The following is a 57,671-nucleotide window of genomic DNA, read 5'->3' on the forward strand; positions in this document are numbered from 1 at the left end:
TCCGACCGGCTCGCCCCGGCCGTCGAGCTAGCTCGGGGGGTCACGCGCTCACGGTGGTTACAACGACCCGGGGCCCCGGGCCATGCCCACCGGGCCGGTGACGGCCGCCATCACAAACCGGACAGACGGGACGGGGCGCCTGATCCCGGAGCGCCCGAACCGGACGATGACCCGCGAACCGGACGGTGGCGAGGTCGCCCGACACCTGCCCGAACCGTGCGTTGCGCCCCGGGGCGGCGGGTGCGTCGCGTCCGGGACAGCCCGCGCATCAGGCACGTGCATCGTCCGGAGCCCTGTTAGGGCAAAGCGCGCGGTGGGCGCATGGTGATCAGGGCGCCATGGACGTTATCTGGGCGCTTTCAGGTCCATGGCGTCCTGATCACGGGTGTGGTCAACGGCAGTGCGTGCTTTCGGTGTGGGGTGTTCAGCGACTGAGCCGGGCGGCGCGGGCGCGGAGGTAACGCTGCTCCGGCAGGCTGGCGGTGCGACGGGACGCGAGCAGGTAGTCCTCCCGCGCGGCGGCCGTGTCCCCGGCGAGTTCCCTCAGGTGGGCGCGGGTGGCCGTGAGGCGGTGGTGCCGGGCCATCCGGTCATCGGCGGCCAGCGCCGACACCATGGCCAGGCCGGCCTCCGGACCGTCAGTCATCGCCACCGCGATGGCGTGGTTGAGCGTGGCCATCGGATTCGGCGCGATCCGGCACAGCACCCGGTAGAGGAACTCGATCTGCCGCCAGTCGGTGTCGGCCACGTCGGCCGCCTGCACGTGCAGGGACGCGATCGCCGCCTGTAGCTGGTACGGCCCGAGTGGGCAGCGCAGCATCGCGTCGGTGACCAGCCGGGTGCCCTCCTCGATCAGGTCGCCGTCCCAGCGGAGCCTGTCCTGCTCCGCCAGCGGGAGCAGGCCGCCCTCGGCGTCGGTACGGGCCGCGCGGCGGGCGTCGGTCAGCAACATCAGCGCGAGCAGGCCCGCGACCTCGCCGTCGTCGGGTAGCGACCGGTGGATGGCCCGGGTGAGCCGGACAGCCTCGGCGGCCAGGTCGGGTCGGTGCAGGTCGGGGCCCGAACTCGCCGTGTACCCCTCGTTGAAGATCAGATAGAGCACGTGCAGGACGGCGCCCAGTCGATCGGCGTACGCCGACCCGGAGAGGCGCAGCGTCGTGCCGGCGGCCCGGATCCGTTGCTTGGCGCGGCTGATGCGCGGGCCCATGGTGGCCTCCGGCACCAGGAAGGCGCTGGCCACCTCAGCCGTGCTCAGACCCCCGACGGCGCGGAGCGTGAGGGCGACCTGCGAGGCCGGCGTCAGCGCGTGATGGCAGCACATGAACAGCAGCGTCAGGGTGTCGTCGTGGTCGTACGTGACCTGTTCGTCGGGGCCGGGGGCGACCATCGCGTCCGGAAGTTCCCTGCTCGCGCTGGCCGTCTCGCGGTCACGGCGGGCCCGCTCGCTGCGGATCTGGTCGATGAACCTGCGGGTGGCGACCGTGACCAACCAGCCGCGCGGGTGCTCCGGCATTCCGTCGACCGGCCACTGGACCGTCGCCGCCAGCATGGCCTCCTGGAGCGCGTCCTCGCAGGCGCCGAAGTCGTGGTACCGGCGAAGGAGGGCGCCGAGAACCTGCGGTGCCAGCTCCCGGAGCAGGCGACCGAGATCGTCGCTGCTCACCTCACCGTCCCGCGCCGGCAGCCGGCCCGTCGACAGCGGCGGCCGGGTCGTCGACGGCGGTGCCCCGCTGCCGACGGGACCGTCCGGCCCGCTGCCGACGGCATCGTCCGGCCCGCTGCCGACTGGACCGTCCGGCCCGCTGCCGGCGGCACTGTCCGGCATGCCGGCGGGCGGGTGGGTCAGCACCTCAGCGTCAGCCGGTCCAGCCGATCCGAGCCCTGCCGCCGCCGCGCTCATCCCTCCGACGCCGCCTCGGCCCCCGCCGAGAAGACCACCTGACGGACCTCGACACCGAGCCCCTCCACCCTGGCGTCCGGGATCATCGCGGCCAGCTCGAAGGCGCGCTCCCGGCTCGCGCATTCGACGAGGTAGTAGCCGCCGAGGTACTCCTTGGCCTCGAGGTACGGCCCGTCGCTGACCGCGGGCACGCCGTCGCGGACCCGGACGACGGCGCTGTTCTCGGGCTCGGCCAGGGCAACCGACCCGAGCATCTCACCGGATCCGCGGATCGTCTCGGTGAAGCCGTCGTGTCCCTGCATGACCTCGTTGCGTTCGTCCTCGGTGAGCGCCTCCCAGATCCGCGGGTTCATGTGCATGATCAACAGGAACTTCACGCCTTCTCCTCCTCGTGGCCGGCGCCCCGGTGACGCCGCTCGCTCAGTGGTCGTCGCCGAGCGGCCGACTTTGACATCGCCGGGGAATCGCGGCGCAAGATCGCCCACCCCACTCCGACCCCATGCCAGAGGACGAACGGAGCACGGAGGGAGATCCAGGTGAAGCTACCGTGGATCGGCGCGGGACTGTCGTACGTCGTCGGGTGTCGGGGATCGGCCGCCTGCCGCGACGTGCCGGCGGCGACCGGCGCGGCCGGTGGGCGGAGCGCCCGGTGAGCGTGCAGGGGGACGTCGTGGCCGACCCGCCCCCCGCGAGGGCCGGCCGGCGGGAGTGGATCGGGCTGGCCGTGCTCGCCCTGCCGACCCTGCTGGTCTCCATCGACGTGTACGTCCTGCTCCTCGCGCTGCCGCAGCTGACGGCAGACCTCGACGCTGGCAGCATCGCGCAGCTGTGGATCACCGACGTCTACGCGTTCATGCTCGCCGGGTTCCTGATCACGATGGGTACGCTCGGCGACCGGATCGGCCGGCGGAAGCTGCTGCTGACCGGAGCCGTGGCGTTCGGCGTCGCCTCCGTCGTCGCCGCGTACGCGACCAGCCCGGCGATGCTGATCGCCGCCCGCGCCGCGCTCGGTGTGGCCGGCGCGACCCTGGCGCCGTCGACCATGTCGCTGATCCGCACCCTGTTCCGCGACGCGAGGCAGTTGGGGCTGGCGATCGCGATCTGGGCGCTGTGCTTCTCGGCCGGTGCCGTGATCGGCCCGGTGGTCGGTGGCGCGATGCTGTCGCGGTTCTGGTGGGGCTCGGTCTTCCTGTTCGGCGTGCCGGCGATGGCGTTGCTGCTCGTGGTCGGTCCGGTCCTGCTGCCCGAGTACCGCGACCCGAACGCCGGGAGGCTGGACCTGACCAGCGTGGCGCTCTCCCTCGCCGCCGTACTGCCGGCCATCCACGGGCTCAAGGAACTGGCCAAGAACGGCTGGGCGGCGCTGCCCGTCGCCGGCGTCGTGACCGGGCTCGTCTGCGCCGTGCTGTTCGTACGCAGACAGCAGCGGCTGGAGCATCCGCTGCTGGACCTGCGGCTGTTCGCCAGCCGGTCGTTCAGCACGGCGCTCGGCGCGATGATGTCCGGCACGCTGCTGATGGGCGCGATCATGCTGTTCATCACCCAGGACCTGCAACTGGTCGAGGGTCTCACCCCGTTCGAGGCCGGCCTGTGGATGATGCCCGCCGTCGCGGCGAACGCGCTGTCGTTCCTCGTCTCGCCGGTTCTCGCCCGCCGGTTCCGGCCCGCGTACGTGATCGGTTCCGGTCTGGTGATCTCGGTGGTCGGTCTGCTCGTGCTCACCCGGACCGACACGACATCCGGGCCGACCACCCTGGCGACCGGATTCGCGCTGATCTTCCTCGGTGCCGGCCCGCTGGTGACGCTGAGCATCCACCTGATCATGGCCTCCGCGCCGCCGGAGAGAGCCGGCTCGGCCGCCGGACTGAACGAGACCAGCGGCCAGTTCGGCTTCGCGTTCGGGCTCGCCGCCCTGGGCAGCATCGGCGCCACCGTCTACGACAGCCGGTTCGCCCCGCCGCGCGGGGTTCCGGTCGACGCCGCCGACGCCGCGCGGGAGAGCCTCGCGGACGCCGTGGTCGCCGCCCGCGACCTGCCCGCCGATCTGGCCGGGGCGCTGCTCGTGCCGGCCCGCGAGGCGTACGTCGACGGGCTGCACCTGGTCGCCGCGATCAGCGCCGCGCTCCTCGCGGTCGTCGCCGTGCTGATCGTCCGCCTGCTGCGCGACGTCCCCCCGAACGGCGCCCCGCAGGCCGGTGTCTCACCGCCCAGTGCCCCGCAGGCCGGTGAGCCGCCGACCGGTGAGCCGTCCGCGCCGGCCGGGTCGCACGGGGACCCCGTGGAGGGCCTCCACCACCACTCCGGCGGCAGCCGGAACCCGTAGGCCGTACGCCCTCGTCGGGCCGGCGGCGGGACGCTTGCGACGATGACGGGTATGGAGATCTGGAACAACCCGTCCTGCTCGAAGTGCGCCGCCGCCCGCACCGCGTGCGACGAGGCAGGGGTCGGGTACGTGGTGCGCCCGTACCTGGACCGGCCGCCGAGCGCGGCGGAGCTGACCGAGGTGCTGCGCCGGCTCGACGCGCGCGCCTGGGACGTGTGCCGCACGCAGGAGCCCGCCGCCGTGGCCCTCGGCATGGCCGACTGGCCACGGGACGAGGCGGCCGAGCCGCGCTGGATCGACGCGATGGTGGCCGCGCCGGAGCTGATCCAGCGCCCGCTGCTGCTGCTCGACGACGGGGGAGCGCTCGTGGGGCGTACCGCCGGGGCGCTGGCGGAGGCGGTTCGCCGCAGCGGCGCGACCCCCGGCACCGACGCGCAGCCCGGCCCAGGCACCGACGCGTAGCCCGTTCCCGCCTCCGACGGGCAGTCCGGCCCGGGCACCGACGCGTAGGCCGGTCCCGGCACCGACGGGGTGGCGCGTTTCCGGACGGGTACGACGGGAATGCGCCGCTCGCGAACGACCGGACGCCGCAGAGGAGGGGTCGGATGCCGCAACAGGGCCTGTCCACGGCCGCGAAGCGACCCACCCCCGTCGCCGGGGCGCCCCTGTGGTGCGACGCGCGGGAGTTCGGGCTGCGCGGCGACGGCGTGACGAACGACCAACCGGCGCTGTCGGCCCTGGTCGACCGCCTCGGAGAGGGGTACGCCGCCGACGGGCGGGCCCGGGTCATCCACTGCCCGCCGGGGATCTACTCGATCCGGGACGCCGGGACGGTGTGGCGCAGCGGGGTGTCGCTGATCGGCGCCGGCCCGGGGGCGACGCGGTTCGTGCTCAGCAATGAGGGGAACCGGGCGGACCCCACCCCGTTGGCCTTCTGGACCACCGTGCAGCACGGCGCGAGCCGCGACCGGTACATCGCCGACTGCACCTTCGCCGACTTCGAGATCGACGGCTCCGGCGTGGCGATGGTCGAGTACAACTACCTCGCCAAGGGGCTCGGACTCCAGTACGTCGTGCGCGGCATCTTCCGCAACCTCTACATCCACCACACCGGCGCCACCGGACTCGGCTGCGACTTCCTCCAGGACAGCATCATCGACGGCGTGGTGGTGGTCGGCTGCGGCCGGCTGGACAACGGCGAGGAGATGGGCGGTGCCGGGATCGGCGTCGGCATCGGCGGGTGGGGCGACGTGGAACGCCTCACGATCGCCAACTGCACCGCCGTCGGCAACGGCACCAACGGGATCTTCCTCGAACTCCAGAAGGACTACTGGACGCCGCCGCGTGGCTACCGCATCGTCGGCTGCCACAGCCAGGCGAACCGCTTCGGCATCTCCGACTGGGGCGCCGACGGCCTGATCGTCTCCGCCTGCACGCTGACCGGCAACCTGGAGGCGGGCTTCGACGTCTCGGGCAACGGCACGGCCGGCGTCGCCGGTCGGGGCGGCATCGTCAGCGACTGCGTCATCGACCGCAACGTCGGCGACGGGATCAGCATGGGCAACACGCCCGGCCCGTACACCGTGCGCGGAAACCGGATCAGCGCCAACGGCGCGTACGGCTACCACGAGCACGACCTGGGGCACGGCTTTCCGGGCGCGGCGACGGGCGTGGTCATCGACGGCAACGACTTCTCGGACAACGGCCTGGACGCGATCCGGATCGACCGGCCGATGACCGACGCGGTCGTGGTGAACAACCGGATCCGCAACAACGGCCGCAGGTGCGCCCCGGCGGCCACCGGCGGGGGCGAGTCGGTGCGCTACCACCACCGTTCCGTCACCGACCTGACGGCGCACTGGCCGCACGACGGGCACCGGGGCAAGGCGGTACGGGTCGGCTCACGCATTGCGGTGGTGGTGTCCAACACCGACACCGACCTCACCCTCGCGGAGGTGCGGGCGGATTCCCCCACCGGCTGGAACGCGGACACGCCGCCGCCCGGGGCGTCGTACGAACTGCCGGCGGCCCCGCCGATCCGGGCCGGCATCACCGTCAACGCGCCGTTCGACTCCGCGACGGTGCGCGGCAACCGGATCTGGGACCACCGCGACGAGCAGACCCAGACCTACGGGCTCTGGATCACGTCGGCCGGCAGCTGCGTGTCCTGCCGGATCGAGGACAACGATCTGGCAGGCAACGCCGTCGGGGCGGTGCGGCTCGACACCCCGCCGGTCGGCGGGCGCTGGGACCGCAACCACCACGAGGTGGACTGACGCCGGGCGCTCAGCGCGCGTCGTCGGCGGGCGCCGTGGCCTCCGCGTGCCGGTCGCGCAGCCGGGCCCGGATCTCCTCCGGGGTGTACGCCCGGCGCCGCCGTTCCGCCCGCGCGATGACCACGCCTGACGCCGCGACGCCGGCGAGGCCCGCCAGCCCGAGCACCTTCCACCACCGCATCCGTTGCCGCATCGGCCTAGGGTAGACCCTCATGAGCATCAGCCTGGACGAGGCCGTGGAGCTGACCCGTACCGGTGACGTGTGGGTGTTCCGAGGCCGCAGCGTGCCCGACCGGGCCATCCAGTTCACCACCAACAGCCCGGTCAACCACGTCGGCATGGCCCTCGTGCTGGACGACATGCCGCCCCTGATGTGGCACGCCGAGCTGGGCCGCTCGCTGCCGGACATGTGGACGGGCACCCACCAGCGCGGCGTGCAGCTGCACGACCTGCGCGACGCGGTCTGCGTCTGGGCCAACCGGTACGGCCAGCGCGCCTGGCTGCGCCAGCTCGACCCGCCGGCCGACGCGGAGATGGAGAAGGCGGTGCTGCGCACGGTCGCCCGCCTGGACGGCACCCCGTTCCCGTCCACCGCCCAGCTCGCCTGGCGTTGGCTGCGGGGCCGCGTCCCGGCGGTACGCCTGCCGGCCCTGCCCGGCCGGGCAGGGAAGCGCCCCGGCGAACCCGCGCCGGACCGGGTCGGGGCGGCGGCGTCCGAGCCCGCCGGCACAGCCGCGCGCGACCGTGCACTGGAGACGGCGTACTGCGCGGAGGTGGTCGCGGTGACCTACGAGGCGATGGGGCTGCTGCCGGCGGGGCGGCGTCCCAACTGGTACGACCCGGGCCGGTTCTGGAGCGGCGACGACCTCGGGCTCGCGGGCGGCGCCCGGCTCGGGGCCGAGATCGAGGTGGCCATCCCGCCGCGCTGAGGTTTGGTCCGTGGCCGGGCCGGCAATTGCTGTCCCCGTGAGAGCCTCCACCGATCTGGACACGCTGACCGACTTCTTCGACCGGTACGGCGTGGCGCTGACCACCGGCGACGTGGCCGCCATCGCCGGCTGTTACGCCCTGCCGGGGATGGTGGTCGCCGACACGTACAGCTTCTCGTTCACCTCGCCGGCGGCGGTGGCGCTGTCCTTCGTGGGCGCCGCCCCCGACTACCAGGAGCGCGAGCTGGTCGCGGCGCACGCGGCCATCGAGGACGTGCAGCCGATGTCCGCGCTGCTGACCATGGTGACGGTGGAGTGGGAGTTCCTGGACAGCCGGGGCCGGGCGGTGCCCGGCGAGCGCTACCGCTACCTGATCCGGGCCACCGACGACGGCCCGCTCATCTGCACCGTCCTGCGGACCGCCTGACCGCCGCCGCGACCGCGACAAACGCCCCGGCGAGCGGTCGCGTCACGGCCCCCTCACCGCTACGCTGCCCGAGACGAGCGGGAGGAGGGGCATGTCCGACACGCGGCGCGCACCGAGCAGGTCCTACGGCACGACCGCCGTCACGTCCTCGCCATGGATCGTGGTCTCCGTCGGCGTCGTGGTGATGGTGGTCCTGCTCGCCATCGCGCTCGGCACCTACCGGGGGCGTGGCCCCGCGTTCGACGCGCAGCCCGGCCCGCCGCTGCCGACCGTCGGCCTGGCCGGTCCGGTGCCCTCGGCCGCCAGCCCGACCGCGACGCCCTCGCCGCGGGCGACGGCCGCGCCGTCGCGCCGGGCCACCAGCCGGCCCACTCCGGAGCGACCCACGCCCGCCCGCACCAGCAGCCCGCCGTCTCCCACCCCCGCCCCCACTCCCACCTCCAGCGGCGGCACGCTGCTGATCGCGCCGCCGCCGTCGCCGGTGACCGGCCGCTACCGGCTGGTGGAGTCGTTCGCGGACGGGTTCGTCGGGGAAGTGCTGATCACCAACACCTCGTCGACGCGTCGGGGTTGGACGGCGCAGTTGACCTTTCCGGGCACGCGGCTGAGCAGTGCGTGGGTCGAGGGCACGACGCAGGGGACGGCACAGCGCATCGACGACGGCTTCACCTACCGCAGCGGCGTCGACCTGCCCGCAGGCGGGTCGGCCACGCTGCGCTTCTACGTCCAGGGCGCGCAGAGCCGCCCGGCGAGCTGCACGGTCGACGGCAGCGCCTGCCGCGCCTGACCCGTCCCCTCCTCCTAACGGCCCGGCGGAAACCCGCCGGGCCGTGTCTTTGCAAGTCGGCTGTCGTGTTACGACTTTGTTTGCAAGGTATTGCAGAACGTTTCGGCAAGGGCTAGCGTGCGGGCCAGTCAGCGACCAGAGGAAAGGCGTCGATGAAACCCCCGCCGATACCGCGCAAGGCCCTGCTCGCCCTCGTCTCCCTGCTCACCCTCACCCTCGTCGGCACCCCCCTCGCCGTACGACAGCTCGGTGCCGACGCCGCCGACGACACCGGCCCGCTGGCCACCGCCGGCGCCACCCAGTGGGGCGCGGAGCCCTCCGCGGAGGCGCTGCTGAAGGCGGCGGACACGAAGGGCCGCGCCGAGCAGTTCTACTTCGTCCTGCCGGACCGGTTCGCCAACGGCGACCGGCGCAACGACACCGGCGGCCTCACCGGGGACCGCCTCTCCACCGGCCTCGACCCGACCGACAAGGGCTTCTACCACGGTGGCGACCTCAAGGGCGTCATGGACCGGCTCGACTACATCGAAGGGCTGGGCACGACGGCCATCTGGCTCGCCCCCGTCTTCAAGAACCGTCCCGTGCAGGGCAGCGGGGCCGACGCCTCCGCCGGCTACCACGGTTACTGGATAACCGACTTCACCCAGGTCGACCCGCACTTCGGCACCAAGGAGGACCTGAAGCGGCTGGTCGCGCTCGCGCACCGGCGGGGCATCAAGGTCTACCTCGACGTCATCGTCAACCACACCGCCGACGTCATCAAGTACGCCGAGGACAAGTACACCTACGTCGACAAGGCGACGTCGCCGTACACCGACGCGCAGGGGCGTCCCTTCGAGGACCGCAACCACGCCGACGGCAGCCGGGGCTTCCCGAAGGTGGACACGTCGTCGTTCCCGTACACCCCGACGTTCGAGACCCCGGCCGACGCGAAGGTCAAGGTCCCGGCGTGGCTGAACGACCCGACGATGTACCACAACCGGGGCGACTCCACCTTCGCCGGCGAGAACAGCGAGTACGGCGACTTCTTCGGCCTCGACGACCTGTGGACCGAGCGCCCCGAGGTGGTGCGTGGCCTGACCCAGGTCTACTCCGACTGGGTTGCCGCCACGGGCGTCGACGGCTTCCGGCTGGACACCGTCAAGCACGCCAACCTCGAATTCTGGCCGCAGTTCAGCCAGGGCATCGAGCGCGCCGCCGCGCGCGCCGGCAAGCAGGACTTCTTCATGTTCGGCGAGGTCTACAGCGCCGACCCGGAGATCACCTCGACGTACGTGCGGCGCGGTGGCCTGCCGGCCACCCTCGACTTCGCCTTCCAGGAGGCGGCGCGCGGCTACACCGCCGGCGACGGCTCCGCCAAGTCCCTCGCCGACGTGTACGCGCGCGACGACCTCTACCGCGCCCGCGACACCGACGCGCGCCGGCTGACCACCTTCCTCGGCAACCACGACATGGGCCGGATCGGCTCGTTCATCGCCGGTGGCGGCACCGACCCGGCCACCCACCTGCGCCGCGACCGGCTCGCCCACGAGCTGATGTTCCTCACCCGCGGCCAGCCGGTGATCTACTCCGGCGACGAGCAGGGCTTCACCGGCCCGGGCGGCGACAAGGACGCCCGGCAGGACATGTTCGCCTCGAAGACCCCCGACTACCTCGACGACGACCTGCTCGGCACCGACCGCACCCACGCCAGCGACCAGTTCGACCGCGGCCACCCGCTGTACCGGGCCATCGCCGAGCTGGGCGCGCTGCGCCAGGCGCACCCGGCCCTGCGCGACGGCGTGCAGGTCACCCGGTACGCCGCCGACGGCCCCGGCGTCTTCGCGTTCTCCCGGATCGACCCGAAGCAGCGCAGCGAGTACGTCGTCGCGGTGAACAACGCCGCGACCGCGCAGACTGTCACCGTGGACACCTGGTCGGCCGGCGCCACCTTCACCGGCGTGTACGGCGCCTCGGCCGCCCCGGTCGCCGGGGCGGACGGCAGACTCACGCTGACCGTGCCCCCGTTGTCGGCCGTGGTGCACCGCGCCGGCACGCCGATCGCGTCGCCCGACGCCGCGCCGAGGATCTCGATCACCGCCCCGGCACCGGGCGAGCCCGTCGCCACGAGGGCCGCCGTCACCGCCCAGGTCACCGGCAACCCGCTGGCCACCGTCACCGTCGCCGCCCGGGTCGCCGGCGGCAAATGGACGCTGCTCGGCAGCGCCGAGACGGCCCCGTACACGGTGCACCACGACCTGACCGGGCTGGCCGGCGGCACGCGGATCGAGTACAAGGCGGTCGTCCGCGACGGCAAGGGCCGTACGGCGACCGCCCGGTCCACCGCGACCGTGGGCACCCCGGCGCAGTCCGCCTCCCGCGACTGGGCGGTGGTGCACTACCAGCGCCCCGCCGGCGGCTACGACGACTGGGGCCTCTACACGTGGGGCGACATCGACCCCGCGTACGCGACCGAGTGGCCCAAGGGGCAGCCGTTCGTCGGCGAGGACTCCTACGGCCGCTTCGCGTGGGTGAAGCTCAAGCCGGGCGCGAAGTCCGTCGGCTTCCTGGTCGTCGACAAGTCCGGGAACAAGGACGGGGCACAGGACCGGACGATCGACGTGACGCAGACCGGCGAGGTCTGGGTCAAGCAGGGCGACCCGGCGACCTACCCCAGCCGGCAGGCCGCCACCGGCGAGCCCGACCCGCCCGTGGCGGACGGCACCGCGCTCATCCACTACCGCCGCGCCGACGGCAACCACGACGGTTGGGGCCTGCACGTGTGGGACGGCGCCGCCAACCCGACGGATTGGGCCACGCCGCTAGCCCCCGCCCGGATCGACGCCTTCGGCGCGGTCTTCCAGGTGCCGCTGGCGGCCGGAGCCACCGGGCTGAGCTACATCATCCACCGTGGAGACGAGAAGGACCTGCCCACCGACCAGCGGCTCGACTTCGCCGCCGCCGGGCGGGAGGTGTGGCTGCTCGCCGGCACGCCCGGACGGCTGCTGCCGTCCACCGCGTCCGGCGCCGCCCGGGACGTCGACATCACGAAGCAGAAGGCGCACTGGATCGACCGCTCCACCGTGGCCTGGCAGGCCGGGCCCACCGACGGCAGGACGTACGCCCTGGTGGCCGCCCCGGCCGGCGGGGTCACCGTCGTCGACGGCGAGCTGGTCGGGACGTACGACACACTGCCGTTGACCGCGCGGCGCAACGGGCTCACCGAGGCCCAGCGCGCGGACTTCCCGCACCTGTGGGCGCACGGCGCCTTCACGCTCGACCGGCGTGACCTGGCGAAGGTCCCGGCGGCCCTGCGCGGGCAGCTCCTGGTGACCGAGCGCGACGCCGAGGGCGCCCTGCTCGCCGCGACCGGCGTGCAGATCCCCGGCGTGCTCGACGACGTCTACGCCCGCGCCACCGACGCGCGGCTCGGGCCGACCTTCACCGGCGGGGTGCCGACGCTGGCGCTCTGGGCGCCGACCGCGCGGCAGGTGTCGTTGCAGCTGTTCGACTCGCCCACCGCGCAGCCGAGGACCGTCGCGATGCGCCGCGACGACCGCACCGGCGTCTGGTCGGTGCGCGGCGCCCGCGACTGGCGGAACAGGTACTACCGGTACCAGGTCCAGGCGTGGCAGCCGGCGACGCAGCAGCTGGTCACCGCCTCGGTGACCGACCCGTACTCGCTGGCGTTGGCGCCGGACTCCACGCACAGCCAGCTCGTGGACCTGGCCGACCCGGCGCTCGCCCCGGCGGGCTGGGCGCAGCTGCGCAAGCCGGCGGCGGTGCCGTCGACGAAGGTGCAGATCTCCGAGCTGTCGGTGCGGGACTTCTCGGTCGCCGACACCACCGTGCCGGCTGAGCGGCGGGGCACCTTCCTCGCCTTCACCGACCCGGGCACCGCCGGAATGCGGCACCTGAAGGCGCTCGGCGACGCCGGGGTCACCCACCTGCACCTGCTGCCCGCGTTCGACTTCGCCACGATCCCCGAGCGGCGTGCCGACCAGCGGCAGCCGGCCTGCGACCTGGCCGCGCTGCCGCCGGACTCCGAGCAGCAGCAGAAGTGCGTCGCGGCGGTCGCGGACACCGACGGCTACAACTGGGGGTACGACCCGCTGCACTACACCGTGCCGGAGGGCGGCTACGCCGTCGACCCGGCCGGGGCGAAGCGGACCACGGAGTTCCGGCAGATGGTGGCCGGCGTCAACGGCGCGGGGCTGCGCGTGGTGATGGACGTCGTCTACAACCACACCTCGGCGTCGGGTGCCGATCCGAAGTCGGTGCTCGACCAGATCGTGCCCGGCTACTACCACCGGTTGCTGGACGACGGCAGCGTCGCCACCTCGACCTGCTGCGCCAACACCGCCCCGGAGCACGCCATGATGGGCAAGCTCGTCGTGGACTCGCTGGTCACCTGGGCCCGGGCGTACAAGGTGGACGGCTTCCGGTTCGACCTGATGGGCCACCACCCGAAGGCGAACATCCTGGCCGTACGCGCGGCGCTCGACGCGCTGACCGTCGCCCGCGACGGCGTGGACGGGAAGAAGATCCTGCTCTACGGCGAGGGCTGGAACTTCGGCGAGGTCGCCGACGACGCCCGGTTCACGCAGGCCACCCAGGCCAACATGGCCGGCACCGGGATCGGCACCTTCAACGACCGGCTGCGCGACGCGGTACGCGGGGGCGGGCCGTTCGACGCCAACCCCCGGGTGCAGGGTTTCGCCTCCGGCCTGTTCACCGACCCCAACGGCGACGCCGTGAACGGGTCCACGGCCGAGCAGCGGGCCCGCCTGCTGCACCAGCACGACCTGATCAAGGTGGGGCTGACCGGCAACCTGCGCGGCTACCGCTTCACCGACTCGTCGGGCCGGCGGGTGACCGGCGCGCAGGTCGACTACAACGGCTCGCCCGCCGGCTACACCGCCGCGCCGGGGGAGGCGGTCACCTACGTCGACGCGCACGACAACGAGATCCTGTACGACGCGCTGGCGTACAAGCTGCCGCAGGACACCCCGGCGGCGGACCGGGCCCGGATGCAGGTGCTGGCGCTGGGCACGGTGGTGATGGGGCAGGGGCCCGGGTTCGTCACCACCGGCACCGAACGGCTGCGCTCGAAGTCGCTGGACCGTAACTCGTACAACTCGGGTGACTGGTTCAACCAGATCCGCTGGGACTGCGCCCAGGGCAACGGCTTCGGCGCCGGCCTGCCGCCCGAGCAGGACAACCGGGACAAGTGGCCGTACGCCAAGCCGCTGCTGGCCGACCCGGCGCTGGTCCCGGACTGCGCCGCGATCAACCTGGCCGGCGCCCGCTACGCCGAGCTGCTGGAGATCCGCCGCTCCTCGCCGGTCTTCGGGCTGACCACGGCCGAGCAGGTGCAGAACCGGGTCGCCTTCCCGCTCTCCGGCGCGGGGGAGACCCCGGGCGTGCTCACCATGACGCTGGACGCTCGGGGCCTCGACGGACGGTGGAAGTCGGTCACGGTGGTCTTCAACGCCACACCGGAGACGGCGACGCAGCGGCTGACCGGGCTGCGCGGGGCGGACGTGGCGCTGCACCCGGTGCTGCGTACCTCGGCCGACGAGGTGCTGCGGACGGCCTCCTTCGACCGGGCCAGCGGCACGTTCACCGTGCCGGCCCGCAGCGTGGCGGTCTTCGTGCAGCGGTAGTAGGTGTCACACGTGTCCGGCCCCCTTCCGCTCTGCGGAAGGGGGCCGGACCGTCCTCTGCGTCAGCCGGTGCCGTTCCAGCTGATGCCGGGTGACTGTCGTCAGTTGGCGCAGCCGGGGACGTTGGTGCAGTTGCGGGGTTCGTTCTTCTTGATGATGGTCTTGTTGTCGAGGTTGACGGTGGCGTTGTTGGCGTTGAAGATGCCGCCCGCGCCGGCGGTTTCGGCGGCGAAGTTGCCGACGATCTTGCTGTTGCGGATGGTGAGGGTGGCGTTGTTGTTGTTGTAGATGGCGCCGCCCTGTTCGGCGTGGTTGTCCTTGAACTCGCTGTCGTGCAGGTTCAGGGTTTCGCCGTTGTAGAGGCCGCCGCCGTTGTCGCCGGCGGTGTTGTCGGTGAAGACGGTGTGTCGGATGGTGGCGATGTTGTCGCTGTCGTGGAAGACGCCGCCGCCGTCGTCGGTGGCCTTGTTTCCGGTGACGATGACGTATTCGAGCAGCATGGTGGAGTCGCCGTCGTTGTGGATGCCGCCGCCGTCGTCGCACGCGGTGTTGTGGGCGATCTTGGTGCGGGTGACGGTGAGTCGGGCGTCGTCTTCGCTGTGGATGCCGCCGCCGTCGTTGCTGGCCTTGTTGTTGGTGATCTGGCTGTAGGCGATGGGGGCGCTGCCGTCGTCCTCGTTGGCGATGCCGCCGCCGTTGCCGCTGACGGCGCTGTTGCCGGTGGCGGTGTTGTTGTCGATGCGGGTGTCGTGGACGGTGAGTGCGCCTTCGTTGTAGATGGCGCCGCCGTTGCCGCCGTTGCCGACGCCGCGGGCGTGGTTGTTGGCGAGGACGCTCTTGTCGATCTCGACCGTGCCGAAGTTGGCGATGGCGCCGCCGTTGCCCTGGGTGCCGACGCCGGTGGCGCGGTTGTCGATGAGCTTGGTGTGCTTCAGGGTGGCCTCGCCGCCTTCCTGGACCAGCAGGGCGCCGCCGTTGGCGGTGCTTGGTGGTGGCGGGGGCGCGGTGATCTGGCCGCCCTTGAGGGTGAGGTCCTTGAGTGTCAGGTTGCCGCCGGAGGCGACTTCGAAGAAGCGGAACAGTGCGGTGCCGTCGTGGAAGAACGTGGAGTTGTTGCCGAGGATCGTGATCCGCTGGTCGACGACGGGGAAGGCGTTGTTCCCGGTCTCCTCGGTGAACTTGTAGGTGCAGTCCTTGGCGAGCTTGAACGTGCCGCCGTTGTCCTCGATGGCCCTGTTCACCGCCTCGACCAGCACGTCGGTGTCACACGGGACCTCCTTGGCGTCGCGGCCCTCACGACCGTCGCGGCCCTCGCGGCCCTCGCGGCCCTCGCGGTCGTCCTTGCCCTGCCAGTCCTCACGGTCCTTGCCCTGCCAGTCCTTGTCCTGCCAGTCGTGCTGGCCGCGGGCGTCCTGCCCTTCCCGCTCCTTGCCGGTCTCGCCCGCACGGTCGTCGCGACCGGCGGCGTCGTCCTGGGCGACCTGCTCGGCCGTGGACCACTTCAGGTCCGGGAGACGGTCGACCCCGACGGCGCCCGCGCTGCTCGCGGCGGCGACGCCGGCGAGGCTGACCACGCCGGTCAGCCCGGCGACGCCAGTGGCGAGCCACAGCTTGCGCCGGCTCTTCGGCGCGGTGTTCTCGGCGTTCTTGCGAAGGTAGTTGGACATCGGAGCTCTCTGCTCTCTCCTCGTACCAGACAGGGCCGCTCCGCCACCGCGGGCTGCCCTGGCTACAAATCGGTTGTAGCTACTGAGGACCACCGTATGAGAATCTTTTTCTCTTCACGGCCATATCCGAAAGGAACCCACGTTAGGGGTGGAGAGGGTCGGCACGGGACGGTTCGGACGGCCGGGAGTGGGACCGCCCAGTCGTGCCGAACCGGTCGGCCTGCGCCACGTGTCGCCGCAACCGGTCCGGAACCCCGGCAGGCTGGCACTCACCACCCGAGGTGGGTCGGTGCCCGCACGGAAGGGATCCCTTCCCTCGTGTCCGGGGGAAGGGATCCCTTCGTTATGTGGTGGCTCAGTTGGCGCAGCCGGGGACGTTGGTGCAGTTGCGGGGTTCGTTCTTCTTGATGATGGTCTTGTTGTCGAGGTTGACGGTGGCGTTGTTGGCGTTGAAGATGCCGCCCGCGCCGGCGGTTTCGGCGGCGAAGTTGCCGACGATCTTGCTGTTGCGGATGGTGAGGGTGGCGTTGTTGTTGTTGTAGATGGCGCCGCCCTGTTCGGCGTGGTTGTCCTTGAACTCGCTGTCGTGCAGGTTCAGGGTTTCGCCGTTGTAGAGGCCGCCGCCGTTGTCGCCGGCGGTGTTGTCGGTGAAGACGGTGTGTCGGATGGTGGCGATGTTGTCGCTGTCGTGGAAGACGCCGCCGCCGTCGTCGGTGGCCTTGTTTCCGGTGACGATGACGTATTCGAGCAGCATGGTGGAGTCGCCGTCGTTGTGGATGCCGCCGCCGTCGTCGCACGCGGTGTTGTGGGCGATCTTGGTGCGGGTGACGGTGAGTCGGGCGTCGTCTTCGCTGTGGATGCCGCCGCCGTCGTTGCTGGCCTTGTTGTTGGTGATCTGGCTGTAGGCGATGGTGGCGATGCCGTCGTCCTCGTTGGCGATGCCGCCGCCGTTGCCGCTGACGGCGCTGTTGCCGGTGGCGGTGTTGTTGTCGATGCGGGTGTCGTGGACGGTGAGTGCGCCTTCGTTGTAGATGGCGCCGCCGTTGCCGCCGTTGCCGACGCCGCGGGCGTGGTTGTTGGCGAGGACGCTCTTGTCGATCTCGACCGTGCCGAAGTTGGCGATGGCGCCGCCGTTGCCCTGGGTGCCGACGCCGGTGGCGCGGTTGTCGATGAGCTTGGTGTGCTTCAGGGTGGCCTCGCCGCCTTCCTGGACCAGCAGGGCGCCGCCGTTGGCGGTGCTTGGTGGTGGCGGGGGCGCGGTGATCTGGCCGCCCTTGAGGGTGAGGTCCTTGAGTGTCAGGTTGCCGCCGGAGGCGACTTCGAAGAAGCGGAACAGTGCGGTGCCGTCGTGGAAGAACGTGGAGTTGTTGCCGAGGATCGTGATCCGCTGGTCGACGACGGGGAAGGCGTTGTTCCCGGTCTCCTCGGTGAACTTGTAGGTGCAGTCCTTGGCGAGCTTGAACGTGCCGCCGTTGTCCTCGATGGCCCTGTTCACCGCCTCGACCAGCACGTCGGTGTCACACGGGACCTCCTTGGCGTCGCGGCCCTCACGACCGTCGCGGCCCTCGCGGCCCTCGCGGCCCTCGCGGTCGTCCTTGCCGTCCTTGCCCTGCCAGTCCTCACGGTCCTTGCCCTGCCAGTCCTCCTGGCCGTCGCGGGCGTCCTGGCCGCTCTCCTTGTCGTCCTTCTCGCCGGAGCCCGGGTCGGCCGTGCCGGCGTCGCTGACGTTCTGCTTCAAGGTCGACGACTGCGCGTCCGACAACCGGTCCGCGCCGCCGGGCTTGTCATCGCGGGCGGCCAGGCCGCCCAGTGCCGCCAGGCCGACCGCGCCGGTCAGTCCGGCGATGCCCGCAGCCACCCAGAGTTTGCGCCGCCCTCGGGTCGGTGCGCTCATGGGAGCGCCACCGTCGGGAGTCGTTGCTTCGTTGGACATCAGAGCCTTCCGCCCTTTCCTGCTGCCAGACGGGGTCGCACCACCCGAAGCGGCGCGACCAGCTACAAATGGGTTTGCAGCCTCTGATAGCCACCGTATGAGAAGGATCCTCGCGAGAGGCGTTAATCTGAGAAAACCCCGCATTCACCTCACTTAGGGCACTGTGCGGCAAGCCGCCGGGTCCGGGCAGGAAGTGGGTGAGCAGCGTGAACGTCGACGGGCCCCGCCACCGGCGCGTCGACGTGCGGACGTCGCGACCGGCGGCGGGGCCCGTCGTGGTCGTACCCCGGGGAATCAGTCCGGTAGGCGCGGGCCCGCCTCGCGCTGCTCGGCCAGCCAGGTCTCCACCTCGTCGGCGGCGCGCGGCAGCCCGGCGGAGAGGTTGCGGGCGCCGGTGGCGGTGACCAGGATGTCGTCCTCGATCCGTACGCCGATGCCGCGCAGCTCCTCGGGGACCAGATCGTCCTCCGGCTGGAAGTAGAGGCCCGGCTCGACGGTGAGCACGTAGCCCTCGCCCAGCGTGCCGTCCCGGTACTTCTCCTTGCGGGCGTTCGCGCAGTCGTGCACGTCGATGCCGAGCATGTGGCTGGTGCCGTGCAGCGTCCAGCGCCGGTACACCGTCGACTCCCCGTCCATGGCCTCGTCGACGCTCACCGGCAGCAGACCCAGGTCGGACAGCGCCTCGGCGAGCACCCGCATCGACGTCAGGTGGACCTCCCGGAACGCCACGCCGGGCCGGATGGCGTCGATGCCGGCCTGCTGCGCGGCGTACACGGCGTCGTAGACCTGGCGCTGAAGCGGGGTGAACCGCCCGTCGACCGGCAGCACCCGCGTGACGTCGGCCGTGTAGAGGCTGCGGTTCTCCACGCCCATGTCCATCAACAGCAGCTCGCCCGGTCGCGTCCTGCCGTGGTTGTGCACCCAGTGCAGGATCGTGGCGTGCTCGCCCGCCCCGACGATCGAGCCGTAGCCGACGTCGTTGCCGTCGTGCCGCGCGCGCAGCGCGAAGATCCCCTCCAGCAGGCGCTCCGAGACGCCCCGGTCCGCCGGCAGGGCCCGGGCCACGTCCTCGAAGCCCCGCACGGTGGCGTCGACCGCCTCCTGGAGCTGGGCGATCTCCCACTCGTCCTTGACCAGCTTCAGCTCCGAGACGGCGATTGCCAGCTCCCGGTCACGGGTGGGCTGGCCCTCGGCGCGGGGCCCGTCGTACGGACGCACGGCCGAGTCCACCCGGGCGTCGAAACCGCGCAGCACCCGGGTGCGGCCCGGCGCCAGGTCGGCCAGCGTCGCGTCCAGCTCGGTCAGGTCCGCCGTGGGCAGGCCCAGCTCGGTCGACTTCTCGGCCAGGGTGTGCCGCCGGCCCACCCACAGCTCGCCGTGGCGGCTGCGGAAGAACTCGTCGGTCAGCCGCGACGACCGGGGACGCATGTACAGCGTGGCGTCGTGGCCCGACCCGTTCGGCCGCAGCACGAGCACCCCGTCCGGGTCGTGGTCGCCGGTGAGGTAGGCGAAGTCGCTGCCCGGCCGGAACGGGTGGGCGGTGTCGTTGGCGCGTACCTTCTCACCGCCGGTCGGGATGACGAGGGTCTCGCCCGGAAAGGCCGCCGAGAGCGCGGCGCGCCGCTTGGCGTAGTTCGGCACCTCCGGTCGCGGGCCGACCGGCAGGGTGGTGTCCCGCCAGCCCTGCCGCATGAACGCCAGGAACGCCTCGGGGAAGTCCGGGTCGTGTGACTCGGTGCCGTCCGTCGGCCTGCTGCCGGTACGCCCCTCGGTCATGCTCCGCCCCCTCCGCATCGTCGCAGGTCAGACGGTACCGCGCGGCCTCGGAGGCCGATCGGTACGGGAGGGTGGGACGTGCCCTGGGCGACGGATACCACCCGTTCGCGTCGCCCGCCGGCCGCTCCGTACGCGGTCCGGGCGGCGTACGACGTCGTCGCGGGGGCGAGCCCAGCGGTGCCGCGACGCCCGCTCGGGCCGCGTGGAAAGATGGCGACCATGTGCGGACTCCTGGCCTTCTTCAGTGCGCGCGGCGACGCCGCCGCCCACCGCGACAACATCGCCGGGGCGTTGGAATGCCTGCACCACCGCGGACCGGATGAGACCGGTGTCGAGGTGGTCGGCGACGCCTCCGGCCGGTACGCGGACGGGGTGTTCGCCCACAAGCGGTTGGCGATCATCGACGTAGCCTCCAGCCAAGAGCCCCTGTCCTACGCGAACGGGCGCTACCTGCTCACCTTCAACGGCGAGATCTACAACTACATCGAGCTGCGCCAGGAGCTGATGCGGGACTTCGGCGCGCAGTTCGCCACCGCCGGTGACGGCGAGGTGATCGTCGCCGGCTACCACTTCTGGGGCGAGCAGGTGCTCACCCGGCTGCGGGGCATGTTCGCCTTCGTCATCTGGGACCGGCAGGAGCGCCGCGCGTTCGGTGGCCGGGACTACTTCGGCATCAAGCCGCTGCACTACCTGGAGACCGCCGACGGCCTCTACCTGGCCTCGGAGAAGAAGGCGCTGCTGCCCTTCGCCCACTCCAACTACCAGGGCGACGCCGGCATCGACACGGCCAACCTCAGCCACTACCTGACCCTCCAGTACGTGCCCGAGCCCGGCACCCTGCACAAGGGCATCAGTCGGATCGGCTCCGGCGAGTACCTCACCTGGACGCCGGGCGGGCGGATCGACGTGCGCCGGTGGTACCGGCCGGTGTTCCGGCCCACCCCGGTCGACGACGAGCAGCGGCTCTACCACGAGATCCGGGAGACGCTGCGGGAGAGCGTCCGGATGCACATGCGCTCCGACGTGCCGGTCGGCTCGTTCCTCTCCAGCGGCATCGACTCGACCGCCGTGGTCGCCCTGGCCCGGGAGTTCAACCCGAACATCCTCACCTTCACCGTCGGCTACGACGTCCCGGGCTACTCGGAGATCGACGTCGCCCAGGACTCGGCCCGCCACCTCGACGTGACGACCATCCCGACCAAGATCGGGCCGTACGACATGATCGAGGCGCTGCCGAAGATCGTCTGGCACCTGGACGACCCGGTCGCCGACCCGGCCCTGGTGCCCCTCTACTTCGTGGCCAAGAAGGCCGCCGAGCACGTCACCGTGGTGCTCTCCGGCGAGGGCGCCGACGAGTTCTTCGGCGGCTACACCATCTACCGCGAGCCGCTGTCGTTGAGTTCGGTCAACGGGCTGCCCGACGGGGTGCAGAAGGGGCTGCGGGCGGTCTCCAAGGCCATCCCGCAGGGGGTGAAGGGCAAGAGCTTCCTGGAGCGCGGCACCACCCCCATCGAGCAGCGCTACTACGGCAACGCCCGGATGTTCACCGAGGAGGAGAAGCAGCAGCTGCTGCGCCGCTACGACCCCTCGGTCCGCTACACCGACGTCACCGCGCCCATCTACGCCGAGTGCACCGAGCTCGACGACGTCACCAAGATGCAGTACGTCGACCTCTACACCTGGCTGCGCGGGGACATCCTCGTCAAGGCCGACCGGATCTCGATGGCGCACTCGCTGGAGGTGCGGGTGCCCTTCCTGGACCGGGCGGTCTTCGACGTGGCGTCGCGGATCCCCGTGGACCTCAAGCTCCCGCCCCGCTCCGACGCCACCAAGTACGCGATGCGCCAGGCGCTCCAGGGTGTGGTGCCCCCGGCCATCGTCAACCGTAGGAAGCTCGGCTTCCCGACGCCCACCCGGGTGTGGCTGCGCGGCGAGATGTACGAGTGGGCCCGGCACGTGCTGTCCACCTCCGGCGCCGGTGACCTGCTCGACCTGTCGTACGCGATGCGGCTGCTGGAGGAGCACAAGCGGGAGGAGGCCGACCACTCCCGCAAGGTGTGGACGGTGCTGATCTTCTGCATCTGGCACGCCATCTTCGTCGCCAAGACCCTCGACCCGGGCATCCAGCGCAACCAGTCCGCCCTGCTCACCAAGCCCGTGGTCGGTTCCATGGTCCGCTGACCGCCCGCCCCACCCGGGCCGGTCGTGCTGACCAGCCCGGGCGGGCCCTCGTCGACCGGGAGGTTCGCGTCCCCAGCAGTTCCCGGGGACGCGAACCTCCTGTCCGTTTCGCCGCAGCCGAGGGGTCAGCGGCCGGAGCAGGTGACCGTGGGCAGGGCGTTGGTGCCGTTGGTGGTGGCGACGAAGCCGAAGGTCGTGGTGCCCTCCGGGGCGATCGTGCCGTTGTAGGGCACGTTGGTCACGGTGACCGCGGAGCCGGATGTGCTCAGCGTGCCGCTCCACAGGCTGTTGATGCTCTGCCCGCTGGGCCACGTCCAGTTGGCCGTCCAGCCCGACCACGTCGACGAGCTGTGATTCATGATCATGACCTCGCCCTGGAAGCCGCCGTTCCAGGAGCCGACCACCTTGTAGACCGCCATGCAGTCACCGCTGTGCGGCGGCGGCGTGGTCGGGTTCGGCGGGGGAGTCGTCGGGTTCGGCGGCGGCGTGGTGGGGTTGGGCGGCGGGGTCGTCGGGTTGGGCGGCGGCGTGCCGCCGGGGCCGACACCGGTCACCTCGCCGTTGCCGCCGTCGAAGGTGACGTCCGAGCAGCCGAAGAAGTTCTCCTGGCTGTCGGAGCGGACCCAGCGCGAGTAGATGATGTGCCGGCCGCTCTTGTTGGTCGGCAGGTTGCCGCTGAAGTAGTAGTGCCCGTCGTTGGTGCCGACCGAGCCGCGCTGCGGCGGGTTGGTCACCGTCAGGAACGGCTGCTCCTCCAGGTCGCTCCAGGCCAGCGGGCGGGTGGGGCTCCAACTGTCCTTCGTCACGTAGAAGTAGAACGTGCCGGGGTGGTGGGCCCAGTTGCTGTACCGGAACTCCATCTGCGCCCCGGCGGTCAGGTGGGTCAGCGGCCAGTCGGTGCGGGCCAGGTCGTAGCCGGCGAAGCCGGTGTTGCCGCCGCTGCACAGCTTGCCGTCCGGGATGAAGCCGACGGTCCGGCCGCCCGCGTCGGAGCGCAGCACGCTGAACCAGTTGTAGAGCGAGTTGGCCCCGCTCTGGGCCACGGCGGCGGAGCAGGCGGGGTTGTTCGGCTTGATCTCGCCGGTGGGGGACAGGCCGTCCTTCCAGCAGAGGAAGGTCCGACTGCCGGGAGCCATGGCGGCACCGTGCGCGGCGGCGGGGTCGGGCCCCGCCGTCAGGGCGACGGCGCCCACGAGAAGGGTCGCGGCCGCGGTGAGCAACGCGGCGGTACGCGATCGGTGGGACACGGGTTCTCCTCACTCGTGGGACGCGGAAGTCCCACGGGCAACGCGCGGGGTGGCAGCGCCGGCCCGCCCCGCTGCGACGCGGACAAGACGGTCGTGGCGGACGTGCCCCGGCGCGGACGGCCGGCGGACGTGCGCCGTCAGCGGCCCGACTCGCGGGCCGGGTGCCCTCGCGTGGTGAACCCCGGCGCCGGCGGCACGGCAGCCCCCGTACCGCCCGGCAAGCGCCATCCCACCATGGGACGGCGACGACGCGCAATAGCCGTTGCTCGATGTGTCAGTAGCGCTCGACGAGATGCTCCCGGCCGGGCGGCGGCGCGTAGGGTTCCGGCCAGAACTCGGTGATCTCGCGGACGAGACCGGCGTCGTCGAGGTCGAGGAAGCTCGTGGCGGGAAGCTCCTCGCCCGCGTGCGCGCAGGTGATCCAGGTGGCGGCGTGCCGGCCTGAGGCGACCGAGCGGGTCACCGTGAGATGCCAGCCGTCGGGGTACTCCTGGTTGAAACGCAGGAACGACTCCCGGCCCACGATCCGCTCGCGGGTCTGCGGCAGGTGGTAGACCATGTCGTCGGCGAGCAGCCGGCCGAGGGCCGCCCAGTCCCGTGCCTCCAACGCCGCCCAGTAGGCCGATACCGTGGCTTCAGCGCTCGTCATGGCGTCCGACTGTGCCAGGCTGGTACGACAAGATCGTTCGGCGCGCGCCGTGGACGGAGGCCGGAATGGGATACGCGGTGGTGCTCGGCGAGGCACTGGTCGACCTGCTCGACACCGAGCGCGACGGGGAGCCGGTCTACCGGCAGGCCGTCGGCGGCGGGCCGCTGAACGTGGCGGTCGCCGTGGCCCGGCTCGGCGGTGCGGTGCAGTTCGTCGGGTCGCTCGGCGACGACGTGCTGGCCGGGCGGATCCGTGCCTTCCTGACGCGGGCGGGCGTCGGCCTGGCCGGGGCGGTCACCGTCCCCGCCCCGACCGCGTTGGCGGTGGCCACCTTCGCCGGCGTCGAGCCCGACTTCCGGTTCTACGGCGAGCCGCCCTCCTACGGCCTGCTCGGCCCCGACGACCTCGACGCCGACCTGGTGGCGGGCGCCGACGTCGTCTACTGCGGGTCGATCGTGCTGCTCCAGCCGCCGGTGCTGGCCGCCGCGCGCCGGGCCTGGGGGCTCGCCTCCGGGCTGCGGGTCTTCGACCCGAACGTCCGCCCCCGGCTGCTCGACGGCCCGGCCGCGCTGGCCGGGCTGCGCGAGGTGGTGGCCGAGTTCGCCGCCGGCGCCCACCTCGTCAAGCTCAGCGCCGCCGACGCGCAGCTGCTCTACCCCGGTGAGCCGGAGGAGGGCGTGGCGGCGTACCTGCGGGAACTCGGCGCGGGGACCGTCGTGGTCACCCTCGGCGCCGCCGGCGCGGTGCTCGCCGCCGCCGGCACCGATCCGGTACGCGTACCCGCGCCGAAGGTCGACCCGGTGGACGCCACCGGCGCCGGCGACTCGGTGATGGGCGCGCTGGTGGCGGACCTGCTGGTCGACGGCGCGCCCACCGACCCGGCGGCCTGGCCGGAGCGGGTGGCGTTCGCGCTGCGCGTCGCCGGCCTGGTCTGCGAGTCGCCCGGCGGCGCGACCGCCATGCCCACCCGCGCCGAGGTCCTCGCCCGCTTCGCCGGCTGACCGCCCCTCCCACGCCCTGCCCGTCCGGGGCCGCCGGAGGCCGTTCGCGGCCCCCGCCCGCTTCGCCCGCTGACCGCCCTTCTGTTCGCGGCCTCGCCCGCCACGGGCTCGCGCCGGGTCGTTCGGCGCTTCCGCCGGGCCTGTCGGGTTCGACCGGGCCGGTGGGCGCGGACGGTGGTGCGTCAGGCGGTGCCGTCGAGTTCGGCGTAGCCGCGCCGGACCGCGTGCAGGGCGGCGCGGGCGCCGAAGGGCGCCTCGGCGGCGACGCGCTCGGGCGGGGCCCCGCCGGCGTGCCCGGCGCGGATGAGCCGGGCCAGCTCGACGAGTTCGGCGTGCTGGGCGCGGACGAACCCGACGTCGACCGGCTCGCCGTGCCCCGGCACGACCACGGTGGCCGGGGTGGTCAGCCGCAGCAGCTCCGCCACCGCGTCGGGCCACCGCAACGGGTACGACTCCTCGAACGCGGGCGGGCCGCTCTGCTCCACCAGGTCCCCGGCGACCAGCACGTCGGCGTCCGGCACGTGCACCACCAGGTCACCGGCGGTGTGCCCCCGACCGGGGTGGCGCAGCACCACCCGCCGGCCGCCCACGTCGAGCACCGTCTCGCCCCGTACGGTGTGCGTGGGCGCCAGCACCACGGTGCCGACCAGCTCCCCGGCCAGCGCGGGATGCTCGCCGCGCATCTCCTCGTACGCCTCCCGGCGCAGCCGGTCCGGCTGGCGCATCGCCTCGGCGGCGGCCTCGTGCGCGTACACCGGGCGGGGCGGGTCGGCGGCGAGGGTCGCGTTGCCGAAGCAGTGGTCGAAGTGGTGGTGGGTGTTCACCACCGTCAGGTCGGCGGCGGTGACCGCCCGGACGGCGGCGGCCAGCGCGGCGGCCTGCCCGGCGGTGGAGAGCGTGTCGACGACCAGCGCGGCCCCGTCGCCGACGACGAGGGTGACGTTGACGTGCAGCAGCGGCTCGCGCAGCACGTGCACCCCGTCGGCGACCGCCACGAAGCGGGCGGTCACGACGACCGCGCGGCGCGTTCCACGAAGCGCTGCCGGTCGACCAGCACCCGGTCCACCCGGCCCTCGGCGACCGTGTCGTCGCCGTCGCTGACGACCACCTCGAAACGCAGCCGCCGCCCCTCGACCTCGGTCAGCCGCGCCCGCGCCACCACGGTGCGCCCCACCGGCGTGGCCGCGCGGTGGTCGAGCTCGACCCGGGTGCCCACGGTCGTCGAGCCGGCCGGCAGCCCGGTGACGGTGGCCGCCACCGTGGCGGCCTCGGCGAGGGCGACCACGCGGGGCGTGCCGAGGACGGGCACGTCCCCGGACCCGAGGGCCTGGGCGGTGTCGGTGTCGGCGACGGTCAGCTCGACCTGGGCGGTCAGGCCCGGGGTCAGCGCGGGCTCCGGCTGCTCCTGCATGGCCGAAGCCTAGACGAGACGCACCGGCGGGTGGCGGCGTCGGTCGATGCCCTCCGCGCCGTTAACCTTGACCGCGATGTCTGTCTCCACCGACCCCCAGCCCCCCGCCCCGACCGAGCCGCCCGCCTCGCCCGACGGGGGGCGTCGCCGTGTGGTCGCGATGACGGTGTGGGGAGTCGCCTTCGTCGCCGGCTGGCTCGGCATCGGCCTGCCGACCGACCCGGCGTACGCGTTCCTGTGGATCTGGGCGGGCACGATCGCCTGGAACAGCAGCCGACCGTGGCGCAGTCACCTGCGCTTCGCGCGGGACTGGGTGCCGGTGGTGCTGCTGCTCGCCGTCTACAACCTGTCGCGGGGCTTCGCCGACAACGGCGCCACCCCGCACGCGTACGAGTTGATCGTCGCCGACCGGGTGATGTTCGGCTGGGCGACGGGCGGGCAGGTGCCCACGACCTGGCTCCAGGAGCACCTCTACCGGCCCGAGGTGCACTGGTGGGACGTCGCCGTCAGCTGGGTCTACTTCTCGCACTTCGTGGTGGCGCTGGCCGCCGCGGCGGTGCTCTGGCTGCGTGACCGGGGGCGGTGGGCGGCCTTCATGCGCCGCTGGGGCTTCCTGTGCGCCACCGGCCTGGTCACCTACTTCCTCTACCCGGCCGCCCCGCCCTGGTGGGCGGCGCAGAACGGGCTGCTGGAGGAGGTCGCCCGCATCTCCACGCGCGGCTGGAAGGCGTTCGGCATGCACGGCGCCGGCAACCTGCTCAACGCCGGTCAGATCGCCTCCAACCCGGTGGCCGCGATGCCGTCGCTGCACACCGCGTTCGCGCTGTTCGTGGTGCTGTTCTTCCTGCGGCAGACCCGCCGCCGCTGGTGGCCGCTGCTGCTGGCGTACCCGCTGGCGATGACGTTCACCCTGGTCTACTCCGGCGAGCACTACGTGATCGACGTGCTGGTCGGCTGGGCGTACGTCGGGATGACCTTCCTGGCGGTCGGCCTGGCGGAGCGCTGGTGGGCGGCCCGCAAGGCCCGCCGGACCCCGGCGGAGCCCGATCCCGCGCCGACCGATCCCGCGCCGACCGACCCGCCGGCCGCCGCCGAGCCGCCGCCGGTGACGGCGGACCGCTGACCGCCGCCGGCGGGGATCAGCCCGCCCGGCGGGCGGTGCGCGCGCGGGCCGTCAGCTCCGCCGCCAGGGCCCACGCCTCGGCGAGGTCCCGGTCGTGGGCAGCCGCGCCGGCGCCGCCGGCGGTGTCGGCGTGCACCGTCGCCAGCCGCAGCCGCCGCTGCGCCGGGCCCTGCACGACCCGCACGCTCTGGATCCGGGCGTACGGCACGAGCGCCACCTGACGGGTGAGCAGGCCGGAGCGGACGGCGAAGACCCGGGCGTCGAGCCCGGCGCCGAGCACGCCCCGGCTCAGCGGATTGAGCCAGCGGGCCCGCGCCGGCGGCGGGGTCAGCGGCAGCGCGGCCAGCCGTACGCCGGGCAGCACCTCGGCCACGATCGCCTCGCCGGTGGCGACGTCACCGACGGGGAGCAGCCGGTCGGGCCGGTTGCGCTCGTCCGCCTCGCCGGCGGAGTAGCCCGCCACCTCCAGCCGCAGCCGCAGCCAGCCCTTGACCCGCCACAGCAACGGCCAGGTCACGCCGACGGTCTGCACCCGGTCCAGCGGCACCGTCTGCGCGCGGGTCTCCAGCAGCCCGTTGTGGATCCGCAGCGTGCCCTCGTCCCGGGCGAGCCGGAAGTTCCAGTCGTCCAGCACCCGCCGTACGGGTTGCAGCAGCACCCCCGCCATGGCGGTGAGGGTGCTCGCCACCGCGATGAACGACCAGGAGTCCTCGGAGAGGAACTGCGCCACGATGAACGCGACGCCGAACGGGATCATGAACGCCTGCGGGGTCAACAGTTGGCTGACCAGCAGGTCGTTGTTCGACACGGCGTGCAGCGGCCGGCCGGGCGGTGGTGCCGGCGTCCCGGGCGGGCCCGCGGCCACCCCGGCCGGCGGCGGCGCGTTCGCCTCGGCCGCGACCCGGCCGGCCAGGGCGAGCAGCCGCTGGCGCAGCGCGGTCGCCTCGGCGACGCTCAGGTAGGCCAGCGGCGCCTCCGTCTTGCCCCCGCCCACCACCTCCAGCCGCAGCTCGGCCAGGCCGGTGAGCTGGGCGAGCAGCGGGCGGACGACCTCGACGGCCTGGAGCCGCTCCAGCGGGATCGCCCGGGTGCGCCGCCAGAGGAGCCCCTCGTGCACCCGCAGCTCGCGGCCCACCACCTGGTAGCCGGTGTAATACCAGCTGACCACCGCCAGCACGGTGGCGCCCAGCGCCAGTACGACCGCCATCAGGGCGAACCAGCCGAAGCCGACCCGCGACAGCGTCGACCAGGACAGGCCGGCGATCACCACGACCAGGGACTTGGCGCCGTGCAGGGCGGGGCTGAGCGGGTGCAGCCGCTGGCGCGGTTCGCCGCCCGCCGGGGGCCCGGCGGGCCCGCCCGGCCACGCCGTCCCCGGTGGGACGGTGGGCCCGGCCGTCTCCGGTGGGACGGGGCGCCCGGTCGTCTCGAACGGAACGTGGGGCCCGACCGTCTCGGGCGGAGCGACGGCCCTGGCCGGCTCCGGTGGGACGACGGGTCCGGCCGGCTCCGGTGGGACGGAGGGCTCGGCCGGGGGCGGCCCGGGACGGTCCGTGCCCCGGGCGGCCGGGTCGCTCACAGGCCCTCCGCCCGGTCCTCGCCCAGCGCGGTGAGCCGGTCGCGCAGCCGCGACGCCTCCGCCGGGCGCAGCCCCGGCACCCGGGCGTCGCTCGCCGCCGCGGCCGTGTGCAGTTGCACGGTGGCCAGCCCGAACGCGCGTTCCAGCGGCCCGGCGCTGACGTCGACGAACTGCATCCGGGCGTACGGCACGATGGAGAGCCGGCGTACCAGCAGCCCGTGCCGGACCAGCAGGTCGTCCTCCCGCTCCGCGTAGCCCCAGGCCCGTACGGCGCGGACGATCGTCACACTCCGCAGGACGCCGAACAGCAGCACCACGCCGACCGCCGCGCCGAGGAACCCGCTGCCGCTGACCGCCCAGCTGACGGCCAGTCCGAGGGCGAGGACGATCAGCACCGTACCCAGACGGATCAGTTCCACCCAGATCTGGTCGGCCGAGATCGACTGCCAGCGGACGGTGTCCGGCCACGGCTCCAGAGGGCCCGCCGGCGGGAGGGGCGGCGCCGGTGGCGGGCCGGCGGACCCGTCACCACTCACCGGGGAAGTCCGTTGTGCGCGCTCACCCTTCGAGCGTAGGCGATCCGGGCGCCGCTACGACCTCCCGCAGGAAGCCGCGGGCGTCGAGGAAGTCGGCGAGGGTGCTGCGGTGCTCGGCGCAGGCCAGCCAGGTCTTGCGCCGTTCGGCGTCGTGCAGCCGGGGATTGTTCCATTTCAGCGCCCAGTCGGCGGGGGCTCGGCAGCCGCGGGACGAGCAGATCAGCGGCTCGTCGGCGGGGAAGGGGGCGCTCATCACGGCCAGTCTAGGACGGCGGCACCGGGAAAGTTTGAGCGCCGGGCGGCCACGGGGGGAGCCGCCCGGCGACGGGGTGAATGCTACACGCGCCGGGCCGGTACGTGTCCAGCCGCGACCGGCGATTCCGCACCTCGGGACGGCGTGGCGGACCCGCGACGCGGCTGCGGGGGACGGCGCGGCGAAAAACGCCTTCTCCCCACCTCGGCACTCAGCCGGGCATGCGAGTCTTGATACGCACCACGCCGCGCGACAACCGATCATGCTGTGGAGGACCGGTGGCCCAGCCGACCACGCCCGACGCCCCGACGCCGAACGGGACGGGCCCGGAGACACCCGAGCCGGTGACCACGCCGGCCGAGGACGCGACCCTGCTGGAGCGGGCGCTGTTCGAGATCAAACGGGTGATCGTCGGGCAGGACCGGATGGTGGAGCGGATGTTCGTCGCGCTGCTCGCCCGGGGCCACTGCCTGCTGGAGGGCGTGCCCGGGGTCGCGAAGACCCTCGCGGTGGAGACCCTCGCGAAGGTGGTCGGCGGCTCCTTCGCCCGCGTGCAGTTCACTCCCGACCTGGTGCCCGCCGACATCATGGGCACCCGCATCTACCGGCAGTCGAGCGAGAAGTTCGACGTCGAGCTGGGCCCGGTGTTCGTCAACTTCCTGCTCGCCGACGAGATCAACCGGGCGCCGGCCAAGGTGCAGTCGGCGCTGCTGGAGGTGATGAGCGAGCGGCAGGTCTCGATCGGCGGCGAGAGCCACCGGGTGCCGGATCCGTTCCTGGTGATGGCGACGCAGAACCCGATCGAGCAGGAGGGCGTCTACCCGCTGCCCGAGGCCCAGCGGGACCGCTTCCTCATGAAGATCGTCGTCGGCTACCCGACCGACGCCGAGGAACGGGAGATCGTCTACCGGATGGGAGTCGCCCCGCCGCAGCCGGCGCCGGTCTTCACCACCTCCGACCTGATCGCCCTGCAACGCAAGGCGGACCAGGTCTTCGTGCACAACGCCCTGGTCGACTACGCCGTCCGGCTGGTGCTGGCCACCCGCGCTCCGGCGGAGCACGGGATGCCGGACGTCGCCCAGCTCATCCAGTACGGCGCCAGCCCGCGTGCCTCGCTCGGTCTGGTCCGGGCCACCCGCGCGCTGGCGCTGCTGCGCGGGCGGGACTACGCCCTGCCGCAGGACGTGCAGGACATCGCGCCGGACATCCTGCGCCACCGGCTCGTGCTCAGCTACGACGCGCTCGCCGACGACGTGCCCGCCGACCACGTGGTGCACCGGGTGATGTCCACGATCCCGCTGCCCTCGGTCGCGCCCCGGCAGCAGGCCACCCCCACGCCGACCGCCGCGCCGCCGGGCGCCGGTTGGCCCGGGCAGCGCCCGTGACCTCACCCGCCCGTCGGCCTGCCGACGTCCCCTCCGACCGCACCGAAGCCGTCCTGTCGCGGCTGCAACTGATGGTCACCCGCAAACTCGACGGCCTGCTCCAGGGCGACTACGCCGGTCTGCTGCCCGGGCCGGGCAGCGAGGCGGGGGAGTCCCGCGAGTACCGCCCCGGCGACGACGTACGCCGGATGGACTGGCCGGTCACCGCCCGCACGACGATGCCCCACGTCCGGCGTACGGTGGCCGACCGGGAGCTGGAGACGTGGCTGGCGGTGGACCTCTCGGCGAGCCTGGACTTCGGCACCGGCCGCTGGCTCAAGCGCGACGTCGTGGTGGCCGCCGCGGCGGCGCTGGCCCACCTGACCGTGCGCGGCGGCAACCGGATCGGCGCGGTGATCGGCAGCGGCGGCGGCGCGGGCGCACCCGCCCGACGGTGGCGCGGCGCGCCCCCGGCCTCCGGCCCGGACGTCTACACGCGGCTGCCCGCCCGTTCCGGCCGCAAGGAGGCCCAGGCGCTGCTGCGGACGATCGCCGGCACCGAGATCCGCCCCGGGCGCAGTGATCTCGGCGCCCTGGTGGACATGCTCAACCGGCCGCCCCGGCGGCGTGGCGTGGCGGTGGTGATCTCCGACTTCCTCGCCCCGCCGCAGCGGTGGGCCCGGCCGCTGCGTAAGCTGCGCGTCCGGCACGACGTGGTCGCGATCGAGGTGGTCGATCCCCGGGAGCTGGAGCTGCCCGACGTCGGGGTGCTGCCGGTGGTCGACCCGGAGACCGGTGAGCTGCACGAGGTGCAGACCGCCGACCCGCGGCTGCGCCACCGCTACGCCGAGGCGGCGGCCGCCCAGCGGGCGGAGATCGCCGCGGCGCTGCGTGGCGCGGGCGCGGCCCACCTGCGACTGCGTACGGACCGAGACTGGCTGCTCGACATGGTGCGTTTCGTGGCCGCCCAGCGGCACGCGCGTACCAGGGGGACGACACGATGATCCGCTTTCTGCAACCGTGGTGGCTGCTGGCCGTGCTGCCGGTGCTCGCGCTCGCCGCGCTCTACGTCTGGCGGCAACTGAACCGCCGGTCGTACGCGATGCGGTTCACCAACGTGGACCTGCTGCGCACCCTGGCGCCGAAGGGGCTGGGCTGGCGGCGGCACGTGCCGGCGACGGCGTTCCTGCTCTGCCTGCTGGTGCTGGCGGCCGCGCTGGCCCGGCCGTCGGTCGACACCCGGGAGCCGCTGGAGCGGGCCACCGTGATGCTCGCCATCGACGTGTCGCTGTCCATGCAGGCCGACGACGTGTCGCCGAACCGGCTGGAGGCGGCGCAGGAGGCGGCCAAGCAGTTCGTCGGCGAGCTTCCGGAGAGCTACAACCTGGGGCTGGTCTCGTTCGCCAAGTCGGCGAACGTGCTGGTGCCGCCGGGCAAGGACCGCGAGGCGGTGACCAGCGCGATCGACGGGCTGGTGCTGGCGGAGGCGACGGCGACCGGGGAGGCGGTGTTCACCTGCCTGGAGGCGATCCGGTCGGTGCCGGCCGACGGCGCGGCGGGGATCCCGCCGGCCCGGATCGTGCTGCTCTCCGACGGGTACCGCACCTCGGGCCGGTCGGTGGAGGAGGCGGCCGCCGCCGCGCAGGCGGCGAACGTGCCGGTCTCGACCATCGCCTTCGGCACCGACTCGGGGCAGGTGGACATCGGCGGTCAGCTGCAACGGGTGCCGGTGGACCGGCTGGCCCTGGCCGACCTGGCCGAGACCACCGAGGGCTACTTCTACGAGGCGGCCTCGGTGACCGAGCTGAAGCAGGTCTACCAGGACATGGGCAGCTCGATCGGGTTCCGCACCGAGCCCCGCGAGGTCACCCAGTGGTACGCGGGCGTGGCCCTGCTGCTGGCGCTCTGCGCCGGCGCCCTCAGCCTGCTGTGGTCCTCCCGGATGCTCTGAGCGAGCGCCCGGGGACTCGGTTACGACGCAGGCGGGAAGGTCAACTGTGGATCTGGGGATTGTTGGTGTCGCTGTTGCTGGTCATCTCCATTGGTTGCCATCGAAGCCGCTGGTCATGAGGGCGTCGAGGGCTGGCCACAGGGGTTCGGTGTCGAGTTCGTAGGAGGTGATGGCGATGGTGCCGAGTGGGAGATCAGGAGACAGGCAGTGGTGGAGGGTGCCACCGTCGTTGCTGATGCGTAGCAGGCGGGTGGGAGGGATGTCGGCGTCCCAACCGTCGATCCCCTCGGGGACGCCCAGAGCTTCGTTGAGGTTCTCCATATAAGCGGGTCGGGTGGGGCCGAAGGAAGCCGGTGTTTCGGCGACGAAGCCGGCGTGCACCTGGTGGAGGAACCGGGCCAGCGGTTCGGGGAAGTCGACCCAGTCGGGGAAGTCATCGTCGACGGTGCGCGGGTCGTAGCCGACCCAGGTGACCAGCCGGCCGCTCTTGTCCCGTGCGGGGTAGAGCAGGACGTGGACACCGTCGTCGTCCTGACCGACGACGACGTCCTCCAGCCGAGCCGCGAACTCGGTGGAGAAGCGAGGCAGCAGGTCACGGATGTCGTGCGGCCACAATGTCAGCGCGGCGGCAATGCGTTGCGGCGGGGTTTTCGCCGCGGCGATCGGCTGCCATGCCTCGGGCATGTCGGCGGTCCGGCCCGCCGGCAGTGCGGTGAACTGGAAAGGCCAGTTGGTCAGGGACTCGTTGATGGCATGGATGGTGATGCCGGTCATGCCGGGAACCGTACCGTCAGCGACGGTGCCTGAGTGCATGGTTGACCTGCTGCTGCACGAGCAGAGGGTTGGTTGGATGGCGGGATGGACTACCGGAAGCTCTTCGCGGACGTGCATCGGCGACCTGGCATGTTCGGGTTGGACGGCTCGTTCCACGATTTCACGGTCTTCATCCGGGGTTGCGAGGCTGGCAACGACTGGCAGCTGCTCGCGGGGTTCCGGGAATGGCTCGTGGCCCGCTGTGGGAGTGGCGACAACCTGGTCTGGGAGGCGCTGATCCTGTGGCAGGCGTTCCGGGACGGGCCGCCGCGACGCGAGGAGCTTCAGACGGACCCTGAGCTCGACAGGGTCGCCGTTGAGACGCTCTTCCGGCTGCTCGACGAGTTTCTGCGGCTACGGGCGGAGCACGACGGCCTCACAAGGATCTTCGACGAGTATCTGACCTGGCGGAAGGGGCAGAGCTGGTCGTGATCAGGCAGCGGCCGTGCCGCGCGGCCCGGCGAGTGCTTTGCAGGCCCAGAGGTGACGGGGGCGGTGAAGTGCCGCCGACGGTCAGCAGACCGTGCCGCCGGCGGTCAGTGGGCGGTGCCGCTGGCGAGGACGAAGACGACGGCCACCCAGACGGCGGCGAGGGTGAAGCCCAGCGGGGCGACGTAGCGGCTCATGGACGGCTCCGGGTGGCGACTGGACGGTCCGCGCGTGCGGGGGCGGACCGCAGGAGATGGATCAGGACGCGCACACGAAGTCGTGACCGGGCGGCTCCCGGCGGGCCGCCCGGTCGACGGGCGGCGCGGCACGGTCATCCGGCGTGGGGCCGGTGACCGGGCGGAGCGGGGAGCGTGGCTGGGTCAGCTGACCTGCTGAGTCGTGGCTCAGCGGGGCTGACGTTCGGCCCGGCCACGACTGGGAGGATCGCTATCTCGCACAGCGATCACCTCCTGCGGTCGGCGGGGCCCGGAACGCGGGCCGCACGGCCCGCAAAACGTGGATCATCGTACACCCGCCGAAGTCCGCCGGCGCACCCGGCCGAGCGGCCGGACGGAGCCTGGCCGAGTGGCCGGACGGGCCCGGCCGAGGAGCCCGCCGGGTGGTGGCGCGGCGACGCCCGTGCCCGCCTCGCCGCAGCCGTCGGCGGGCGACGCCCCGGCCCCGACGTGCCCGGCGTTAGCGCTTACCTGCCGGTAACGCCTAGGCTCCGACCGACCGGGTGATCACTGAACAAGGGGGAACCGTGGCCCGTACCGTCCTGGTGACCGGCGGCAACCGGGGGATCGGCCTGGCCATCGCGCAGGCCTTCGCCAAGCAGGGCGACCGGGTGGCGGTGACCCACCGCGGCGGCGAGCCGCCCGAGGGGCTGTTCGGGGTCCGCTGCGACGTGACCGACGGCGAGTCGGTCGACGCGGCGTTCGCCGCGGTCGAGGCCGAGCTGGGGCCGGTGGAGGTGCTGGTCGCCAACGCCGGGATCACCGACGACACGCTGCTGCTGCGGATGTCCGAGGACCAGTTCACCCGCGTGCTCGACACCAACCTGACCGGCGCGTTCCGGTGCGCCAAGCGCGCCTCGGGCAAGATGCTGCGGGCGAAGTGGGGCCGCATGATCTTCATCTCCTCGGTGGTCGGTCTCTACGGCGGCCCCGGCCAGGTCAACTACGCGGCGAGCAAGGCCGGCCTGGTGGGCGTGGCCCGCTCGATCACCCGCGAGCTGGGCAGCCGCAACATCACGGCGAACGTGGTCGCACCCGGCTACGTGGAGACCGACATGACCGCCGGCCTGCCCGAGGACCGCAGGACCGAGTACCGCAAGGCCATCCCCGCCAACCGGTTCGCCCAGCCCGACGAGATCGCGGGCGTGGTGACCTGGCTGGCGGGCGACGCCGCCGGCTACATCTCCGGCGCCGTCATCCCGGTCGACGGCGGCCTCGGCATGGGCCACTGACGATCGGCACCGGGCACTGACAAAGCGGCACCGGCCACTGCCGAGCGGCCACTGAGAACTACGGAGGGATCCCTGCATGTCCGGACTGCTCGCCGGTAAGCGGCTGCTGGTCACCGGCGTCATCACCGACGCCTCGATCGCCTTCTCCGTGGCGAAGCTCGCCCAGGAGAACGGGGCGCAGGTCGTGCTCACCGGCTACGGCCGGCTCTCCCTGGTGGAGCGCATCGCCAAGCGGCTGCCCGAGCCCGCCCCGGTCATCGAGCTGGACGTGACCGACGCCGACCACCTCGCCGGGCTCGGCGACCGCGTGCGCGAGCACGTCGACGGCCTGGACGGGGTGGTGCACTCGATCGGCTTCGCCCCGCAGAGCTGCCTCGGCGGCGGCTTCCTCGACGCCCCCTGGGAGGACGTGGCGACCGCGCTGCACGTCTCCACGTACTCCTACAAGTCGCTGGCGATGGCGGCCCTGCCGCTGATGTCCGCCGGCGGCGCGGTGGTCGGCCTGACCTTCGACGCCGCGAAGGCGTGGCCCGTCTACGACTGGATGGGCGTCGCCAAGGCCGGGCTGGAGTCCGCCTCCCGCTACCTGGCGCTGCACCTGGGCAAGCAGGGCATCCGCAGCAACCTGGTCGCCGCCGGGCCGCTGCGCACGATCGCCGCCAAGTCGATCCCCGGCTTCGAGCAGTTCGAGCAGGCCTGGGCCGAGCGCGCGCCGCTGGGCTGGAGCCTGACCGACCAGGAGCCCGCCGCGCGGGCGTGCCTGGCGCTGCTCTCCGACTGGTTCCCGGCCACCACGGGCGAGATCGTGCACGTCGACGGCGGGTACCACGCCATCGGCGCCTGAGGCGTGCGGGTCCCCTGCGGCCGGTAGCGGCGCGGCGTCGCCGGCGGGCGGCATCAGGGGGCCCTGCCCGGCGGGTGCGGCGACCGGGAAGAATGGGCCCATGGCGTACGACGCGGTGGTCCTGGTGTCCTTCGGCGGACCGGAGCGGCCCGAGGACGTGTTGCCGTTCCTGCAGAACGTGACCCGGGGGCGAGGGGTGCCGCCGGAGCGGCTGGCGGAGGTCGCCGAGCACTACCAGCACTTCGGGGGCGTCTCCCCGATCAACCAGCAGTGCCGGGAGTTGCTCGCGGCGATCCGGGAGGACTTCGCCGCCAACGGCGTAGACCTGCCCGTCTACTGGGGCAACCGGAACTGGCACCCGATGCTCGCCGACACCGTGGCGCAGATGCGCGACGACGGAGTCACCCGCGCCCTGGCATTCGTGACCAGCGCCTACGGCGGCTACTCCTCCTGCCGGCAGTACCAGGAGGACATCGCCGCCGCCCGCGCGGCCGTCGGCCCGGACGCGCCGCCGATCGACAAGCTCCGCCAGTTCTGGGACCACCCCGGTTTCGTCGAGCCGCACGCCGACGCCGTACGGGCGGCGCTCGGCCAGCTCGACCCCGCGAAGCGGGACGGCACCCGGCTGGTGTTCACCGCGCACTCGGTGCCGAACTCGATGGCCGCCAACGCCGGCCCCCACGGCGGCCGGTACGAGGCGCAGCTCGCCGAGGTCGCCCGGCTGGTCCACGCGGCAGCCGCCCCGGACCTGCCCTGGGACCTGGTCTGGCAGAGCCGCTCCGGCCCGCCGCAGGTGCCGTGGCTGGAGCCCGACGTCAACGACCACCTCCGTACGCTGGCCGAGGCCGGCACCACCGCCGTGGTGGTCAGCCCCATCGGGTTCGTCTCCGACCACCTCGAGGTGGTGTGGGACCTGGACACCGAGGCGCGCCAGACGGCCGGACAGGTCGGCCTGGACTTCGTCCGGGCCGCGACCCCCGGCACCGATCCCCGGTTCGTGGCGATGGTCCGCGAGCTGGTCCTGGAGCGGACCGAACCGGACGGGGTCCGACTGCGCCGCCGTCTCGGCGAACTGCCGATGTGGGACACCTGTCCCACGGCCTGCTGCGTCCCGGCCCGCCGCCCGACGACCGCCCCCGGGCACGGGCACGGGTGACCCCGACCGCAGCATGAGCCCCGACTTCGCCGCCGTCGATGTTCGTCGATGGGCGTGCCGCCGCTATCGTTCCGGGCGTGGCGGAGGAGCGGCGTACCTTGGCGGCCGGGCGATACGTCCTGCGGACCGAGCCGGTCGGCAGCGGCGGCATGGGGGTGGTGTGGCGGGCTGAGGACACCCTGCTGGACCGCGAGGTGGCTGTGAAGGAGTTGCTGCTGCCCGCAGGCCTGAACGAGTCCGAACGCCTGGCGCTCCGGGAGCGGGCGATCATCGAGGCGCGGGCGGCCGGGCGGCTCAACCATCCCGGCATCGTGACCATCCACGACGTCCTGCTCGAGGATGGTCGCCCCTGGATCGTGATGGGCCTGGTCGACGGCCCGTCACTGCACACCGTGGTGTGCGAGGACGGGCCACTGAGTCCACGGCGGACCGCGGAGATCGGCGCGGGTCTGCTCGCGGCTCTGAAGGTCGCCCATGACGCCGGCATCCTGCACCGTGACATCAAGCCGCAGAACGTCCTGCTGGACCGGGACGGGCGCGCCGTGATCACTGACTTCGGGATCGCCGCGGTCGTCGGCGCCACCCGGGGCCTCACCGGGACCGGCTCGGTGCTGGGCACGTTGGGCTACGTACCGCCGGAGCGGCTGACCGGCCGGGGCGCCGAGCCTGCGTCGGATCTGTGGTCGCTCGGCGCGACGCTGTACTTCGCTGTCGAGGGCCGGCCCGCGTACGACACGGACGACCCGGCGGAACTGATCGCCGCCGTGCTGAGCCGTGACCCCGCGCCGGCTGAACGCGCAGGTTCGCTGAACCCGACGCTGCTCGGCCTGATGGCGCGCCGCCCGGACGCACGCCCGTCTGCGGAGGAGGCCGCGGCGCGCCTGCGGGAGGTCGCCGCCGGCGTCACGGCCGACAGCCGGCTGACGGTTCGCGTGACCCCGCGGACCGCGAGGCTGAGCGGGTCGTTGCCGCCTGCAAAGGGCGGTACGCGTGCCCGGCGGTTCTCCCGCGCGCGGATTGCCGGCACGAGCGGCATCGCCATGCTCGCGTCAGCCGGCCTGTTGGCGGCGGGCTACGCGCTCGCGCTGGCCCGGGTGGACAGCGGGGAGACCGTCGGGGGCGGGGCGACCGGCAGCCCGTCGGCCACGGTGACCCCGTCGTCGTCCGGATCGCCGGCGGCCAGAGGGTTCACGGCGTCGCCGAACGCGTGCCTGTACCTGACCGATCATCCCCGGGTCATCGCGCCGTTGGTACCCAGAGCGAAGCTGTGGGCGATGCACAAGTCCACGAACAGCTGTTCGTGGGAGCCCAGCCAGGAACCCGACGGGGAGATCACCCGGCTCAGCGTGGAGGACCCCCTGCTCCCCGCGAACCTGGGGGGCTGCCCCACGGAGGGCGAGCGGCTTCCCGGCATCGGGGACGAGGGCTACATCTCGGAGGAGACAGACCTTGACGCGTACGGCTGGCACGAACGCGACGTGCGGGTCTACTTCCGCGTCAGCAACCTGGGGGTGTGCGTGAAGTACCGGACGGCGTCCCGGGCGTCGATGCCGCCCTCCGCCAAGGCCGAGGTGACCGATTTCGCGCGCGTCCTGGACCGGTGGGCAGCACAGGCCCTCGACGATCGCGGCAACTGAGTGCCGGCGCGCCCACGGTAGCCACGACCGAGTGCCGGTACCCGCTGCTGAGTGGCGGCGACACGGTCGTGGCGGGTGGGTGCCGGCGGTCGTGGCGACTGGGTGTCGGTGTCGTCAGGGGCGCAGCGGGGCGTTGCAGGCGGCGACCAGAGCCTGCCGGCAGGCGGTGGTGAGGGGGCGCAGGGCGGCGTCGCGCTGCTGGGCCTCGTAGTTGTTGATCGCGCCGCCCGGCGCGGCGTGCCCGGCCAACGCGAGCACCCGGTCGAGCACGGCGGCCCGGGCGAAGAGCCGCCGTGCCCGCGGGTCGAATCCGGGCGGCAGGTCGGTGGCGCCGTCCGGCCGGCGGAGCGCCTCCAGCGCCCCGGCCAGCTCGGGCCGCCATTGGGCGACGTCCAGCCGGGTCAGCGCGGCGGTCGTGTCGGCCAGGGCCGCCGCCAGCTCGGCCTCGGCCTCGGCCGCGCCGGGCAGCACGAGGGAGGCGGCCGGGGCGTCGGCCGGCAGCGGGTAGACCCGCCAGAGCACCGTCTCGAAGGTGTCGCCGGATCCGGACGTGTGCCTCCGTACGTGCGGGATCAGTCCCAGGCCCCCGGCGACGACCGCCTCACCGGCGACCAGCGCCGCACCGGCGAAGTCGCCCGGACCGGGCAGCCCGCGCGGGTCCCCGGGGGCGGGCAGCACGAGCCGGATCTCGTCGGGCGAGAGCTTCGCGAGGGTGGGCAGCGCCTGGGGCAGAGGGACGTCGGTCCAGGTGCCGGGCGCGTCGGCGACCAGGTGCTCCTCGTCGCCGGCGATGGCGTCGCCGAGCTCGTCGAAGGGCACCAGCCCGGCGCGCCAGGCGCGTACCCAGGCAACGAACCGGCTGGACCGGCGCGGTGTGAGAGTGGCCGCGCCCGCTGCGGGGGTGGACATGCCGAAAGGGTACGTGGTCACCGCCGCCCCTGTCTCGACTGCCGGCCCGCCCGCTCTCCTTCCCGCCGATCATGCAGTTGTGGTGGGCGGATCGTCGATCTCTGCCCCTTTTGCGGACCACCACGACTGCATGATCGCCGCGGCGGGTGGGGCGGGGCGGGTGGGGAGGGGAGAGGACTGCGGGTGGGGGGAGAGGGGAGGGCTGGGGTGGGGTGGGCGGCGTGTCGGGTGCGGGGGTGGGGGTGGAGGGTTAGCTTGATCGGCATGGGGCGGCGGTATGGCGACGACGTGTTGGCGGGGGACTGGCGGCGGCGGAAGGTCACGCCCGAGGTGGACGCCGAGCCGGACCTCGTGGTCGAGGACGCCGACTCGGGCTTCTGCGGCGCGGTGGTCGGCTTCGAGGCCGGTGCGGTCGTGCTGGAGGACCGGCACGGACGCCGGCGCAACTTCCCGCTGCTGCCGGCGGCGTTCCTGCTCGACGGGCAGCCGGTGACGCTGCGCCGACCGAGCCGCGCCCCGGTGCCGGCGGCCCGCCGCCGTACGGCCTCCGGCTCGATCGCCGTCGACGGCGTACGCGCGCAGGTCGCCAAGGCCAGCCGGATCTGGGTGGAGGGCGTCCACGACGCCGCCCTGGTCGAGCGGATCTGGGGCGACGACCTGCGCGTCGAGGGCGTGGTGGTGGAGCCGCTGGACGGCATCGACGCGCTCGACGCCGAGGTGCGCGACTTCGCCCCCGGGCCCGGCCGTCGCCTCGGCGTGCTCGTGGACCACCTGGTTCCCGGCTCCAAGGAGAGCCGGATCGTCGCGAAGGTCACCTCCCCGCACGTGCTCGTGACCGGGCACCCGTACGTCGACGTGTGGCAGGCGGTCAGGCCGGCCGCGCTGGGGATCGCCGCGTGGCCGGTGGTGCCGCCGGGGCGGCCGTGGAAGGAAGGTGTCTGCGCCGCGCTCGGGGTCGCCGAGCCCGCGGACATGTGGCGGCTCATCCTCTCCCGGGTCGACAGCTTCGCCGACGTGGAGACCCCGCTGATCAACGCGATGGAGCGCCTGATCGACTTCGTCACCGAGCCGGCCTGAGCGCCGACGCGGTGTCCCGCCGCCGACGGAGCCGCCGTCGGGCACCCCGGCCGCGGATGGAGCCGCCGTCGGACACCCGGCCGACGGCGGCTCCGTCCGCCGTCAGGGCTCCTGGTCGGGGGTGCGGGTGAAGACGAAGGTGGCGATGTCGAGCGCCACCGCCCGCCCCGCCTCGTCGCGCAGGACCGCCAGGATCTCGCCGTTCTCCGGGCCGGAGCGACCCCGCCAGCGGTCCGGCCCCTGCGGGACGAACCGGCTCATCCGCTCGCCGCGCACGTGGGCGACCAACTCGCCCGCGACCGCGTCCCAGGTGAGGTCGAGCGGCGCCCCCATCCACCACCAGCGGCCGGCCACCTCGTCGAACTCCGTGGGCGGGGCGGCGGTGGCCGGTCGCCAGGGCTGCGGCAGGGCCGGCTCGGCGTCCAGCACGGTGGTGAGGACCTGCCGCGCGACGCTGCCGATCGCGCCGGTGCGGAAGCCGTACGAGTTGGCGAAGCCGATCACGCCGGTGCGGGACGGACGGTGCACCGCCAGGGCGGCCACGTAGCCGGGCATCGAGCCGCCGTGCCCGACGTAGACCCGCTCGCCCTGCCGGTAGAGCTCCAGGCCGAGGCCGTGCCCGCCGGTCCACGTGTCGACGTCGCTGATCGACACGGGGACGCACATCTCGGTCAGGGTGTCCGCCGCCAGCACCTGCGGGGCCGGTTCGGCCAGGAAGGCCGCCCAGCGGGCCAGGTCCTCGGCCGTGGACCAGAGCTGCCCGGCCGGCGCCATCGCCCCGGTGTCGGTACGCGGCTCCTCCCGCAGCGTGTCGTGCCAGGGGTGCACCACGTAGCCGCGGGCGAACGGCTCGGTGGCCGCGTACGTGGTGCGGCGCATGCCGAGCGGCTCCAGCACGCGCTGGCGCAGCAGTTCGGCCCAGGGGGTGCCGGTGATCCGTTCGAGCACCCCGCCGAGCAGCCCGTACGCCAGGTTGGAGTAGTGGTAGACCCGGTGCGGGGGATAGGCGATCTTCTCCGCGCTCACCCCGGCGAGCAGGGTCGTCAGGTCCCCGACCTCGGCGCGTTCCCACCACTGCCCGTCGGGCTCGCGCCGCAGGCCGCTGGCGTGGCCGAGTAGCTGCCGCAGGGTGACCGCGCCGACGCCGGTGCCGGGCAGGTGCCGCTCCAGCGGGTCGTCCAGGGCCAGCCGACCCGCGTCACGCTCCTGCATGACCAGGGTGGCGGTCATGGTCTTGCTGATCGACCCGAGGCGGTACTGGAGGTCGGCCTCGGGGCGCGGGTGCTCGCCGGCGGTGGCGAGGTGCGTCAGCGCGCCGTCGCGCACCACGCCGATCAGCAGCGACGGCGTACGGCCGGCGGTCTGCGCCTCGGCGACGAGGGCGTCGACCTGGCGGGCGGTCTCGGGTAGCAGGGACACGAGCTCTCCTCGAAGGATTCCGGCGCCGCCGGGGGTGACCGTCGGCGTGCCGCCGAGCTTACTGATCTTCGTGAGTGGGCTCCACGTGCTTTGACGTGTCACGATCGGGGGGTGGACGCCGTGCTGTGGATCGTGCTGGGTGTCGTTCTGGCGGTCGCTGAGATCTTCACGACGACGCTGTTTCTGATCATGTTCGCGGTCGGGGCCCTGGCCGCCGCGGGAGCGGCGGCGCTCGGTGCCCCGGTCGAGGTGCAGGCGATCGTCTTCGCCGCGGTGTCGGCGTTGACGGTGCTGGGCGTGCGGCCCACGCTGCGCAGACACCGCCGCTCGGCGCTCGAGAGCGGCGAGCAGCCCTTCGGCGTGGAGGCGATCGAGGGCAGCACGGCGCTCGTGCTGGAGCAGGTCGACGCCGGGCGGGGCATGGTGAAGATCGACGGCGAGCTGTGGCAGGCCCGCTCCTACGACGCGAGCCAGCACTTCGCCCCCGGCGAACGGGTGCAGGTGATCCAGGTGCGGGGTGCGACCGCCCTGGTGTGGCGGGACGACGTTTCTCCTTCCGGGGAGCTACCCGAAGCGAAAAGGTGAGTACATGGAACTTGTGATCCCGGTCCTACTGATGGCCATCGCGTTGGTCGGGGTGATCACCCTGGCCAAGGCGGTGCGGATCGTGCCGCAGCAGCGCCAGGACGTGGTGGAGCGGCTCGGCCGGTACAAGCGCACCCTCAACCCGGGGCTGAACATCCTGGTCCCGTTCGTCGACGCGGTGCGTACCAAGGTCGACATGCGTGAGCAGGTGGTCAGCTTCCCGCCCCAGCCGGTGATCACCTCCGACAACCTGGTGGTCTCGATCGACACGGTCCTCTACTTCAAGGTCGTCGACTCGGTCCGGGCCACGTACGAGATCTCGAACTTCCTCCAGGCCATCGAGCAGCTCACCGTCACCACGCTGCGGAACGTGATCGGCTCGCTGGACCTGGAGCGGGCGCTGACCAGCCGCGAGGAGATCAACCGGCACCTGTCCGGCGTGCTGGACGAGACCACCGGCCGGTGGGGCATCAAGGTCACCCGGGTGGAGATCAAGGCGATCGAGCCGCCGCCGAGCATCCGCGACTCCATGGAGAAGCAGATGCGCGCCGAGCGGGACCGCCGGGCGGCGATCCTGAACGCCGAGGGGCACAAGCAGTCGCAGATCCTCACGGCCGAGGGTGAGAAGCAGGCCGCGGTGCTGCGCGCCGACGGTGACCGGCAGGCCCGCATTCTCCAGGCCGAGGGCCAGGCGAAGGCGATCCGTACGGTGTTCGACGCGATCCACGCCGCGAACCCGAGCCAGAAGGTGCTCGCCTACCAGTACCTCCAGGCCCTGCCGCAGATCGCCAACGGCACCGCGAACAAGGTCTGGATCGTGCCGGCCGAGCTGACCAAGGCGCTGGAGGGCATGGGCGGCGCGCTCGGCGGGCTGAGCCGGATGGTCGGCGACGAGCCGGCGCCGGAAGCGGCCGGCAGCGCGAGCGAGGTGGAGCGCGAGGCGGCCGAGGCCGCGCAGGCCGCGGCGGCCGCCGCGCAGCAGATCCACGACGAGGTACGCGTCGCCGAGGCGCAGGCCACCGGCGGCAAGCCGCAGGGGCTGCCGGCACCGGAGCCGGTCTCCCCGGCGAGCCTGCTCAACGACCCGGCCGACCAGCGCGAACGGGGCTGACCGGGTCCGGGCGGTCGCTCGGAAATGCGAGAAAGACTCATGTGGCGCTCCGTCGCCTGCCACCATCGGTCCTAGGACGGGCGGTGAGCAGGCATCGGGGCGCCCCGGCGCGTCCCGCGCCGCTCGTCGGACGAGCGAGGTGACGCATGAACGATCCGGCGAAGCGGGCGTGGTCCTCGACCCCGGTCCCCGGTGCGCACGATCCCGTCGGGCCGCTCGGCAGTCGGCGTACCGGCGGGGGGTTCGGGGTGCTGCCCTTCGTCGAGCCGACATCGGTCGCGCCGGCCACGAACGCCACCTGGGCCTGGTCGCTGCGCCGGCTCGCCCGGGGCGCGGTGTGGCTGTTGCCCACGTACGCCATCCTCTACGCCGTCGTGGCGATGGCCAGCGACGGCGGGGTGGGCAACGACCCGTACCCGGCCGACGGCCGGCCCCTCTACCTGGTGGGCTGGGTGGCGGCGGTGTGGCTCGGCCTGCTCGCCCTGCTGGCGCTGACCGGGCTGCTCGCGGCCACCCGCAGTCGCCGGGCGGCCGTCGCCGGCCTGCTCGTCTCGATCGCCGGCACGGTGCTCATGCTGCCCTTCGCGGGGCTGGCGGAGCAGACCCCCGTCTTCGGCACCACCGCGCGCATGCTCGTACTCGTCGGCGCCACCTGCTACAGCCTGGGCTGGCTGCTGACCGGCTGGTCGGTGGCCCGCTCCGGGATGTTCAGCATCGGCGACGGCGTCATGCTGATGATCGCCGCCCCGCTGCTGGGCCTCGGCGGCGCGTTGATCGGCTCGTTGCAGACCTTCGGCGCGATCTTCGTGCTGATCGCCGGCATCGGCGTCGGCTACCGTTCCGGCCGCCTGGTGCCCCGCGACATCGCCCGCGACGCGGCCAGTGCGAGCCTCGCCGCCGCCCCGGCCGCTCCCGGCCCCAACGGCCCGCTGCCCACCTGACCCGCCCCCGCTGCGGGATTGCTGGGCCGCCTGGGGTCCCTGGTGTCGGCGAGGCGGCTGAGATGAGAAACCGCTGGTCGCAGGCGGTGAATTTGCTGACAGCAGGCCTCCGGGGCTCGCCGATTGGCGGCTTTCGCGGCAATCCTGAATAGCATGGCCCCACCCCGCCCGCCGCTGTCGCGGCTGTTCACCGTGCTGCTCGCCGGCGTACTCGCCGGCCTGGTCCTGGCGGTCGCCGCGCTGCCGGGCAACCTGCTGCTCGGATTCGCCGCCAAGGCGGCGGTCGGGTCGTACGCGGCGCTGCCCGAGGCGCTGCGGACCCCGGCCACGCCGCAACGCTCCTACCTCTACGCCAACGACGGCAAGACGCTGATCACCACGTTCTACGACGTCAACCGCACCGACGTACCGCTGGACGAGATCGCCCCGGTCATGCGGCAGGCGATCGTGGCGGCCGAGGACCGGCGGTTCTACGACCACGGCGGCGCGGACCTGCGCGGGCTGCTGCGGGCCGTGGTGTCGAACGTCTCCGGCGGCGGGCAGCAGGGCGGCTCGACGCTGACCATGCAGTACGTCCGCAACGTGCTCAAGACCGATCCCGGCCGCACCGCCGAGGAGCGCGCCGCGGCCACCGAGCAGACCGTCGGACGCAAGATCCAGGAGATCCGGTACGCCATGGCGCTGGAGCAGCGCCTGAGCAAGGACGAGATCCTCAACCGCTACCTGAACATCGCGTACTTCGGCTCCGGGGCGTACGGCATCGCGGCGGCCAGCCAGCGCTACTTCGCCAAGGCGCCGGCGGAGCTGACCCTCGGCGAGGCGGCGCTGCTCGCCGGGCTGGTGCAGTCGCCGGAGGCGTACAGCCCGATCAACGGCGACCCGGACGCCGCGCTGGAGCGGCGCGGCTACGTGCTGGACTCGATGGTCTCCACCGGCGCGATCAGTGCCGAGGAGGCCGCGCGGGCCAGGGCCGAGAAGCTGACGCTGCGCCCCACGGCCCAGCCCAACGGCTGCACCGCCGTCGCCCAGGGCCACGACGACTGGGGCTTCTTCTGCGACTACCTGCGGCAGTGGTGGCTCGCGCAGCCGGAGTTCGGCGCGACCGTCGAGGAGCGGGAGCAGGCCCTGCGCCGCGGCGGCTACACGGTGGTGACCTCGCTGGACCCGCAGGTCCAGGCCACCGCGCAGAAGCAGGCCACGAGCGTCTACTCCTACGACAACAAGCGCGCCCTGCCGATCGCCGCCGTGGAGCCGGGCACCGGCCGGGTGCTGGCGATGGCGGTCAACCGGCACTACAGCCTCGACGCCAACCCGGACGGGCAGGCCAACCACCCGAACACCGTCAACCCGCTGATCTCCGGCGGCGACAGCGTGGACGGCTACCAGGCCGGCTCGACGTTCAAGCTCTTCACCATGCTCGCCGCGCTGGAGGCCGGCAAGCCGCTCTCCACCGGCTTCGACGCGCCCGGCCGGCTGCCCACCCGGTACGCCGCCGAGGGCGAGGGCAGCTGTGCCGGCCGGTGGTGCCCGGCCAACGCCAACCCGGAGTGGATGAACGGCTACCGGATGATGTGGGACGGCTTCGGCCGCTCCGTGAACACCTACTTCGTCTGGCTGGCCGAGCAGGTCGGCCAGGAGAAGGTGGTGGAGATGGCGCAGCGTCTCGGCATCACCTTCCGGGCCGACGCCGACGCCGCCTTCGCCGAGAACGACGCCGCCAACTGGGGCTCGTTCACGCTGGGCGTGGCCGCCACCACCCCGCTCGACCTGGCGAACGCGTACGCCACCGTGGCGGCCGAGGGCGTCTACTGCGCGCCGCTGCCGGTGGTCTCGGTGACCGCCCCGGACGGCGAGAAGGTGCCGGTCGGCGACCCGTCCTGCCGGCGGGTGCTCGACGCCGACGTGGCCCGGGCCGCCACCGACGCCGCCCGCTGCCCGGTCGGCCAGCAGTCCACGCTCGCGCAGTGCAACGGGGGCACGGCCACCTCGGTGAACCGGATCCTCGACGGTCGGCCGGTGGCCGGCAAGACCGGTAGCTCGGAGAAGAACGCCACCGAGACCTTCGTCGGCTTCACCCCGCAGGTGGCGGTCGCCGGCATCGCCGCCAACCCCGACGACCCGACCGACTCGGTGGGCGCGGCGGTGCAGGCGAAGGTGATCGACGCGGTCGCCCGGGTCATCGGCACCGCCGTCGACGGTGAGCCGGAGAAGGCCTTCGCCGCCCCGAGCCGCGAACTGGTCGGCGATCCGCGCCGCCCGGTGGAGCGCCCGCAGGTCGAACAGCGCCGCCCGGCCGAGGAGCGGCGGCAGTCGCCCTCGGACGACCAGCGCCAGTCCGACCTGCGCCGCTGGCTGGAACGCCGCGGCTGACGGCCGACGGTTCCAAAGAATTTCCGCCCGAGGATGTCAGATACGGCGGTGCCGCTCCGACCATCGAGGGAGGACGCCCACGAGGGGCGTCGGGTCCGGGAGGAGCAGCGCATGCGGGAGATCGTCTACGGGGTGCACCAGTCGCTCGACGGGTTCATCGAGGGGCCGAACGGCGAGTTCGACTGGCCGCAGATGGGCGACGAACTGTCCGCGTACTCGCTGGCGCAGTGCGAGAAGGTCGGCGGTTTCCTCTACGGCCGCCGGGTCTGGGAACTCATGGCCGACTACTGGCCGCAGGTCGAGTCGATCTCCGACCACCCGCACGACCTGGCGTTCGCGCCGATCTGGCGGCGTACGCCGAAGGTGGTCGTCTCGCGCACCCTCACCGCGGCCGACCACGGCGCGCAGGTGGTCGGGGGTGCCGACCTCGGCATGGAGGTCGCCGCGCTCAAGGAGCAGCCGGGCGGTGACCTGCTGCTCCTCGGCGGCGCCGGGGCCGCCGGCGCGCTGACGACCCTCGGCCTGATCGACGAGTACCAGATCTTCGTGCACCCGGTGGTGCTCGGCGGCGGCAAACCGGTCTTCGCGCCCAGCGAGCGGATGGGCCTGCGCCTGGTCGACTCGCGGACCTTCGACGGCCGGTCGGTGCTGCTGCGCTACCGCCGGGCGGACTGACCCGACGGACTCCGGCGTCACGCGGTGGTGGTCTCGGCGACCCCCGCCCGCCACCGCGTCGTCCGGCCCCGGCCCAGCCCGGCGGCAGCGTCGCTGGCGGCCCGAGGGTGGCCGTGGCGCGTCCGGCAGAATCGTCGGGTGCCCATCCACCAGATCACCGACCCCGACGACGACCGGATCGCCGACTACCGCGCGCTGACCGACGTCGAGCTGCGTACCCGCTGGGAACCGCCGCACGGCCTGTTCATCGCCGAGGGGGAGCTGGTGCTGCGCCGGGCGCTGCGGGCCGGCTACCCGGCCCGGTCGTACCTGGTGGACGCCAAGCGGGTCGACCAGCTCGCCGACCTGGACACCGGCGACGCCCCGGTCTACGCCGCCACCCAGGACGTGCTGCAACGGGCCACCGGCTTCCACGTGCACCGGGGCGTACTGGCGTCGTTCCGGCGCAAGCCGTTGCCGGCCGCCGCCGAGGTGCTGGCGGCGGCCCGGCGGGTGGTGATCCTCGAGGACGTCAACAACCACACCAACCTGGGTGCCATCTTCCGGGCGGTGGCCGCGCTCGGGGTGGACGCCGTGCTGCTCTCGCCGACCTGCGCCGACCCGCTCTACCGGCGCAGCGTACGGGTCAGCATGGGCGAGGTCTTCGCGATCCCGTACGCGAAGCTGGAGCCCTGGCCGGACGCGCTCGGCGACGTCCGCGCGGCCGGTTTCACGGTGCTGGCGATGACCCCGGCGCCGGACGCGATGCCGATCCAGCGGCTCGACGCGGCGCAGCGGGCCCGGGCGGCGCTGCTCATGGGAGCCGAGGGCGCCGGACTGACCCGGGCGGCGATCGACGCCAGCGACGCGCGGGTGGTGATCCCGATGCGGCGTGGCGTGGACTCGCTGAACGTGGCCGCCGCCACCGCCGTGGCCTGCTGGGAGCTGGGCCGCGACGATCCGGTCTAGGTCGGGCGCCCGGTGGGTTCGGCGATCCAGGGCGACCCCGCCAGCTGGGCGCCGTCCAACGTTCGCGGATCCAGACTCCAACGCCCGGCGAGCGTGAGCACGGTCTCCTCGTCCGGCCACGGGTCGTCGTCATCCTCGTCCCACGAGTCCCACCAGTCGTCGTCGGGGACGAAACCGACACCGAGCGCTTGTTCCTCAGGGGTCGGCTCACCTGCGTGGAACAGCACCTCGCCACGTTCGCCGAGGTAGGCGTATGCGCGGTCCACGACGCCGCCGTTCGCGCGTCCCCAGCCGTGGTATTCCACCACGCGGTGCGTCCCGAAGTACTGGACCTCGCCCAGGGACGCGCTCAGGCGCGCCAGCCACGGCCCGAACCGACTGTCGTCGGGGGCCCGCACCTCGATGGAGGCGGCGAGCGTCCAGCCCTCGACAGGCGGGGTCAGCAGCCACGCGCCCGCGTAGGCGGCCGCCACCGCGTCCTGCCACGTCGCAGGTGAGAGCGGGCCGAGACCCAACGACGCGGCCACCGACTCGGCGCTTCGGAAGCGCACCGCGAGCCACTCGATCTTGTACCCGAACCCGACCCCGGTTTCCATCGCCAGAGGTTATTCGGGGAGGAATCACCCCAGCAAGACTCGTTTGCGGACCCGGCCGAAACCGGCTCGGCGTACGTCTGCCGTCTGGTCCTCCGCGCCCGTCGGCGCGGCGTTTGCATGGCCATGCGCCCTGGTGCATAATCTTCCCTGTGTCCAAGGTTCTCACCTCCCTGCCCACCGGTGAACGTGTCGGCATCGCCTTCTCAGGCGGCCTCGACACCTCGGTCGCGGTCGCGTGGATGCGCGACAAGGGCGCCGTTCCCTGCGCCTACACCGCCGACATCGGCCAGTACGACGAGCCCGACATCGCCTCGGTGCCCGGTCGCGCGCTCAGCTACGGCGCCGAGGTCGCCCGGCTGGTCGACTGCCGCGCCGCCCTGGTCGAGGAGGGCCTCGCGGCGTTGACCTGCGGGGCCTTCCACATCCGCTCGGGCGGGCGGGTCTACTTCAACACCACCCCGCTGGGCCGGGCCGTGACCGGGACCCTGCTGGTGCGGGCGATGATCTCCGACGACGTCCAGATCTGGGGCGACGGCTCGACCTTCAAGGGCAACGACATCGAGCGGTTCTACCGCTACGGCCTGCTGGCCAACCCGCAGCTGCGCATCTACAAGCCGTGGCTCGACACCGACTTCGTCACGGAGCTCGGTGGGCGCAAGGAGATGTCGGAGTGGCTGCTGGAACGCGGCCTGCCGTACCGGGACAGCACCGAGAAGGCGTACTCGACCGACGCCAACATCTGGGGCGCCACGCACGAGGCGAAGACCCTCGAACACCTCGACACCGGCATCGAGACGGTCAACCCGATCATGGGAGTCCGGTTCTGGGACCCGTCGGTGGAGATCCCCACCGAGGACGTCACGATCGGCTTCGACCAGGGCCGCCCGGTGACGATCAACGGCAAGGAGTTCGGCAGCCCCGTCGACCTGGTGCTGGAGGCCAACGCCATCGGCGGCCGGCACGGCATGGGCATGTCGGACCAGATCGAGAACCGGATCATCGAGGCCAAGAGCCGGGGCATCTACGAGGCTCCCGGCATGGCGCTGCTGCACGCCGCGTACGAGCGGCTGGTCAACGCCATCCACAACGAGGACACCCTGGCGAACTACCACAACGAGGGCCGCCGCCTCGGTCGGCTGATGTACGAGGGCCGCTGGCTCGACCCGCAGGCGCTGATGCTGCGCGAGTCGTTGCAGCGCTGGGTCGGCACGGCCGTCACGGGCGAGGTGACGTTGCGGCTGCGCCGGGGCGAGGACTACTCGATCCTGGACACCACCGGCCCGGCGTTCAGCTACCACCCCGACAAGCTGTCGATGGAGCGCACGGAGGACTCGGCGTTCGGCCCGTCGGACCGGATCGGTCAGCTCACCATGCGCAACCTGGACATCGCCGACTCGCGGGCGAAGCTGGAGCAGTACGCCACCCTCGGCATGGTCGGCGGCCCGGCTCCACAGCGGATGGTCGGCGCCGCGCAGGCAGCCTCGACCGGGCTGATCGGTGCGATGCCGCAGGGCGGCGCGGAGGCCATCGCGTCCCGGGGCGTTTCCTCCGCCGCCGACGAGGCGCTCGACCGCGCCGCGATGGAGTTGGGCGTCGACTGAGCAGCTCGCGGCGGTGGTCGCGTCCTCACCAGACTGTCCCTAGGCGGACCCGCCCGTCGCTCCAAGCAGGCTCGGGCGGGTCCCGCTGCCGGGTGGCGCGGGGTCGAGAACGGGCGGCTCTGGCCCGACACCGAACGCTGCCCGTGCGGAATTGGCGTCACGGACGGTAGCGTGTCGCCCGTGTTTCCTACCGTCCGTGAGGTTCTCGCGCTGGACCCGGTCCGCCACGGGGCCCCGCGCCTGGTAGCCGGGGATGTCGGCCTCGACCGCCCGGTGCGCTGGGTGCACGTGACGGAGGTGCCGGACATCGCCCCGCTGCTGGGCGGGGGCGAGCTGGTGCTCACCACCGGCATCGGACTGCCCGCCGACGACGCCGGGGTGCGTGCCTTCATCGGTGACCTGGCGGACGTGGGCGTCTCCGGCCTGGTCGTCGAGCTGGGCCGCCGGTACGTCAGTGCGGTTCCCCGGGTGATGGCCGCCGCCGCCGAGCGGCGCGGACTGCCTCTCGTGGAGCTGCGACGGGCCACCCCGTTCGTCCGGATCACCGAGGCCGTGCACGCGCTCATCGTCGACGCGCAGCTGACCGAGTTGCGGGCGACGGAGGAGATCCACCAGCGTTTCACCGAGCTGTCGGTGGAGGGCGCCGGCCCCGGCGAGGTGGTACGGCAGGCGGCCGAGCTGTCCGGCTGCCCCGTGGTGCTGGAGAACCTGTCCCGGCAGGTGCTCGCGTACGACCCGGCGGGGGAGAGCGCCGAACTGCTGCTGGACTGCTGGGAGCAGCACTCGCGCCGGATCCGACCGGCGGGGCGGACCGCGTACGACGGCGACAACGGGTGGCTGGTCACCACAGTGGGCGCCCGGGGGCAGGACTGGGGGCGGCTGCTGCTGCGCTGGCCGGGCGGAGGTGACCTGGCGGCCGGCCGGCGCGTGTTCGACCCGACCGGGGCGGGCGGCGTACCGGTCGCGACCGTCGCGCCGTGCGCGGCCCCGCCCACCCGACTGACCATCCTCGTCGAGCGGGCCGCCTCGACGCTGGCCCTGGGCCGGCTGATCCGGCGGGACGCCGAGGGCCTGGAGCGGCAGATCCACCGTACGCTGCTCACCGCCCTGCTGGACCACTCCCTACCGGTGGACGAGGTCGCCCTGCGGGCCCGCGCCCTCGGGGTGGTGCTGGAACGGCGGCACCTCGTCGGGGTGATGGTCCGGCACCGCGCCGACGACCCGGCGGGGGAGGGCGGCCCGGCCCCGGAGCCGGGACACCCGGCCGACCCCGGCGCGGGCGGTCCGGAGGCCGGCCAGGCGAGACTGCGTGATCTGGCCGAGGCGGTCGGGCAGGCATTGCACGAGGCGAAGCTGACCGGCCTGTCCAGCCCCGTCGACGACCACGCCGTCGGTGTGCTGCTCGCCCTGCCGGAGCCGGCGGCCGAGGACCGGGCGCTGGCCGCGTTCGCGAGCGCGCTGCGCCGTACCCGCCCGGACATCCCCGCCCGCCCGGACACCCCCGCTCGTCCCAACGGCCTCACTCGCCCCGACGGCTCTGGCCGTCCCAACGGCTCCGCCCGCCCGGACGGCACTGGTCGTCCCAACGGCTCCGGTCGTTCCGACGGCTTCGCCCGTTCCGACGGCTCGGGCCGTCCCGACGGTTCCGGTCGTTCCGGCAACTCCGGTCGCCCCGACGGACAGGCTCGCCCGGGCGGGCCCGTGCGTGACGACGGATCGGCCCGGTCCGGCGGGCGGACGAGGGGCGTGGCCCGGTCGACGGGCGGTGGGCTGCTCGTCGCGGCCGGTTCGGGCGTGGCCGGCCTGCGGGAGGCGCGACGGTCGCTGGTCGAGGCCCGGCAGGTCGCCGACGCCGCCCGGCGGGACCGGCGGGACCTGGCGGTCTTCCGGCTACCGCACGTGGGGCTGGCGGGGCTGCTGCACCTGCTGCGCGACGAGCCACGGTTGCAGACCTTCGTCGAGCGGGAGCTGGGCGCGCTGCTGGCCTACGACGCGCAGCATCCCCGGGAGCAGTTGCTCGGCACGCTGCGCGCGTACCTGGAGCAGGGCCGGAACAAATCGGCGGCGGCCGGGGCGGCGCACCTGTCCCGACCGGCGTTCTACGAGCGGCTGGCCCGCATCCGCCGCATCCTGGCCGTGGACCTCGACTCGGTGGAGGCCTGCCTCTCCCTGCACGTCGCCCTACTGGCCCTGGACGCCATCCGCACCCCCTGACCACCCAGCCCCTGCCGGGCCCCCACTCCGCCCGCTCCGTCCGCCCGCCCCGCCTCCTCCGCCCCGTCGATCATGAAGTTGTTGCTGCGACACGCCGGGGCGAGGCGCAACAACTTCATGATCAACCGGGCCCGTGGGGCGGGCGGCGGGAGGGTCAGGTGAGAGTGGTCAGGGTCTTGGCGTAGGGCGGGGGGATGTGGTTCGGGCCGCCCGGGGTGAAGACGTCCGAGGTGGCGGCGGCCGACCAGGCCGTTTCCGGTACGGCGTCGACCAGGGCGCGGACGACCGGGGCGTCGCGCCACTGCTCCTGCTCGGCGAGCAGGCTCAACGCCACCACCGACTCCTCCACCTCGCCGACGCACTCGAACGGCTTGTGCCCGTCCACGCCCAGCAGCTCCCGGTAGCCGGGGATCTGCGACCCGTCGGCGAGCAGGTCGCCGCCGAAGATGTGGATGATCCGCTCGCGGGACATGAACGGCGCCATGGCCAGGAAGACGAACCGGCACTTCGGGCAGTCGCGGCACCAGCGCTCGCTGGCGTCGCGCAGCTTGAACGCGGCGTTGCAGCTCGTCACCACGTCGTCGTAGCGGTCGATCTCGGCGAAGAGCCGGGCGATGTGCAGCTCCGACAGCGAGCGCAGCAACGAGAAGTACGGCTCGGTCAGCCCGGCGTGCTCGGCCAGCGCGGCCCGCAGCAGGCCCTCCGCCTCCACGCCCTTGGACCACTGGTGGTTGATCTCGTGGCCGTTCCAGACCAGGTTCGGGTCCGACGCCGAGCGCTCGTTGGACATCACCACCGGGCCCAGGCCGTGCAGCACCGCCGTGGCGACGGCGATCAGCGAGTTGATCGCGGTGACCGGGATGTGGCCGTTGCGCGCCCCGGCGGCGTTCAGCTCGAACAGCACCGGGTCGATGCGCCGCCGGGCGGCGAGCGGGGTGAGGCCGGACGCCTCGTTCACGGCGACGATCACGTGGTTGGGGTTGACCGAGAACGGCACCGGGTCGAAGCCCGCCCGGCGCAGCGCCTCCAGGCTGACGATGGAGTCCTTGCCGCCGCCGACCGCCGAGAGCGGGCGCCGGTCGGAGTCGTCGTACTTCCGGGGCGGGGACACCTCGCCCGCCGGCACCTCCGGGCGCAGCTCGAGCACGTGCGGCAGCTGGTTGCGGTACGCGTACTCCGCGAGGCCCTTGGTGTAGACGGCGGTGACCAGCTCGGCGGCGGCCGTGCCCAGCGGTGCCGGCAGCACCAGGCGCGGCGGCGCGGCGGCCTTGTAGTAGCTGACCCCGGCGACCACGTGCAGCAGCTCCAGCACCCGGCCGAGGGTCGCCACGGTCTCGTCCGACGGCGGCGCGTCCGGCAGGGGAAGGGTGACCACCTCGGTGAACCGCTGCTCGCCGTCGGCGCCGGTGAGGGCGTAGTCGAACAACACCTCCCCGGTGGAGAGGTCGATCGAGTAGGACGGGAAGGTGAAGGCGTCCATCCGCCGCAGCTGCTCATTGGGCACACGCCATACTAGGCCCTGGTTCGTCCGGCCGTGTCCGGCTGTGGTGGACCCGCCCCTGCCTCACCGTCGACATTCTTGAGGAGAGCCAGTGCGCCTGTCTGACCTGCGCGGACGTACCGTCGCCGTCTGGGGGGCCGGCCGGGAGGGCCGGGCCGCGGTGACCGCGATCGCCGCGCACGGCCCGGCCGAGCTGGTCGCCGTCGACGACAGCGCCAACTTCCTCAGCCTGCCCTGGGAGGGGCCGCTGGCCGAGGCGGCGCCGCTGGTCACCGGCGAGGAGGGCTTCGCCCGGCTGGCCGCCGCCGAGGTGGTGGTCCGCTCGCCCGGCGTGCCGCAGACCCACCCGTGGCTGGTGGAGCTGCGCCGGCGCGGCGCGACCGTGACCCAGGGCACCGCCCTGTGGATGGCCGACCATGCCGCCCGTACGGTCGGCGTCACCGGCAGCAAGGGCAAGAGCACCACCTCCAGCCTGATCAGCCACCTGCTCGCCGCCGTCGACCGGCCGAACGTCTTCGGTGGCAACATCGGCGTGCCGACGCTGGACCTGCCGGAGGCGGAGCTGTACGTGCTGGAACTCTCCAGCTACCAGTGCAGCGACCTGACCGACTCGCCCCGGGTGGCGGTCGTCACCTCCCTCTTCCCGGAGCACCTCGACGCGCACGGCGGCGAGCGCGAGTACTACCGGGACAAGCTCAACCTGCTGGCGCACGGGCCGCGGACCGTGGTGGTCAACGGCGCCGACCCGAGGCTCGCCCTCGAACTGGGCGACCGCGCGGCGGTGCGCGCCGGTCTGCCGGACACCGCCCACGTGGCCGGCGGCGCGGACGGCACGCCCTGGTTCCACCTCGGCGACCGGCCGCTGTTCCCGCGCGCGGTGCTGCCGCTCGTGGGCCGGCACAACGAGGGCAACCTCTGCGTGGCCCTCGCCGTGCTCGACGCGCTCGGCGTCGACGTGGTGGCCCGCAAGGACACCCTGGCCGTGGCGGTCGCCGAGTTCCAGGGGCTGGCGCACCGGCTCACCGAGATCGCCGACCCGTCCGGTCTGACCTTCGTCGACGACACCCTCGCCACCAGCCCGTACGCGGCCATGCACGCCATCGACGCGTACGAGGGGCGGCCGCTGACCGTGATCGTCGGCGGCGCCGACCGGGGCCTGGACTACACGCCGCTGCGCGAGCACCTCGCGGAGCGCGAGCTGACCGTGCTCGGCATCCCCGACAGCGGCGCCCGGATCGTGGAGGCGCTCGCCGGGCTGCCGAAGGTGCGTACCGAGGTGGTCGACGACCTGGTCGCCGCCGTCCGGCGGGCCCGGGAGCTGACCCCGGCCGACGGGGTGGTGCTGCTCTCCCCGGCCGCGCCGAGCTACGGGCGGTTCCGCAACTTCGAGCACCGCTCCGAGGTCTTCGCCCAGGCGGTACGCGACACCGCCGGCTGACTCAGCCCCGGTCGGCGGGCGTCGGGTCCGCCGGGCGGCCGCCGGGAAGCAGCGCGGTGCCGACCTCGTCCTCGTCCGCCCGCTCGTCCTCGCGTTCGCGCCCGTCCTCGTCCTCCTGCTGGTCCTCGTCCTCGCGCTGGTCCGCGGTGTCCGGGGCCGGTGCGGCGGTGGTGTCGGTCGGTCGCCGCTTGTCGGGGGTCCAGGCGAAGGCGAGCGCCCCGCCGACCAGGGCCAGCAGCATCCCGACCACGAATCCGCCCAGGTTCGAGGTCAGCCAGGAGACCAGCCCGAGCAGCAGCGACAGCACGGCGTAGAAGACCCGCTGCTGCGGAGTGGCGATCAGCAGCACCCCGCAGAGCACCAGGACGGCCGGCACCAGGTACGCGGCCAGCCCCTGTGGCCCGATGTGCAGCAGCACCCCGAGCGGCGCGCGCAGGGTCACGAGCATCTCCACGCCGCCGAGCGCGATCAGCACTCCGGCGGTGAACGGGCGGCCCCGCCGCCAGCGGCGCCAGCGCCCGCCGGGGTGGCGGGCGGCTGGCGCCGGGTGGTGTCGTCCGGTGGTCACGTCAGCAGCCGTCGGAGGTGAACGCCATGCGCAGGTTGGGCAGGTTGAACACGGCCGCCGTGGTGGCGTAGTTGTTCTGCCGCAGGTTGGTGATGGTGACCGTGTCCGCCTGCTGGGCGAAGACGCCGGGGTTGCCCTTCACGCCCGGCACCTGGTCGAGGGTGCTGGCGTCCTGCCCGACGTTGATGTTCTTGAAGGAGGCGTTGCCGGCGACCTCGTCGCCGTCGACGACCAGGGTGCGGGCGGTGACCGGCTTGCCGTCGCCGCCAGCGGTGATCTTCAGGTAGACGCCGCCCAGGTTGATGCTCTGGCAGAGGTTCGTCAGCTCGGCCTTGTCGACCGCCGAGACGATGACCAGCACCTGCCCGCCGGTGTCGCCCTGGTTGGGGCTGTCCGGGATCATCTGGTCGAGG

At 73.1% G+C, this 57,671-nt stretch carries 47 protein-coding genes and 2 pseudogenes (1 of these 49 running past the window's edge); 29 read left to right on the plus strand and 20 right to left on the minus strand.

Annotated features, from left to right (window positions below; all coding sequences use genetic code 11):
* Positions 1-424 precede the first annotated feature (424 nt).
* Both ACGFIR_RS24175 and ACGFIR_RS24180 read right to left on the minus strand, forming a co-directional pair.
* Entirely contained in the window at positions 425-1,663 is a 1,239-nt protein-coding gene (locus ACGFIR_RS24175) for an RNA polymerase sigma factor (protein ID WP_393147308.1), read from the minus strand.
* Positions 1,664-1,896: 233 nt separating this feature from the next.
* Entirely contained in the window at positions 1,897-2,277 is a 381-nt protein-coding gene (locus ACGFIR_RS24180) for a YciI family protein (protein ID WP_393002562.1), read from the minus strand.
* Positions 2,278-2,570: 293 nt separating this feature from the next.
* Here ACGFIR_RS24180 and ACGFIR_RS24185 point away from each other — a divergent pair, with 293 nt between their 5' ends.
* From ACGFIR_RS24185 to ACGFIR_RS24195, 3 genes are all read left to right on the plus strand, one after another.
* Positions 2,571-4,223 carry an MFS transporter gene (locus ACGFIR_RS24185; RefSeq protein ID WP_393147719.1) on the plus strand — a complete coding sequence of 551 codons (1,653 nt, stop codon included), beginning with the start codon at positions 2,571-2,573 and terminating at the stop codon, positions 4,221-4,223.
* 42 nt (positions 4,224-4,265) lie between these two features.
* Positions 4,266-4,685 carry an ArsC/Spx/MgsR family protein gene (locus tag ACGFIR_RS24190; protein ID WP_393147310.1) on the plus strand — a complete coding sequence of 140 codons (420 nt, stop codon included), beginning with the start codon at positions 4,266-4,268 and terminating at the stop codon, positions 4,683-4,685.
* A 143-nt stretch (positions 4,686-4,828) separates the two neighbouring features.
* The gene (locus tag ACGFIR_RS24195; protein WP_393147312.1) at positions 4,829-6,499 is read left to right on the plus strand and encodes a right-handed parallel beta-helix repeat-containing protein; all 1,671 of its coding nucleotides are present in this window, start codon (positions 4,829-4,831) and stop codon (positions 6,497-6,499) included.
* A gap of 10 nt (positions 6,500-6,509) precedes the next feature.
* Here ACGFIR_RS24195 and ACGFIR_RS24200 read toward each other — a convergent pair whose 3' ends face one another.
* Complete coding sequence (locus ACGFIR_RS24200; protein ID WP_091630004.1) at positions 6,510-6,692, minus strand: hypothetical protein; 183 nt, start codon at positions 6,690-6,692, stop codon at positions 6,510-6,512.
* Between the two features lie 19 nt (positions 6,693-6,711).
* On the opposite strand from ACGFIR_RS24200, the gene ACGFIR_RS24205 reads away from it, so the two are divergent.
* The 4 genes from ACGFIR_RS24205 (at position 6,712) to pulA (ending at position 14,287) form a co-directional block, all read left to right on the plus strand.
* Positions 6,712-7,428, plus strand: coding sequence for a hypothetical protein (locus ACGFIR_RS24205; protein WP_393147314.1), 717 nt, complete (start codon positions 6,712-6,714; stop codon positions 7,426-7,428).
* Positions 7,429-7,465: 37 nt separating this feature from the next.
* Positions 7,466-7,855: a hypothetical protein gene (locus ACGFIR_RS24210; protein WP_393002570.1), complete on the plus strand. Its 390-nt coding sequence runs from the start codon at positions 7,466-7,468 to the stop codon at positions 7,853-7,855.
* Positions 7,856-7,946: 91 nt separating this feature from the next.
* Positions 7,947-8,642: a cellulose binding domain-containing protein gene (locus ACGFIR_RS24215; RefSeq protein ID WP_393147316.1), complete on the plus strand. Its 696-nt coding sequence runs from the start codon at positions 7,947-7,949 to the stop codon at positions 8,640-8,642.
* A 152-nt stretch (positions 8,643-8,794) separates the two neighbouring features.
* Positions 8,795-14,287, plus strand: a complete 5,493-nt coding sequence (gene pulA, locus ACGFIR_RS24220; RefSeq protein WP_393147318.1) for a pullulanase-type alpha-1,6-glucosidase — start codon at positions 8,795-8,797, stop codon at positions 14,285-14,287.
* A gap of 101 nt (positions 14,288-14,388) precedes the next feature.
* Here pulA and ACGFIR_RS24225 read toward each other — a convergent pair whose 3' ends face one another.
* The 3 genes from ACGFIR_RS24225 to ACGFIR_RS24235 form a co-directional block, all read right to left on the minus strand.
* Positions 14,389-15,954 (minus strand): hypothetical protein, encoded by a 1,566-nt coding sequence (locus ACGFIR_RS24225; protein ID WP_393147320.1) that lies wholly within the window; start codon positions 15,952-15,954, stop codon positions 14,389-14,391.
* A 355-nt stretch (positions 15,955-16,309) separates the two neighbouring features.
* The gene (locus tag ACGFIR_RS24230; RefSeq protein ID WP_393147322.1) at positions 16,310-17,848 is read right to left on the minus strand and encodes a hypothetical protein; all 1,539 of its coding nucleotides are present in this window, start codon (positions 17,846-17,848) and stop codon (positions 16,310-16,312) included.
* A gap of 333 nt (positions 17,849-18,181) precedes the next feature.
* The gene (locus ACGFIR_RS24235; protein WP_393147324.1) at positions 18,182-19,663 is read right to left on the minus strand and encodes an aminopeptidase P family protein; all 1,482 of its coding nucleotides are present in this window, start codon (positions 19,661-19,663) and stop codon (positions 18,182-18,184) included.
* Positions 19,664-19,882: 219 nt separating this feature from the next.
* Between ACGFIR_RS24235 and asnB the strand changes: the two genes are divergently transcribed.
* The gene (asnB, locus tag ACGFIR_RS24240) at positions 19,883-21,844 is read left to right on the plus strand and encodes an asparagine synthase (glutamine-hydrolyzing) (protein ID WP_393002581.1); all 1,962 of its coding nucleotides are present in this window, start codon (positions 19,883-19,885) and stop codon (positions 21,842-21,844) included.
* 125 nt (positions 21,845-21,969) lie between these two features.
* Here the strand turns inward: asnB and ACGFIR_RS24245 are convergent, their stop codons facing one another.
* On the minus strand, positions 21,970-23,091 hold the full coding sequence (locus ACGFIR_RS24245) for a lytic polysaccharide monooxygenase (RefSeq protein ID WP_393002583.1): 1,122 nt from the start codon (positions 23,089-23,091) through the stop codon (positions 21,970-21,972).
* Between the two features lie 274 nt (positions 23,092-23,365).
* A complete protein-coding gene (locus ACGFIR_RS24250; protein ID WP_393147326.1) occupies positions 23,366-23,740 on the minus strand; it encodes a nuclear transport factor 2 family protein in 375 nt (124 codons plus the stop codon).
* A gap of 65 nt (positions 23,741-23,805) precedes the next feature.
* Here ACGFIR_RS24250 and ACGFIR_RS24255 point away from each other — a divergent pair, with 65 nt between their 5' ends.
* On the plus strand, positions 23,806-24,741 hold the full coding sequence (locus ACGFIR_RS24255) for a PfkB family carbohydrate kinase (RefSeq protein WP_393147328.1): 936 nt from the start codon (positions 23,806-23,808) through the stop codon (positions 24,739-24,741).
* A gap of 182 nt (positions 24,742-24,923) precedes the next feature.
* On the opposite strand, the gene ACGFIR_RS24260 is transcribed toward ACGFIR_RS24255, so the two are convergent.
* Complete coding sequence (locus tag ACGFIR_RS24260) at positions 24,924-25,751, minus strand: MBL fold metallo-hydrolase (protein ID WP_393147330.1); 828 nt, start codon at positions 25,749-25,751, stop codon at positions 24,924-24,926.
* A complete protein-coding gene (locus tag ACGFIR_RS24265; protein ID WP_393002590.1) occupies positions 25,748-26,152 on the minus strand; it encodes a thioesterase family protein in 405 nt (134 codons plus the stop codon). The genes ACGFIR_RS24260 and ACGFIR_RS24265 overlap by 4 nt, the downstream gene beginning before the upstream one ends.
* 76 nt (positions 26,153-26,228) lie before the next feature.
* Between ACGFIR_RS24265 and ACGFIR_RS24270 the strand changes: the two genes are divergently transcribed.
* Entirely contained in the window at positions 26,229-27,275 is a 1,047-nt protein-coding gene (locus ACGFIR_RS24270; RefSeq protein ID WP_393002592.1) for a phosphatase PAP2 family protein, read from the plus strand.
* Positions 27,276-27,291: 16 nt separating this feature from the next.
* Here the strand turns inward: ACGFIR_RS24270 and ACGFIR_RS24275 are convergent, their stop codons facing one another.
* Genes ACGFIR_RS24275 through ACGFIR_RS24285 form a run of 3 tightly spaced genes read right to left on the minus strand, consistent with a single transcriptional unit; the run spans position 27,292 to position 29,643 of the window.
* Complete coding sequence (locus ACGFIR_RS24275; protein ID WP_393147332.1) at positions 27,292-28,854, minus strand: PH domain-containing protein; 1,563 nt, start codon at positions 28,852-28,854, stop codon at positions 27,292-27,294.
* Complete coding sequence (locus tag ACGFIR_RS24280; RefSeq protein ID WP_393002596.1) at positions 28,851-29,390, minus strand: PH domain-containing protein; 540 nt, start codon at positions 29,388-29,390, stop codon at positions 28,851-28,853. Before ACGFIR_RS24280 ends, ACGFIR_RS24275 begins: the two co-directional genes overlap by 4 nt.
* Before the next feature lie 22 nt (positions 29,391-29,412).
* Positions 29,413-29,643, minus strand: a complete 231-nt coding sequence (locus ACGFIR_RS24285; RefSeq protein WP_393002598.1) for a hypothetical protein — start codon at positions 29,641-29,643, stop codon at positions 29,413-29,415.
* 278 nt (positions 29,644-29,921) lie between these two features.
* On the opposite strand from ACGFIR_RS24285, the gene ACGFIR_RS24290 reads away from it, so the two are divergent.
* The 3 genes from ACGFIR_RS24290 to ACGFIR_RS24300 are packed head-to-tail and all read left to right on the plus strand — an operon-like array spanning position 29,922 to position 32,958.
* On the plus strand, positions 29,922-31,028 hold the full coding sequence (locus ACGFIR_RS24290) for an AAA family ATPase (protein WP_393002600.1): 1,107 nt from the start codon (positions 29,922-29,924) through the stop codon (positions 31,026-31,028).
* Positions 31,007-32,011 (plus strand): DUF58 domain-containing protein, encoded by a 1,005-nt coding sequence (locus ACGFIR_RS24295; protein ID WP_393147334.1) that lies wholly within the window; start codon positions 31,007-31,009, stop codon positions 32,009-32,011. Before ACGFIR_RS24290 ends, ACGFIR_RS24295 begins: the two co-directional genes overlap by 22 nt.
* Positions 32,008-32,958 carry a VWA domain-containing protein gene (locus ACGFIR_RS24300; RefSeq protein WP_393147336.1) on the plus strand — a complete coding sequence of 317 codons (951 nt, stop codon included), beginning with the start codon at positions 32,008-32,010 and terminating at the stop codon, positions 32,956-32,958. The genes ACGFIR_RS24295 and ACGFIR_RS24300 overlap by 4 nt, the downstream gene beginning before the upstream one ends.
* Positions 32,959-33,039: 81 nt before the next feature.
* On the opposite strand, the gene ACGFIR_RS24305 is transcribed toward ACGFIR_RS24300, so the two are convergent.
* Positions 33,040-33,732, minus strand: a complete 693-nt coding sequence (locus tag ACGFIR_RS24305; RefSeq protein ID WP_393002606.1) for a hypothetical protein — start codon at positions 33,730-33,732, stop codon at positions 33,040-33,042.
* Between the two features lie 84 nt (positions 33,733-33,816).
* Between ACGFIR_RS24305 and ACGFIR_RS24310 the strand changes: the two genes are divergently transcribed.
* From ACGFIR_RS24310 to ACGFIR_RS24330, 5 genes are all read left to right on the plus strand, one after another.
* Positions 33,817-34,203 carry a hypothetical protein gene (locus tag ACGFIR_RS24310; protein WP_393002608.1) on the plus strand — a complete coding sequence of 129 codons (387 nt, stop codon included), beginning with the start codon at positions 33,817-33,819 and terminating at the stop codon, positions 34,201-34,203.
* A gap of 760 nt (positions 34,204-34,963) precedes the next feature.
* Positions 34,964-35,668, plus strand: coding sequence for a 3-oxoacyl-ACP reductase FabG (gene fabG, locus ACGFIR_RS24315; RefSeq protein ID WP_393002610.1), 705 nt, complete (start codon positions 34,964-34,966; stop codon positions 35,666-35,668).
* A gap of 76 nt (positions 35,669-35,744) precedes the next feature.
* Positions 35,745-36,512, plus strand: a complete 768-nt coding sequence (fabI, locus tag ACGFIR_RS24320) for an enoyl-ACP reductase FabI (RefSeq protein ID WP_393002611.1) — start codon at positions 35,745-35,747, stop codon at positions 36,510-36,512.
* A 100-nt stretch (positions 36,513-36,612) separates the two neighbouring features.
* The gene (locus tag ACGFIR_RS24325) at positions 36,613-37,668 is read left to right on the plus strand and encodes a ferrochelatase (protein WP_393002613.1); all 1,056 of its coding nucleotides are present in this window, start codon (positions 36,613-36,615) and stop codon (positions 37,666-37,668) included.
* A 77-nt stretch (positions 37,669-37,745) separates the two neighbouring features.
* Positions 37,746-39,305 (plus strand): serine/threonine-protein kinase, encoded by a 1,560-nt coding sequence (locus ACGFIR_RS24330; RefSeq protein ID WP_393002615.1) that lies wholly within the window; start codon positions 37,746-37,748, stop codon positions 39,303-39,305.
* Between the two features lie 114 nt (positions 39,306-39,419).
* Here the strand turns inward: ACGFIR_RS24330 and ACGFIR_RS24335 are convergent, their stop codons facing one another.
* Positions 39,420-40,214, minus strand: coding sequence for a hypothetical protein (locus tag ACGFIR_RS24335; protein WP_393002617.1), 795 nt, complete (start codon positions 40,212-40,214; stop codon positions 39,420-39,422).
* A 264-nt stretch (positions 40,215-40,478) separates the two neighbouring features.
* Here ACGFIR_RS24335 and ACGFIR_RS24340 point away from each other — a divergent pair, with 264 nt between their 5' ends.
* Entirely contained in the window at positions 40,479-41,291 is an 813-nt protein-coding gene (locus ACGFIR_RS24340; RefSeq protein ID WP_393002619.1) for a DUF3097 domain-containing protein, read from the plus strand.
* A 102-nt stretch (positions 41,292-41,393) separates the two neighbouring features.
* Here ACGFIR_RS24340 and ACGFIR_RS24345 read toward each other — a convergent pair whose 3' ends face one another.
* Positions 41,394-42,710: a serine hydrolase domain-containing protein gene (locus ACGFIR_RS24345; RefSeq protein ID WP_393147338.1), complete on the minus strand. Its 1,317-nt coding sequence runs from the start codon at positions 42,708-42,710 to the stop codon at positions 41,394-41,396.
* A gap of 111 nt (positions 42,711-42,821) precedes the next feature.
* Between ACGFIR_RS24345 and ACGFIR_RS24350 the strand changes: the two genes are divergently transcribed.
* From ACGFIR_RS24350 to ACGFIR_RS24375, 6 genes are all read left to right on the plus strand, one after another.
* A complete protein-coding gene (locus tag ACGFIR_RS24350) occupies positions 42,822-43,295 on the plus strand; it encodes an NfeD family protein (RefSeq protein ID WP_393002623.1) in 474 nt (157 codons plus the stop codon).
* A gap of 4 nt (positions 43,296-43,299) precedes the next feature.
* Positions 43,300-44,406, plus strand: a complete 1,107-nt coding sequence (locus tag ACGFIR_RS24355) for an SPFH domain-containing protein (RefSeq protein ID WP_393147340.1) — start codon at positions 43,300-43,302, stop codon at positions 44,404-44,406.
* Between the two features lie 146 nt (positions 44,407-44,552).
* Complete coding sequence (locus ACGFIR_RS24360; protein WP_393147342.1) at positions 44,553-45,347, plus strand: hypothetical protein; 795 nt, start codon at positions 44,553-44,555, stop codon at positions 45,345-45,347.
* A gap of 153 nt (positions 45,348-45,500) precedes the next feature.
* Complete coding sequence (locus ACGFIR_RS24365) at positions 45,501-47,717, plus strand: transglycosylase domain-containing protein (protein ID WP_393002639.1); 2,217 nt, start codon at positions 45,501-45,503, stop codon at positions 47,715-47,717.
* A gap of 111 nt (positions 47,718-47,828) precedes the next feature.
* Positions 47,829-48,392: a dihydrofolate reductase family protein gene (locus ACGFIR_RS24370; protein ID WP_393002641.1), complete on the plus strand. Its 564-nt coding sequence runs from the start codon at positions 47,829-47,831 to the stop codon at positions 48,390-48,392.
* 93 nt (positions 48,393-48,485) lie between these two features.
* Entirely contained in the window at positions 48,486-49,340 is an 855-nt protein-coding gene (locus tag ACGFIR_RS24375) for a TrmH family RNA methyltransferase (protein ID WP_393002941.1), read from the plus strand.
* On the opposite strand, the gene ACGFIR_RS24380 is transcribed toward ACGFIR_RS24375, so the two are convergent.
* Entirely contained in the window at positions 49,337-49,936 is a 600-nt protein-coding gene (locus ACGFIR_RS24380; protein ID WP_393147344.1) for a hypothetical protein, read from the minus strand. The two genes, ACGFIR_RS24375 and ACGFIR_RS24380, sit on opposite strands and share 4 nt — an antisense overlap.
* Before the next feature lie 149 nt (positions 49,937-50,085).
* On the opposite strand from ACGFIR_RS24380, the gene argG reads away from it, so the two are divergent.
* The 3 genes and pseudogenes from argG to ACGFIR_RS24395 form a co-directional block, all read left to right on the plus strand.
* A complete protein-coding gene (argG, locus tag ACGFIR_RS24385; RefSeq protein ID WP_393002645.1) occupies positions 50,086-51,537 on the plus strand; it encodes an argininosuccinate synthase in 1,452 nt (483 codons plus the stop codon).
* 180 nt (positions 51,538-51,717) lie between these two features.
* Positions 51,718-53,193, plus strand: a pseudogene (locus ACGFIR_RS24390) (PucR family transcriptional regulator ligand-binding domain-containing protein); the annotation flags it as partial.
* Positions 53,194-53,310: 117 nt separating this feature from the next.
* A pseudogene (locus ACGFIR_RS24395) lies at positions 53,311-53,751 on the plus strand (PucR family transcriptional regulator); the annotation flags it as partial.
* A gap of 154 nt (positions 53,752-53,905) precedes the next feature.
* On the opposite strand, the gene ACGFIR_RS24400 reads toward ACGFIR_RS24395, so the two are convergent.
* The gene (locus ACGFIR_RS24400) at positions 53,906-55,255 is read right to left on the minus strand and encodes a hypothetical protein (protein WP_393147346.1); all 1,350 of its coding nucleotides are present in this window, start codon (positions 55,253-55,255) and stop codon (positions 53,906-53,908) included.
* Between the two features lie 88 nt (positions 55,256-55,343).
* On the opposite strand from ACGFIR_RS24400, the gene murD reads away from it, so the two are divergent.
* Positions 55,344-56,690, plus strand: a complete 1,347-nt coding sequence (murD, locus tag ACGFIR_RS24405; protein WP_393147348.1) for a UDP-N-acetylmuramoyl-L-alanine--D-glutamate ligase — start codon at positions 55,344-55,346, stop codon at positions 56,688-56,690.
* Between the two features lies 1 nt (position 56,691).
* Here murD and ACGFIR_RS24410 read toward each other — a convergent pair whose 3' ends face one another.
* Together ACGFIR_RS24410 and ACGFIR_RS24415 are read right to left on the minus strand one after the other, a co-directional pair.
* The gene (locus ACGFIR_RS24410) at positions 56,692-57,258 is read right to left on the minus strand and encodes a DUF6114 domain-containing protein (protein ID WP_393002651.1); all 567 of its coding nucleotides are present in this window, start codon (positions 57,256-57,258) and stop codon (positions 56,692-56,694) included.
* Position 57,259: 1 nt separating this feature from the next.
* Positions 57,260-57,671 carry the 3' portion of a DUF6230 family protein gene (locus ACGFIR_RS24415; protein WP_393002653.1) on the minus strand. The gene runs 218 nt beyond the window's last position, so the window shows 412 of its 630 coding nt (coding positions 219-630); its start codon lies beyond the right edge, outside the window; it ends in the stop codon at positions 57,260-57,262.

It is taken from the genome of Micromonospora sp. NPDC049051, assembly GCF_043197575.1.
Taxonomy (GTDB): Bacteria; Actinomycetota; Actinomycetes; order Mycobacteriales; family Micromonosporaceae; genus Micromonospora.

Excerpts from the sequence above, each read along its gene's own strand:
- ACGFIR_RS24190 (WP_393147310.1), top strand. The coding sequence starts at position 4,266 with ATGACGGGTATGGAGATCTGGAACAACCCGTCCTGCTCGAAGTGCGCC.
- ACGFIR_RS24195 (WP_393147312.1), top strand. The coding sequence starts at position 4,829 with ATGCCGCAACAGGGCCTGTCCACGGCCGCGAAGCGACCCACCCCCGTC.
- ACGFIR_RS24200 (WP_091630004.1), bottom strand. The coding sequence starts at position 6,692 with ATGCGGCAACGGATGCGGTGGTGGAAGGTGCTCGGGCTGGCGGGCCTC.
- ACGFIR_RS24205 (WP_393147314.1), top strand. The coding sequence starts at position 6,712 with ATGAGCATCAGCCTGGACGAGGCCGTGGAGCTGACCCGTACCGGTGAC.
- ACGFIR_RS24215 (WP_393147316.1), top strand. The coding sequence starts at position 7,947 with ATGTCCGACACGCGGCGCGCACCGAGCAGGTCCTACGGCACGACCGCC.
- pulA (WP_393147318.1), top strand. The coding sequence starts at position 8,795 with ATGAAACCCCCGCCGATACCGCGCAAGGCCCTGCTCGCCCTCGTCTCC.
- ACGFIR_RS24225 (WP_393147320.1), bottom strand. The coding sequence starts at position 15,954 with ATGTCCAACTACCTTCGCAAGAACGCCGAGAACACCGCGCCGAAGAGC.
- ACGFIR_RS24230 (WP_393147322.1), bottom strand. The coding sequence starts at position 17,848 with ATGAGCGCACCGACCCGAGGGCGGCGCAAACTCTGGGTGGCTGCGGGC.
- ACGFIR_RS24235 (WP_393147324.1), bottom strand. The coding sequence starts at position 19,663 with ATGACCGAGGGGCGTACCGGCAGCAGGCCGACGGACGGCACCGAGTCA.
- asnB (WP_393002581.1), top strand. The coding sequence starts at position 19,883 with ATGTGCGGACTCCTGGCCTTCTTCAGTGCGCGCGGCGACGCCGCCGCC.
- ACGFIR_RS24250 (WP_393147326.1), bottom strand. The coding sequence starts at position 23,740 with ATGACGAGCGCTGAAGCCACGGTATCGGCCTACTGGGCGGCGTTGGAG.
- ACGFIR_RS24255 (WP_393147328.1), top strand. The coding sequence starts at position 23,806 with ATGGGATACGCGGTGGTGCTCGGCGAGGCACTGGTCGACCTGCTCGAC.
- ACGFIR_RS24265 (WP_393002590.1), bottom strand. The coding sequence starts at position 26,152 with ATGCAGGAGCAGCCGGAGCCCGCGCTGACCCCGGGCCTGACCGCCCAG.
- ACGFIR_RS24270 (WP_393002592.1), top strand. The coding sequence starts at position 26,229 with ATGTCTGTCTCCACCGACCCCCAGCCCCCCGCCCCGACCGAGCCGCCC.
- ACGFIR_RS24285 (WP_393002598.1), bottom strand. The coding sequence starts at position 29,643 with ATGAGCGCCCCCTTCCCCGCCGACGAGCCGCTGATCTGCTCGTCCCGC.
- ACGFIR_RS24300 (WP_393147336.1), top strand. The coding sequence starts at position 32,008 with ATGATCCGCTTTCTGCAACCGTGGTGGCTGCTGGCCGTGCTGCCGGTG.
- ACGFIR_RS24305 (WP_393002606.1), bottom strand. The coding sequence starts at position 33,732 with ATGACCGGCATCACCATCCATGCCATCAACGAGTCCCTGACCAACTGG.
- ACGFIR_RS24310 (WP_393002608.1), top strand. The coding sequence starts at position 33,817 with ATGGACTACCGGAAGCTCTTCGCGGACGTGCATCGGCGACCTGGCATG.
- fabI (WP_393002611.1), top strand. The coding sequence starts at position 35,745 with ATGTCCGGACTGCTCGCCGGTAAGCGGCTGCTGGTCACCGGCGTCATC.
- ACGFIR_RS24325 (WP_393002613.1), top strand. The coding sequence starts at position 36,613 with ATGGCGTACGACGCGGTGGTCCTGGTGTCCTTCGGCGGACCGGAGCGG.
- ACGFIR_RS24335 (WP_393002617.1), bottom strand. The coding sequence starts at position 40,214 with ATGTCCACCCCCGCAGCGGGCGCGGCCACTCTCACACCGCGCCGGTCC.
- ACGFIR_RS24340 (WP_393002619.1), top strand. The coding sequence starts at position 40,479 with ATGGGGCGGCGGTATGGCGACGACGTGTTGGCGGGGGACTGGCGGCGG.
- ACGFIR_RS24355 (WP_393147340.1), top strand. The coding sequence starts at position 43,300 with ATGGAACTTGTGATCCCGGTCCTACTGATGGCCATCGCGTTGGTCGGG.
- ACGFIR_RS24360 (WP_393147342.1), top strand. The coding sequence starts at position 44,553 with ATGAACGATCCGGCGAAGCGGGCGTGGTCCTCGACCCCGGTCCCCGGT.
- ACGFIR_RS24365 (WP_393002639.1), top strand. The coding sequence starts at position 45,501 with ATGGCCCCACCCCGCCCGCCGCTGTCGCGGCTGTTCACCGTGCTGCTC.
- ACGFIR_RS24370 (WP_393002641.1), top strand. The coding sequence starts at position 47,829 with ATGCGGGAGATCGTCTACGGGGTGCACCAGTCGCTCGACGGGTTCATC.
- ACGFIR_RS24380 (WP_393147344.1), bottom strand. The coding sequence starts at position 49,936 with ATGGAAACCGGGGTCGGGTTCGGGTACAAGATCGAGTGGCTCGCGGTG.